Annotated in this window: 41 protein-coding genes, 1 rRNA gene and 1 pseudogene; 18 read left to right on the top strand and 25 right to left on the bottom strand. The window is 42.8% G+C overall.

The features are described 5' to 3' along the window. Nucleotides 1-103: ribosomal RNA gene (gene rrf, locus GYX91_RS01275) — 5S ribosomal RNA — on the top strand; the annotation flags it as partial. A 113-nt stretch (nucleotides 104-216) separates the two neighbouring features. Here the strand turns inward: rrf and trmL are convergent. From trmL to GYX91_RS01315, 8 genes are all read right to left on the bottom strand, one after another. Then, nucleotides 217-699 (bottom strand): tRNA (uridine(34)/cytosine(34)/5-carboxymethylaminomethyluridine(34)-2'-O)-methyltransferase TrmL, encoded by a 483-nt coding sequence (trmL, locus tag GYX91_RS01280; RefSeq protein ID WP_174829739.1) that lies wholly within the window; start codon nucleotides 697-699, stop codon nucleotides 217-219. Between the two features lie 195 nt (nucleotides 700-894). After that, a complete protein-coding gene (locus GYX91_RS01285) occupies nucleotides 895-1,302 on the bottom strand; it encodes a hypothetical protein (RefSeq protein ID WP_174829740.1) in 408 nt (135 codons plus the stop codon). Next, on the bottom strand, nucleotides 1,248-2,570 hold the full coding sequence (locus tag GYX91_RS01290; RefSeq protein WP_174829741.1) for a phosphatase PAP2/dual specificity phosphatase family protein: 1,323 nt from the start codon (nucleotides 2,568-2,570) through the stop codon (nucleotides 1,248-1,250). The genes GYX91_RS01285 and GYX91_RS01290 overlap by 55 nt, the downstream gene beginning before the upstream one ends. Then, nucleotides 2,567-4,327 (bottom strand): bifunctional alpha/beta hydrolase/class I SAM-dependent methyltransferase, encoded by a 1,761-nt coding sequence (locus GYX91_RS01295; RefSeq protein WP_174829742.1) that lies wholly within the window; start codon nucleotides 4,325-4,327, stop codon nucleotides 2,567-2,569. The genes GYX91_RS01290 and GYX91_RS01295 overlap by 4 nt, the downstream gene beginning before the upstream one ends. Then, the gene (locus GYX91_RS01300; RefSeq protein WP_174829743.1) at nucleotides 4,320-4,964 is read right to left on the bottom strand and encodes a 1-acyl-sn-glycerol-3-phosphate acyltransferase; all 645 of its coding nucleotides are present in this window, start codon (nucleotides 4,962-4,964) and stop codon (nucleotides 4,320-4,322) included. The genes GYX91_RS01295 and GYX91_RS01300 overlap by 8 nt, the downstream gene beginning before the upstream one ends. 3 nt (nucleotides 4,965-4,967) lie before the next feature. Next, on the bottom strand, nucleotides 4,968-5,882 hold the full coding sequence (locus tag GYX91_RS01305) for a phosphatidate cytidylyltransferase (protein ID WP_078474483.1): 915 nt from the start codon (nucleotides 5,880-5,882) through the stop codon (nucleotides 4,968-4,970). 1 nt (nucleotide 5,883) lies between these two features. Next, nucleotides 5,884-6,483 carry a CDP-alcohol phosphatidyltransferase family protein gene (locus tag GYX91_RS01310; protein WP_078474481.1) on the bottom strand — a complete coding sequence of 200 codons (600 nt, stop codon included), beginning with the start codon at nucleotides 6,481-6,483 and terminating at the stop codon, nucleotides 5,884-5,886. A 285-nt stretch (nucleotides 6,484-6,768) separates the two neighbouring features. Then, nucleotides 6,769-7,599 (bottom strand): MetQ/NlpA family ABC transporter substrate-binding protein, encoded by an 831-nt coding sequence (locus GYX91_RS01315; protein WP_084547198.1) that lies wholly within the window; start codon nucleotides 7,597-7,599, stop codon nucleotides 6,769-6,771. Nucleotides 7,600-7,732: 133 nt separating this feature from the next. Here GYX91_RS01315 and dinG point away from each other — a divergent pair, with 133 nt between their 5' ends. The 4 genes and pseudogenes from dinG to GYX91_RS11190 all read left to right on the top strand — a co-directional run. Further along, complete coding sequence (dinG, locus tag GYX91_RS01320; protein WP_174829744.1) at nucleotides 7,733-9,865, top strand: ATP-dependent DNA helicase DinG; 2,133 nt, start codon at nucleotides 7,733-7,735, stop codon at nucleotides 9,863-9,865. 144 nt (nucleotides 9,866-10,009) lie between these two features. Further along, nucleotides 10,010-10,438, top strand: a complete 429-nt coding sequence (gene rplM, locus GYX91_RS01325) for a 50S ribosomal protein L13 (RefSeq protein ID WP_025329931.1) — start codon at nucleotides 10,010-10,012, stop codon at nucleotides 10,436-10,438. A gap of 9 nt (nucleotides 10,439-10,447) precedes the next feature. Further along, nucleotides 10,448-10,840 carry a 30S ribosomal protein S9 gene (gene rpsI, locus GYX91_RS01330; protein WP_025329932.1) on the top strand — a complete coding sequence of 131 codons (393 nt, stop codon included), beginning with the start codon at nucleotides 10,448-10,450 and terminating at the stop codon, nucleotides 10,838-10,840. A 160-nt stretch (nucleotides 10,841-11,000) separates the two neighbouring features. Continuing rightward, nucleotides 11,001-11,219, top strand: a pseudogene (locus GYX91_RS11190) (tRNA-dihydrouridine synthase); the annotation flags it as partial. A gap of 381 nt (nucleotides 11,220-11,600) precedes the next feature. Here the strand turns inward: GYX91_RS11190 and GYX91_RS01340 are convergent. After that, nucleotides 11,601-12,473 (bottom strand): lysophospholipid acyltransferase family protein, encoded by an 873-nt coding sequence (locus tag GYX91_RS01340; RefSeq protein WP_084564337.1) that lies wholly within the window; start codon nucleotides 12,471-12,473, stop codon nucleotides 11,601-11,603. Between the two features lie 103 nt (nucleotides 12,474-12,576). Between GYX91_RS01340 and metK the strand changes: the two genes are divergently transcribed. The 6 genes from metK (at nucleotide 12,577) to GYX91_RS01370 (ending at nucleotide 20,552) form a co-directional block, all read left to right on the top strand. Continuing rightward, complete coding sequence (gene metK / locus GYX91_RS01345) at nucleotides 12,577-13,746, top strand: methionine adenosyltransferase (protein WP_084547456.1); 1,170 nt, start codon at nucleotides 12,577-12,579, stop codon at nucleotides 13,744-13,746. A gap of 783 nt (nucleotides 13,747-14,529) precedes the next feature. Next, nucleotides 14,530-15,024, top strand: a complete 495-nt coding sequence (locus tag GYX91_RS01350) for a MarR family transcriptional regulator (RefSeq protein WP_174829745.1) — start codon at nucleotides 14,530-14,532, stop codon at nucleotides 15,022-15,024. Between the two features lie 18 nt (nucleotides 15,025-15,042). Beyond that, complete coding sequence (locus tag GYX91_RS01355) at nucleotides 15,043-16,488, top strand: efflux transporter outer membrane subunit (RefSeq protein ID WP_174829746.1); 1,446 nt, start codon at nucleotides 15,043-15,045, stop codon at nucleotides 16,486-16,488. A gap of 38 nt (nucleotides 16,489-16,526) precedes the next feature. Beyond that, complete coding sequence (locus GYX91_RS01360; protein WP_025329939.1) at nucleotides 16,527-17,723, top strand: efflux RND transporter periplasmic adaptor subunit; 1,197 nt, start codon at nucleotides 16,527-16,529, stop codon at nucleotides 17,721-17,723. 208 nt (nucleotides 17,724-17,931) lie between these two features. Continuing rightward, on the top strand, nucleotides 17,932-19,461 hold the full coding sequence (locus GYX91_RS01365) for a DHA2 family efflux MFS transporter permease subunit (protein ID WP_025329940.1): 1,530 nt from the start codon (nucleotides 17,932-17,934) through the stop codon (nucleotides 19,459-19,461). 206 nt (nucleotides 19,462-19,667) lie between these two features. Continuing rightward, nucleotides 19,668-20,552, top strand: a complete 885-nt coding sequence (locus GYX91_RS01370) for a lipid A biosynthesis lauroyl acyltransferase (RefSeq protein ID WP_037393236.1) — start codon at nucleotides 19,668-19,670, stop codon at nucleotides 20,550-20,552. 60 nt (nucleotides 20,553-20,612) lie between these two features. Here GYX91_RS01370 and GYX91_RS01375 read toward each other — a convergent pair whose 3' ends face one another. The 5 genes from GYX91_RS01375 to GYX91_RS01395 all read right to left on the bottom strand — a co-directional run bounded on the left by GYX91_RS01375 (nucleotide 20,613) and on the right by GYX91_RS01395 (nucleotide 23,709). Beyond that, nucleotides 20,613-21,242 (bottom strand): NAD(P)-dependent oxidoreductase, encoded by a 630-nt coding sequence (locus tag GYX91_RS01375; RefSeq protein ID WP_174829747.1) that lies wholly within the window; start codon nucleotides 21,240-21,242, stop codon nucleotides 20,613-20,615. Between the two features lie 27 nt (nucleotides 21,243-21,269). After that, nucleotides 21,270-21,863: a uracil-DNA glycosylase family protein gene (locus tag GYX91_RS01380; RefSeq protein WP_174829748.1), complete on the bottom strand. Its 594-nt coding sequence runs from the start codon at nucleotides 21,861-21,863 to the stop codon at nucleotides 21,270-21,272. A gap of 26 nt (nucleotides 21,864-21,889) precedes the next feature. After that, the gene (locus GYX91_RS01385; RefSeq protein ID WP_025329944.1) at nucleotides 21,890-22,096 is read right to left on the bottom strand and encodes a hypothetical protein; all 207 of its coding nucleotides are present in this window, start codon (nucleotides 22,094-22,096) and stop codon (nucleotides 21,890-21,892) included. A 17-nt stretch (nucleotides 22,097-22,113) separates the two neighbouring features. After that, on the bottom strand, nucleotides 22,114-23,274 hold the full coding sequence (locus tag GYX91_RS01390) for an MFS transporter (protein WP_174829749.1): 1,161 nt from the start codon (nucleotides 23,272-23,274) through the stop codon (nucleotides 22,114-22,116). Nucleotides 23,275-23,385: 111 nt separating this feature from the next. Further along, nucleotides 23,386-23,709, bottom strand: coding sequence for a YnfA family protein (locus tag GYX91_RS01395; protein ID WP_025329946.1), 324 nt, complete (start codon nucleotides 23,707-23,709; stop codon nucleotides 23,386-23,388). Nucleotides 23,710-24,067: 358 nt separating this feature from the next. Here GYX91_RS01395 and budA point away from each other — a divergent pair, with 358 nt between their 5' ends. Both budA and GYX91_RS01405 read left to right on the top strand, forming a co-directional pair. After that, nucleotides 24,068-24,769 carry an acetolactate decarboxylase gene (gene budA / locus GYX91_RS01400; RefSeq protein WP_174829750.1) on the top strand — a complete coding sequence of 234 codons (702 nt, stop codon included), beginning with the start codon at nucleotides 24,068-24,070 and terminating at the stop codon, nucleotides 24,767-24,769. Nucleotides 24,770-24,885: 116 nt separating this feature from the next. Then, nucleotides 24,886-25,323, top strand: coding sequence for a hypothetical protein (locus tag GYX91_RS01405; protein ID WP_037393202.1), 438 nt, complete (start codon nucleotides 24,886-24,888; stop codon nucleotides 25,321-25,323). A gap of 65 nt (nucleotides 25,324-25,388) precedes the next feature. On the opposite strand, the gene GYX91_RS01410 is transcribed toward GYX91_RS01405, so the two are convergent. From GYX91_RS01410 to dnaK, 4 genes are all read right to left on the bottom strand, one after another. Next, a complete protein-coding gene (locus GYX91_RS01410; RefSeq protein WP_174829751.1) occupies nucleotides 25,389-27,668 on the bottom strand; it encodes a Tex family protein in 2,280 nt (759 codons plus the stop codon). A gap of 178 nt (nucleotides 27,669-27,846) precedes the next feature. After that, nucleotides 27,847-29,016, bottom strand: a complete 1,170-nt coding sequence (locus tag GYX91_RS01415; RefSeq protein WP_025329950.1) for an alpha-hydroxy acid oxidase — start codon at nucleotides 29,014-29,016, stop codon at nucleotides 27,847-27,849. Nucleotides 29,017-29,187: 171 nt separating this feature from the next. Then, a complete protein-coding gene (locus GYX91_RS01420; RefSeq protein ID WP_167539456.1) occupies nucleotides 29,188-29,355 on the bottom strand; it encodes a hypothetical protein in 168 nt (55 codons plus the stop codon). Between the two features lie 281 nt (nucleotides 29,356-29,636). Beyond that, nucleotides 29,637-31,571: a molecular chaperone DnaK gene (gene dnaK / locus GYX91_RS01425; RefSeq protein WP_025329951.1), complete on the bottom strand. Its 1,935-nt coding sequence runs from the start codon at nucleotides 31,569-31,571 to the stop codon at nucleotides 29,637-29,639. A 398-nt stretch (nucleotides 31,572-31,969) separates the two neighbouring features. On the opposite strand from dnaK, the gene GYX91_RS01430 reads away from it, so the two are divergent. From GYX91_RS01430 to GYX91_RS01440, 3 genes are all read left to right on the top strand, one after another. Beyond that, the gene (locus GYX91_RS01430; RefSeq protein ID WP_025329952.1) at nucleotides 31,970-33,424 is read left to right on the top strand and encodes an anion permease; all 1,455 of its coding nucleotides are present in this window, start codon (nucleotides 31,970-31,972) and stop codon (nucleotides 33,422-33,424) included. Nucleotides 33,425-33,744: 320 nt separating this feature from the next. Continuing rightward, nucleotides 33,745-34,311: a TMEM165/GDT1 family protein gene (locus GYX91_RS01435; protein WP_025329953.1), complete on the top strand. Its 567-nt coding sequence runs from the start codon at nucleotides 33,745-33,747 to the stop codon at nucleotides 34,309-34,311. Nucleotides 34,312-34,363: 52 nt separating this feature from the next. Next, nucleotides 34,364-34,927: a DNA-3-methyladenine glycosylase I gene (locus GYX91_RS01440; RefSeq protein WP_174829752.1), complete on the top strand. Its 564-nt coding sequence runs from the start codon at nucleotides 34,364-34,366 to the stop codon at nucleotides 34,925-34,927. A 49-nt stretch (nucleotides 34,928-34,976) separates the two neighbouring features. On the opposite strand, the gene GYX91_RS01445 is transcribed toward GYX91_RS01440, so the two are convergent. Both GYX91_RS01445 and GYX91_RS01450 read right to left on the bottom strand, forming a co-directional pair. Next, nucleotides 34,977-35,324, bottom strand: coding sequence for a hypothetical protein (locus tag GYX91_RS01445; protein ID WP_174829753.1), 348 nt, complete (start codon nucleotides 35,322-35,324; stop codon nucleotides 34,977-34,979). A 125-nt stretch (nucleotides 35,325-35,449) separates the two neighbouring features. Beyond that, a complete protein-coding gene (locus tag GYX91_RS01450) occupies nucleotides 35,450-36,040 on the bottom strand; it encodes a CHAP domain-containing protein (protein ID WP_174829754.1) in 591 nt (196 codons plus the stop codon). Between the two features lie 325 nt (nucleotides 36,041-36,365). On the opposite strand from GYX91_RS01450, the gene GYX91_RS01455 reads away from it, so the two are divergent. Further along, on the top strand, nucleotides 36,366-37,010 hold the full coding sequence (locus GYX91_RS01455; RefSeq protein ID WP_174829755.1) for a hypothetical protein: 645 nt from the start codon (nucleotides 36,366-36,368) through the stop codon (nucleotides 37,008-37,010). A gap of 37 nt (nucleotides 37,011-37,047) precedes the next feature. Here GYX91_RS01455 and dtd read toward each other — a convergent pair whose 3' ends face one another. The 5 genes from dtd to minC form a co-directional block, all read right to left on the bottom strand. Then, nucleotides 37,048-37,482, bottom strand: coding sequence for a D-aminoacyl-tRNA deacylase (gene dtd, locus GYX91_RS01460; RefSeq protein ID WP_025329957.1), 435 nt, complete (start codon nucleotides 37,480-37,482; stop codon nucleotides 37,048-37,050). A gap of 181 nt (nucleotides 37,483-37,663) precedes the next feature. Next, nucleotides 37,664-38,590, bottom strand: coding sequence for a hydrogen peroxide-inducible genes activator (locus GYX91_RS01465; RefSeq protein ID WP_084547468.1), 927 nt, complete (start codon nucleotides 38,588-38,590; stop codon nucleotides 37,664-37,666). Continuing rightward, a complete protein-coding gene (gene minE / locus GYX91_RS01470; protein WP_025329959.1) occupies nucleotides 38,590-38,856 on the bottom strand; it encodes a cell division topological specificity factor MinE in 267 nt (88 codons plus the stop codon). The genes GYX91_RS01465 and minE overlap by 1 nt, the downstream gene beginning before the upstream one ends. Before the next feature lie 3 nt (nucleotides 38,857-38,859). Continuing rightward, nucleotides 38,860-39,675: a septum site-determining protein MinD gene (gene minD, locus GYX91_RS01475; RefSeq protein WP_025329960.1), complete on the bottom strand. Its 816-nt coding sequence runs from the start codon at nucleotides 39,673-39,675 to the stop codon at nucleotides 38,860-38,862. A 62-nt stretch (nucleotides 39,676-39,737) separates the two neighbouring features. Beyond that, complete coding sequence (gene minC, locus GYX91_RS01480) at nucleotides 39,738-40,469, bottom strand: septum site-determining protein MinC (RefSeq protein ID WP_025329961.1); 732 nt, start codon at nucleotides 40,467-40,469, stop codon at nucleotides 39,738-39,740. 133 nt (nucleotides 40,470-40,602) lie between these two features. Here minC and GYX91_RS01485 point away from each other — a divergent pair, with 133 nt between their 5' ends. Then, nucleotides 40,603-41,496 carry a Rossmann-like and DUF2520 domain-containing protein gene (locus GYX91_RS01485; protein ID WP_174829756.1) on the top strand — a complete coding sequence of 298 codons (894 nt, stop codon included), beginning with the start codon at nucleotides 40,603-40,605 and terminating at the stop codon, nucleotides 41,494-41,496. The last annotated feature ends 260 nt before the right edge of the window (nucleotides 41,497-41,756 follow it).

The following is a 41,756-nucleotide window of genomic DNA, read 5'->3' on the forward strand; positions in this document are numbered from 1 at the left end:
TAGCGGGTTGGTCCCACGCCTTCCCATCCCGAACAGGACCGTGAAACGACCTAGCGCCGATGATAGTATGGATTGCCCATGTGAAAGTAGGACACCGCCAGACTCCCTATAGAAGAACCCGGTTGATTAGTCAGCCGGGTTTCTTACTTTAAGTACTGAAAAGTACAACAGAAGAAAAACAATACCGCAGCAGCCTAATGGCTGCTGTTACTGTATCTAGGTTAGAGAGGGGAAGGACTGCTGACGCAGTGCTTCATAGAGGACGATGGCGGCGGCGTTGGACAGGTTTAGTGAGCGGATGTGCTCTGACTGCGGAATTCGCAGACATTGCTCGGCGCGTGCCTGTGCGAATGCCTGTGGCAGTCCGGTGGTTTCGCGACCGAAGAGAAAGTAGATTTGCTGATTGGGGTCGCTGTAGTCGAACTGAGTGTAGTTGCGAGTGCCGTAGGTTTCTATCAGGTAAACTTGTGCATTAGTCTGGGTTTCAGTCATGCTGATGAATGCTTCCAGACTATCATGATAATGAATATCTACATGAGGCCAGTAATCTAGACCAGCACGCTTAAGCATCTTGTCATCGGTAGAGAAACCTAATGGATGGATTAAATGCAGGCTGGTATGTGTGCCGGCACAAGTGCGGGCGATATTGCCGGTATTAGCAGGAATTTGGGGTTGATACAGAGCTATGTGCAGACTCATCTGATTAGTTTTTTATTGATACAAAAAGATGATTAGTATAATCTATATTAGAAATTTAAGTGACTACTGCTTTGAATGAAAAATATGACAAATCTATTGCTTATTCGCTTAACTGTTTATAGATAGAAAATTTCTATACCATTTTAATTTAACATAAATTAATCTTATTTTTTTATCATTAAATCTACAGATATTTTATTTAAACAATAAAGTAATAATCCAGATTAGCCAGAGCAGAGCACAGCTTATTAAGGAATATTTGAGTTGCTTCAGAGCTCCCTCATATCTTTGTTCCAAAGTAAAATCTTGCAGTTTTTGTTTTTGCCAAATAGAAGCAAGAATAATACCAGCCTGCCGGTTATTTTCCTGAGTGAGTTCAGAGAAATAATGATTATCCAGCCATAGCCGCCAGCATTGATAAATAACTATATCGGCACCAGCTGTGATCAGTGAACGTATTAAGCCGGCAGATGCGCAAAATATTGCCCATAATAAAGGTATTAATGCCATCAATAACAAAAAGCGCCAGCTTGCTAATGTGTGGTTGACTAACACCTTACTAAGTTCATGTTCATTGGATTCTGGGTTATGCTGATGTGCCATTGCTCAAGAAGTTCCATATGTTTGGAGCCTAGTACAATTTGCGGGCGTTGTTGCTGCACAAATGTACAGGCCTGTTCTACAGTTTTAAAATTATCAAAAGCCAGCAGCCATGCTACTACTACAATGGCACTACGTGATAGTCCCAATGAGCAATGGATTAAAACACTATTGTGCTGTGTACGTAATTTTTCTAATTCACTGACAGCTTGTTGCAATTGCAACATACTGGGGCAAACCAGATCCAGCATCGGTATACATGTATACACGCGATTGTATGTAGATTGGGCGCGTGGAAATTCGAATGTTAAATCCAGAATGGCTTTTTGTTTAACACTGCTGCAAGGATAACTACCCATAAAAATGTGCTCATTGATTGGGCTGATAGCAGGAATTTTACGGGTATACAGCCATCTGGAAATAGTCATCAGACATCGCCAGGGAAATAACAGAATATAAGTAGCCGCTGAATATTTGCCATGCTGTGATTTATATATTGTATTAACACCAAAATGATATGAACAACTGACAATAAATAAAGATAATGCCAGCCATAATAACCACGGAGTAGAATAAATTCCAAAATATAAGCACACAAGCGCTGCTGTTGCATAATACTTAGTCAGCTTTTTTGACTGTGTACACGGTATATGAATATGGGTTTTTGGTATTTTTTTAACCGGTATTAGCCAGTCAATAAACATACCAATAGCTACGCCGACGATTACATCAATAAAATGATGCTGCCATGTCGTCAATACAGAAATACCAATTAACAGAAACCAGCAATGAATCAGCCAGCGCAGACGTTTAGGAGTATGTTGTAAAAAGTGTTGCCACAGCAGCCAGCTTAGGATGATATAGAGTATTGAAGACTGATTATAAGATAAATTAAACTGCTCCAGCTGATTAAACCACCAGCCGGTAAAACCTTCAACTTTGGGTCGGATAAAGCTAAAACGAAAAGGAAATAGTAAAAAACTGATATAGGCTATAGTAGAGGCTAATACTAACCGACAGGCCTGACGAGTCTGTTCAGATACAGAGTGACACAAAAATAAAGATATACTATAGAGCAAAGCCAGACTACAGTAAGGAATAATAGTGAGCGGAATAAATGGGATGTATTGTTCCCAGCTATATACCACACTATTAATATCAGCTCGTGTGGCAGTAAACTGATTAACCAGTTCATACGTTACTAAGAAAAACGGCGCCAGAATGATTAACCAGCCTACTGCCAAACAGTTTAATTGACTACGCAACTTCATGATGCGCGGCGAATTGCCATGGATACGCTGAAAATCCCCCATTCATCAATAATTTGTGCACATTTATCAAAACCGGCTGCACTTACCAGAGCATCCATTTCACCTTGCGAACGATTACGCATAATCCACGGCTGACCCTGACGATGGCTGGTTAAAGACCATGCAATGGTTTTCAATTGCGGGTGCCAAGGTTGATTTGTGTAAATCAGGATACCACCGGCAGGGATAGCTGCTGCTAAACCATTTAGTGAATTGCGTAACAGAGAGTTATCCGGAAAAAGTTCATAAAGTCCGGAAACAATACCCAGTGTAGGCTGAGGTGTAAGTACTGCGAGTTGTTCCTGATTGAAGGCATCACCAATTTCAAATCGCGCTTTATTGCTTAAACCATAATCAGCAATCATCTGCTGACCTTTGCTGACATTAAGTTCACTGTAGTCGCGTAATAAAATTTCTTCAACTGCATTGATATTGGATAATGCTTCAATGACATACCTGCCATGACCGGCAGCAATATCAACAACCCGAACCGGAAGATTTTCTTCCTGTAGTTTTGATACAGCTTGTTTAATCATATACTCCAGATTAATTTTGCGTTGCCGGATACCTCGCCAGCCAATGCTATTGAGATAGGCTTTGTCAAATTGTTTTCCCAGCCAGTTTTGACCCTGAGGCTGATTCTGATAAACATAATCCAGTGTACTGCCGGAATCAAACCCAGTTTCACAACCCAGTTTAATGCCATTAGAAAGTTTACCAAGGGTTGTCATACCTTTATGTAAGGCACGATAACTGAAGGCACTGAAAGAAAGCGGAACCGGTCCGCCGCTTAATTCACGCCAGTTATCTGCACTCGGGCTCCAGCGATCTTCATGCTGATAATTAAAAGCGGCTACTGGCTGCTGATATAAGGTATCGATAAAGCTGCGAATTTTTGTAAAAGCTTCTTCTCGGTTAAGTTCGCCCAATGTGTCGTGATAAAAACCGGGCAGAATGTGCATTTCTTTGAGCGGATTGCGAATACGCTGATAGAAATCCAGTTGTGGTTGCCTGTGCACTACATAATCCTGACCGGATATCAGCAGTTGTGTAGGTAAAGTAATAGCAGCGGCATCTTCAATGACGCGGTCGGCTGTACGGTATAAATCCAGTAAAATATTTACTGCAATTGCACGAGTAATCAGCTGATCGTTATTAAAACTGTTAACACGTTCGGGATCATGGGTCAGATACTTGCCTTTGACATAGGAATTAACAAAGAACAGACCTTTCACATATTGTCCAAAACTAAGCAATGGCCGGGCAAACGGCACGTACAGTTTTACTTTAAAAGCAGGAGAGGCTAATACAAGCCCGCGAATTTTCGGGGCATAATCATGTGCCCATGTTGCTGCCAGTACCGCTCCCACACTCTGGGCAATCACTATGATATTCGAAAGGGGAGTTTGGCTGTCTGCGGCAACAAAATGCATAAATTCATCCACATCCTGTACAGAACGGGCCAGAGACGGGCTGTAACCGCGAGGGCCGGGAGAATGGCCATGCCCGCGGGCATCCCATGCATAAAAATCCGTATCCGGCATGTTCAGCTCATCCACAATGTGCTGCAAACGACCAGAATGTTCATGTCCGCGGTGAAACAATACAATAACTTTACGTATCGTGCCGGAGGTAATTGCAGGCCAGTGTCGATAAAATAATTCTTGTTTATCACTGGTATAAAATGTACTTTCTTTTGCTTGGCGTTGTTCAGTCATCAGAATCTCTTTTCATATATTGCGGACGCAATGCGAGTAAATTATTTAATAAATCTGCTTTAAACTGGTCCTTATCCGGCTGGTAATACATGGCACTGCCAATATTAATGTCTATGAATAGGGGCAGCGGAATACGATTACCTTTAGCCATAATCTGTTCAGTTCCCTGTAGCCATACCGGAATGATGGGTACAGTTGGCATAGCAGCGCTTAAATACCAGATACCTGATTTGAGCGGTTGCATTTTTCCGGGTTCGCCACGAGAGCCTTCTGGAAATAGGATAAGGATTTTGTTTTGACGTAAGGCTTCTTCACAACCCTGAAGCGGATTGTTCTGACCGCCATTCTGACGGGTAACCGGAATAATGTTGAGAATATTAATTGCAAACCAGGCCAGCCATTTATTACTTAGAAAGTAATCTGCTGCAGCTACCGGATGAATCTGATTTTGCTGTAAAGGTGAGTATAGACCCATCAGTGCAAATACATCCATGTGGCTATTATGATTAGCAACAATGATTGCCGGACCCTGTTTAGGCAGATTGTGATGTTGATGAATACGCAAACCCAGCCAGAAACGCATAAACGGCCATTCTATACATAATGCAAATATGGGTTTGAGTAATGATTTAAGCATGATTTAGTAGTAAAAATAGCGAACGAAATGAAAAAATACCGGTGCAGTAAAAATCAATGAGTCCAGACGATCAAGAATACCTCCGTGGCCGGGTAATATCGTGCCGCTGTCTTTAATACCAATATCCCGCTTGATTGCAGACATGACAATATCACCACAGAATCCGCTTATACTGATGATCAGACCTGCAATTAAAGACATTTCCCAGCTCAGTGGTGTCAGTATAGGACCCAGCAGCATGGCAGCAATTGTCGTGCTGGCTATGCCGCCAAGTAGTCCGGCCAGAGTTTTGTTCGGGCTGACTTTAGGTGTTATTTTGATTTTACCCAGAGATTTACCCCACAAGTATTGAGTAATATCATTGAATTCTGTTAAACCCACAAGGAACAGTACCAATAGTGCACCAGTTTGCTGATGATCATTCGGCAGTACCAGCAAACTGGCAACATGGCTGAAAGCAAATACAGTTGTCATCAAGCCCCACTGCAATTGAGACACTGTACGCAGAAAATGTTTGGTATCACCAGCAATAACCATTCGTGCCGGTAAAAACAGGAACATATATACCGGAATAAATATAATAAAAAAACCGTACCAGTTACTGCCGATAAACCAGTAATTAATCGGAATAGTGATAAACATCCACAGGATAGGCATACGGTCTGCATGGCGTGCCGGTACCAGCGTTAAATATTCTTTTAACGCCATGAAGCTGACCAGAGCAAAAAAACATATCCCTAACCAGGATGGACTGATTAATGCCAGAGAAAACAGTATAATAATAATCCACCACGTTCGAATACGCAGTGTGAGTTCATGCCAGTCTTTATCCGGTTTCAGGTACACTAATAAGCCATTGATAACTGTAGCCAGTAATAAAAGGCTGAAAATGACCAGTAAGGATTTTTGCAACAACATATCAGTGTTCTCCGGTCAGGGCACTGCGACAACGGTTAACACAAGTCCAGACCAGTAAGACAATTGATATACACCACAGCAGATTGTTCCATGATGTTAATTCTGGCCAGATAGCCAGTAATAAAGACCATGTACCGAAAATCAAGGCACGATCACTTTTACCCATGGGACCCGCATAGCTGCGGATGCCATTAATTGTTTGAGCAAGAATGCCGCAGAATTCCGTAAGTACTGCACAAAAGAGCATTACCAGTACCACAGTTGTATTACTGCCCGGTAACAGAATGAACGGCACATATAAGGCAATATCAGATAAGACATCACCCAATTCATTTAAGACAGCACCAAGCCGGCTTTGCTGGTTACATTCACGAGCGAGCATGCCATCCAGTGCATTGAGTGCCATTCTGATAAATAATGTAATCGGTAGCAGCCAGAATAATCCCGGATGCGGAAAAATAGCCAGTATGACACCGATTAATACAGAAAGACCAATTGCAGAAAGGGTAATGTGGTTTGCTGTAACGCCTTTTCGATACAGCCAGAACATGAGCGGGCGTAATAATTTTTGAAAAGCAGGTTTGATACTGTAAAGAGTCATGCTTTTATAAATTAAGTTATGTAATTTCTATATTATAAAATGTATTTAAAAATTTTGTTTTGTTATTTTTATTAAACATGTTAGGCTGCTGTACCGCTTTATTGAGCCATACAGCAAAACTCACGTTAATAAATATTACAGTGCGGGATTTATTTTCAGTGTTTTGATTAATAATTAGTGATCTGCTTATACGTTTTTAAATTTTTACTGTTACGTGATGAATTTATAGATGAATTGCCGGTAATGCGTGATAGTATTACCGGCAATTTTCAGGATGAGATAGGTTTATTCACCTTGTGGCAATGCCCACATCTGATTTTGATTGTATTTCTGCATAAATTGTTTAAATTCTGGTGATTGATAGGCTGCTTTTAAGTCTTTTGCCCACTGGGTATCTTTATTTTTTTCATTAATGGTAACCACCATTTCCATTTCCGGAATTACTTTTTCACGAAGTACGGCTTTTTTCGGATCAAGTTTAGACTGGTAAGCAATTCCACCGGAGGCGAAACCGAAATCTACTTCACCCAGTGTGCGCGGAATCATGACTGAATCCATTTCTTTAATTTTCAATTGTTTTGGATTGCTGACAATGTCTCTGGATGTTGCCAGTATCGGGTTAGTGCCGGATTTGAGCTGAATGAAATGATTATCGGTCAGAATGCGCAATGCACGTGAAGTATTGGCCGGATCACTGGGAATCAGCACAGTAGCACCATTAGGCGCCTGCTGAAAGGATGTGTATTTGTCTGAGTAAATGGCAGCCGGTATGGTAGGGATATGTACCAAAGGATACAGATGTGTACCTTTTTCACGGTTAAAGACATTAAGATAGGCAGTATGCTGATCCAGATTAAAATCAACCTGACCATTATTAACAGATTGATTATTCACTTCCAGCGTGGAAAAATTCATGGTTTTAATGGTGTAGCCCTGTTTTTCCAGAATAGGTTTAATGCCTTGTTCAAATACTGTGCTGTAAGGCATAGCAGAGGCACCAAAAACCAGCTCTTTTTTGGTCGTACTGGCTGCTGTGGAATCTTGCTGAGTTTTAGAGCAGGCAATAAGACCTGTTGTCACGAGACAGAATAAAACGAAATAGATAATTTTGTTCATAATGTGCCTGCTAAAAATTTAATATGGAATTTAAGTATATAATTGGAATTAGTTTGTAAATATACTGATTTTAAATAACTTTACTACTAAAAAAAATATGGGTTTATGCTATTTACCTATTGTTTGAATTGTTATGCTTACTGATTTAGAAAAAAACGCCATACGTGATCATTACCAAAGTATTGCCAGAAGTTTGCCTAATTTCCGGCCCCGGCAGGCACAGCGGGAAATGATTGCAGCCGTTGCTAATGCATTTTCACGCACTCAGCAACAGCAGGATGGTGAGGACGCACCGGAGCGCAATGGTGAGTCTATCGTTGTAGTAGAGGGGCCGACAGGAGTAGGTAAAAGTCTGGCATATTTACTTGCCGGCGGAATTATGGCGCAGACGCGCGGCAAAATACTGGTAGTAAGCAGTGCGACTGTTGCCTTGCAGGAACAACTGGTCGGGCGTGATTTACCGTTTGTAGTCAGGCACAGCGGACTGAGTCTTAGTTTTGCTCTGGCTAAAGGACGCGGACGTTATTTATGTCCCTATAAACTGTATCAATTAACCCAATTAAACGCACAGGACAGTTTGCAGGGTTTTGAACCACAAATGGTACTCTGGGAGCGGAAGCCTAAAAAAGAAGAATTGGCAGTATTGCGTAATATGGCAGATCAGTTTGCTGCCCGTATTTTTAATGGAGACCGGGATACATGGCCGGAACAAATTGACGACGGTTTATGGCAGAAAGTAACTAATGATCGCCATGGTTGTTTGAAATCCGGGTGCCCGAACCGCGCCGAGTGTCCTTTTTTTCTGGCGCGGGAGACGCTGGAAACGGTGAATGTTGTGGTAGCCAATCATGATTTACTGCTGGCTGATATCGGCATGGGCGGTGGTGTAATTTTGCCGGCACCGGCCAACAGTTTTTATTGTATCGATGAAGCGCACCATTTACCGCATAAAGCTTTACAGCAATTTGCGGCTGAACATAGTTTGAATCAGACATTATGGTTTTTAGACCGGATTGGTAATATTGTAGATAAAGTAGCTGGTGTGCTGGATAAAAGTGAACTTGCAGTGCTGGCTGTTGAAGCTGCATCGGGTTTGCAGGAAAGTTTGCAGGAATGGCTGATTTGTCTGGCTGATGAACCCAGTCTGGCAGTACAGGACAGTATCGAAGAAAGCAGCTGGCTGTGGCCGGATGGTGAAATACCATCGAGTTTGAATATGCTGGTAAATAATACCGCTATCGCCGCACGAATGCTGCTGAAACATTTAAATGGTATGAATGAGGCATTATCTGCCTCCAGACGAGATAAGAATAAGGATAGCAGCCTGCTTGATCAACTCAGTACTGATTTGGGCATGCTGCTGGCGCGAACTGAACAGGTCGTGGATGTATGGGATTTAATGTCCACGGAAAAAGTTGAAGGCGAAGCACCACTGGCTAAATGGATTACTCGGATAGCTAAAGATAAGGTTGACTACAACTTTCATGCCTCTCCCATTACCAGTGCCAGTAAGCTGGCCAGTGGTTTGTGGCGGCGGGCAGCAGGAGCATTGCTGACTTCGGCTACGTTGCGCTCACTGGGTACATTTGATTTACTGTTAAAGCAAACAGGCCTGAGCTGGCTGCCTGATACTACTATGCTGGCACTGGACAGCCCGTTTCATTTTGCAGAACAGGGTGAGCTGTATATACCGCCACTGGCAGCCAGCCCGAAAGATGCGGCAGCGCATACCAGTGAAATTGTTAATTGGCTGCCGAAGCTGATTAATGAAAGCGAACCTATTGGGACGCTGGTATTATTTTCTTCACGGCGGCAAATGCAGGAGGTCGCGCTGAAATTGCCGGACAGTCATTTGCCTTTATTGCTGGTGCAGGGAGAAATACCCAAACAGATATTATTAGAGCGCCATCATGAGGCAATTGCTGCCGGTCGTCCGAGTATTATTTTCGGTCTGGACAGTTTCGCTGAAGGTCTGGATTTACCCGGTGAGATGTGTGTGCAGGTCATTATTGCCAAGCTGCCGTTTGCTATGCCGGATAATCCGATTGAGAAAACCCGCAATCAGTGGATAGAGGCACGCGGCGGTAATCCGTTTATGGAGATTACTGTGCCGGAAGCCAGTATCAAGCTGATTCAGGCCGTAGGGCGGCTGATTCGGACTGAAACAGATTACGGCCGGGTTACTATTCTGGATAATCGTATTCTGACTGCGCGATATGGTAAACAGTTACTGGCGTGTTTACCGCCTTTCAGACGTATCGGCTGAATATGACTACAGATGTAATCATCAATGCAACTGTATCCTGCTCAGTACAGGGAAATTGTCATACAAACCCTGTACAGCAATTGACAATCAATTGATTAATCTTTAATATTAGAAGCTTTCGTATATTTATCTGGATTAGCTTTTATGAAAACCTTTTCAGCTAAGCCCCATGAGGTGAAGCGCGATTGGTATGTGGTTGATGCTCAAGACAAAGTTCTGGGTCGTCTGGCTGCTGAAATCGCCCGCCGTCTGCGTGGCAAACATAAGCCAGAATACACGCCACATGTTGATACTGGTGATTACATTATTGTAATTAACGCTGACAAACTGCGTGTGACTGGTCAGAAACAGACTGACAAAAAATACTATCGCCACTCAGGTTTTCCTGGTGGTATTTATGAGCGCACTTTTGCTGAAATGCAAAACCAGTTTCCTGGCCGTGCGCTGGAAAAAGCCGTTAAAGGTATGTTACCTAAAGGCCCGCTGGGCTATGCCATGATTAAAAAACTGAAAGTATATGCTACTGCAGAACATGGCCATGCTGCTCAACAACCTAAAGTTTTGGATATCTAAGGACACGCAATGAACGGTAAATATTACTACGGCACGGGTCGCCGCAAAAGTTCAGTGGCTCGTGTTTTCCTGCAAAAGGGTAGCGGTCAGATTATTGTAAATGGTCGTCCGCTGGATGAATTTTTCGGTCGCGAAACCGGCCGCATGATTGTTCGTCAGCCTCTGGTACTGACTGAAAATCTCGAAGCTTTCGATATTAAAGTAAATGTAGTAGGCGGCGGTGAAACCGGTCAGTCTGGTGCAATTCGTCATGGCATTACCCGTGCACTGATTGATTACGATGCAGCTCTGAAACCAACTCTGTCTGCTGCTGGTCTGGTTACTCGTGATGCACGTGAAGTTGAACGTAAAAAATTCGGTCTGCGCAAAGCACGCCGTGCAAAACAGTTCTCAAAACGTTAATCTGTATTGCCACTACCAAAACAGTTTATATATTCAAAAAAGAGCCTTTATTGGCTCTTTTTTTTGTGAATAGGTCAATAAAGATATATTGTAAATTCTGAAACAGATTACTGGTATATTATCCGCAGGAGCAACCTATTGCTTAGCAGCTAGATGGCGCAGTAAGCCGGCAGTTCTAGTACAGGCTGTTAAAATTGCTGCTGGTTATGAGTATGATGAAATTAATCTGAACTGCGGCTGCCTCAGCACTAGCTCGCGGGTACGGCAAGGTGCTTTTGGTATCTGTCTGATGCGTGGTTGAACTGGTAGCACAATGCTTAATGCTATGCAGGAAACGGTTAATATTCCGGTTACGATTAAGCATCGCATCGGTCTGGATTAAGTCGAGTTTTACGGGCAAATATAAAAGCAAAAAATTACAAGTTATATAATTTAATAAAAATAAAACAAATCATAATTAGATAATTGTTTAATATTTTTGCTAAACAAATTATTTATACTTTTGGTATTAATTTTAAGATTAATATATCTGTTTTATTAATAATAATTAATGATTTGTATCTAGTAGAAATTAATCTATATAATTTTATTTAATCTAATTTCAGATCATACTCGATAAATATTTATTAAATTGATATGACGATTTTTAATTAAATAATGTATTAAATAATTTCCGAATAATTATAATTTAAGGATAATTCTTCTGTGATTTCTATATTGTTTGTATAAGATATAGTTTGCTAATTTTTTGATGATTTTTTTAGGTAGCAGGTCTGTTTTTACGCCATTTGTACCGGTTATAGCCAAACAGGTACTGGCTTGGGAAACGTGTTACCCATTTTTCAACATTATTATTAATAATCTGTGCATCATGCTCGCGGTTGCCGTTGAGTGTGCCTTCAAGCGGTGCGATATGAAGGGCAAAGCCGCGACCGTGCGGCAGGCGTTCGCCGCAGAAGAACAGGGGGGTTACTTCAGGCATGATAGCCAGACGGGAGGCTAAGGTCATGGTGTAGGCAGGCTGACCAAAAAAGGTTGCCCATACACCTTCTCCTTCGCCGGGTACCTGATCGGGCAGTACAATGGTAGCCTGCTTATTTTTTAATGCCCGTACAATCTGTTTTACCCCCAGCATATTGGCAGGAGCGGTATAGCCGTTATCACGCACACGTCCGCTATTCATAACGTTTTCCAGCCAGCTTATTTTAGGCGGACGGTACATGGCGGTAAGCGGGAAAGGCAGTTTTTCGCTCAGGAAACGACCGGCAAGATCATAATTGCCCAGATGTGGTGTAATTAAAAGCAAACCTTCGTTGCGTTCAATAGCGGCTTCTATGTGTTCCCAGCCGTGTACTTCTTTAAATAATGAGACGATATGCTTGCTTGAGCGGGTCCAGGCTATAGATAACTCAAGCCCGCTTTTGGCTGTTTCTGCAAAAATGGATTTAACCAGTTTTTCTGATTCTTGGTCGTTGGCAGCAAGTTTGCTAAAATGCAGATTTTTAGTTGTGCGTTTACGTTCACTGGTGGCGAAGTAAAAGCCAAGGCGCCCCAGTACGGAACCTAAACCCTGTAAAACAGGTAAGGGGATTAATGCCAACAGGAAAAATATGAAATAAACCAGCTTTTGCATCCGTTCTGTATCTCAAACTCGAAAATTTGGGCGACATTGTAACAAAAGCATTTATAACTGCCCATCATAATGCTTGATTAGCATCAGAAAGTATCCGCCAATTATGAGTGAATTTCTGTTTACTTCCGAGTCGGTATCCGAAGGTCATCCGGATAAAGTTGCCGACCAGATTTCCGATTCTATTTTAGACGCTATCCTGACTCAGGATCCTACTGCACGTGTTGCAGCTGAAACTCTGGTAAATACCGGTTTGTGTGTTCTGGCCGGTGAAGTTTCTACACGTGCGCATATTAATTATATACAAGTTGCACGCGATACGATTAAACGTATCGGTTATAACTCATCAGAACTGGGGTTTGATGCCAGTGGCTGTGCGGTGATGGTGTGTTATGACGAGCAGTCTCCTGATATTGCTCAGGGGGTTAATGAAGGGGAAGGGCTTGACCTGGACATGGGTGCAGGCGATCAGGGACTGATGTTCGGTTATGCCTGTGATGAAACGCCTACGCTGATGCCGTTTGCAATTTATTATGCACACCGTCTGATGCAGCGTCAGAGTGAAGTGCGTAAAAGTGGTGAACTGCCGTGGTTGCGTCCTGATGCCAAGGCACAGCTTACCTGTGTGTATGACAGTGAAACCGGAAAGGTAAAACGTATTGATACTGTGGTGCTGTCTACGCAACATGAGCCGGATATCGAGCGTGATGAGCTGGTTGCAGCTGTTAAGGAATATATTATTAAGCCGGTGTTACCTGCTGATATGCTGACTGAAGAGACGCAATATCTGATTAATCCGACCGGGCGTTTTGTCATTGGTGGTCCGCAAGGCGACTGTGGTCTTACTGGTCGCAAAATTATCGTGGACACTTATGGCGGGGCGGCTCCTCATGGCGGCGGTGCTTTTTCCGGTAAAGATCCTACTAAGGTTGACCGCTCTGCTGCTTATGCCTGCCGTTATGTGGCGAAGAATATTGTTGCTGCCGGTCTGGCCAGTCAGTGTCAGATTCAGATTTCCTATGCTATCGGTATTGCACAGCCTACATCAATTGCGATTGATACTTTTGGTACCGGCAAGATCGATGAAAACAAGCTGATTGAAATTGTGCAGGAACATTTTGATTTGCGTCCGAAGGGTATTATTAAAATGCTGGATTTGCAGCGACCGATTTATGCGAAAACAGCGGCGTATGGTCATTTCGGGCGTGAAGAGCCTGAATTTACCTGGGAACGTACGGATAAAGCGCAACTGCTGCGTGAAGCCGCAGGTATTTAATTCTGGTTATGTAGAAACAGGCTGCTTTTGAAGCAGCCTGTTTTTTTGCTGATGCAGGAGTTAGTCAGGATATGTATATATTGTGATGATGTTGTATCAGTAGGTTGTCTGCGGAATAAGCTGAATATGCTGCTTATGTCGTTATTGGTAATGTATTTGCTAAGAAAATTGCAGTTTTGTACAGAGTGGAAGATGCAATTTTGTTTAAGGCTGGTGTCAAAGGTTGTTGTGGAGAAGCCGGTAAAACAGGTATCTGGTTAATAAGGCGTAAAAAAATTCAAAATGTCTCTATATTTAATCTGTTATTAAATATAATTATGCTCTTAACACATAAGTATGGTTTTGAGTTGTTACTTTATGGTTTGTATAGAAAAATAATTATGTTTATGGTCTTTGCAGCCAATTATTAACAAGTTTAAGTGATGGTTTTTTGAGTTGAAAACTGGTTAACCGGTATTGCTGAATGCTGTCCGGGTTGTTTCATTTCTGCAACGACGGATGATGCGCTAAAGCAATTTGCTGTTCTGGTCTGTAGAGTCTGTTTCCGGTAATTCTATTTGACAGGTGATAGATGAGGGCTGGAAAAAACGATAACGGTATAGGGTATTTACTGTTACCGGCAATATGCAGATATACAGATAGATAAGAGGGCTTTTCAAAAAATTTGCTAAGGTAGTGACTATTTTAGGGATGGAATATTTTCAGCTAAATAATAAGCTTCATTTATAATAAGTGGTATGGTTATTAAAATGGTTTATTTTTTGGATTTTGAGGTGTTCTAAGATGGGTTTTTCTCTTCCTGCTACCGAACTGGAAGCTACTTTAGAGGTGCTGGCAGTGAAAATGCCAAGCATGAATGTTCAGTTGGTGATGCTCAGCCGGTTAATCCGTCTGGTACATACATCGATTCACGGTGAGCTGAATGAGCGTTTACACAAGCACCATTTATCAGAAAGTCTGTGGCATGCATTGCTGGCAGTGTATTCACGACCGAATCATGAGATTTTACCATCAGAACTGAGCAGTATTCTGAATCTGACTCGTACCAGTGCAACGCGTTTGTCGGATGAACTGGTGCTTAATGGCTGGGCTACGCGCTCTACTCATCCTTATGACCGGCGCAAAATTACGCTGAAACTAACTAAAGCCGGTGAGAATCTGATTCAAATGGTTAGTCCGGAAACCAATGAGGTACACCGGCGGGTATGGTCAGCCCTGAGTGAACCGGAATATGAACAATTACAGCAGCTGTTAACTAAGTTATTAACTGCTGCTTAACTTTTTGCTGAGATTTGCATGAAATTAACTGTATCTGCGCCCCGATTACGTCAGCTGGCTCTTGTTAGCCCTGTTGCTTTGCTGCTGTTATCTGCTTGTGCCAATTTTGGCAAACAGCCTGAGTTAGAAAATCCACAGGATGCCGGTCAGCTGCAATTGCCGGCAGGGCAGACTGTAGCAGTAAAACAAAACTGGTGGCTGGGGCTGAATCAGTCATTGTTAAACAGATTAATGGAAACCGGCTTGTCCAATGCGCCGGATTTACGTATTGCGGCTGCGCGTATTGCAGAAGCTGAGGCTCAATGGCGTGGTGCCAGAGGTGAGGCTGGTGTTCAGGTGGGGGTACAGGCTAATGGTGTGGCCGCCTATCTGAATCCGAAGCCTGACTCAAACCGGGACGGTGATAACCCGAATCATGTTTTCAGTAATGAAATGGCTGCGGTAGCGGTTAATTACACTTTTGATTTCTGGGGCAGACAGCGTAATCTGATTAAGGCTGCGCTGGGTTCCCGTCTTGCAGCTTCTTATCAGCAGGAACAGGCCCGACTGGTACTGAGCCAGAGTATTGTGTCGCAATATACGCAATGGCAGCAGTTACAGGAACAGTCGGATATTCTGAAACAGCGTATTGCAGTGAATCAGCAGTTGCAGAAGCTGGTTGCAAACCGGATTCGCGCAGGTTTACAGCCGGCAAGTGATGAGTATGCTGTTACGCAGACTGTACTGAATTTGCAAAGCGCTTTACGTCAGACACAGGCGGATATTGAACGTACCCGTCATGGTATTGCGGCACTGGTCGGATTATCACCGACCCAGTTGCCGGAAGCAGTACCACAGCCATTGGGTAAGGTGCCTGCAGTTGCGACTGATGGTTTGCGGGCGGATATTTTAGGGCAGCGGCCTGATATTGCTGCACAGCGGGCGTTGTTACAGTCAAATTATTTTGGTGTGAAGGCGGCTGAGGCTGCTTTTTATCCTAATATTGAAATTAAGGGTCTGGCAGGTCTTGCGCATGTTGATGCGTTTGATCTGGTGCACTCTTCTTCACGGATGCTGGGTGTTGTTCCGGCCATTACTCTGCCGTTATTTACTTCAGGCAGTTTACAGGCGGCATTATCCGGTAAACGCTCTGCTTATAATGAACAGGTAGCTCAATATGATAAAACCGTATTGACTGCCTTGCAGCAGGCAGCTGATGCAATTAGTGATTATCAGCACAGTACTGTGGCACTGCCATTACAGCAGCAGGCATGGCAGGTGGCACAGAAAAATGCAGCTGCCAGCAGCAAGCGTCAGGCAGCCGGTCTGGACAATGCTATTACCAGACTACAGCGTGAAGACGCTGCTCTGAGTGCACGGGCTGATTTGGTTAAAACCATTGCCTGGCAGCAGCAAAGCTGGAATAGTCTGCATGCTTCTCTGGGCGGCGGTTTCCAGATGTCAGATGCTGAGGCTACTCGTTAATTTACTGTTATTTTTAAATTTTATTGAGCTATTTTCGTATGAGTGAACAAAAGCAAACTAACGAGGCGGTAACCACCTCACAACCGGCGGTTCAGCCGCAGTCAGAACGTGTACCGGCCGGCCGCAAACGTAAACTCGTGTTGCTGACCGTGATTTTTCTGCTGATTGCACTGGGTTGTCTGCTGATGTATCTGCTGGTTTGGCAGCATAAAGAATCTACCGATGATGCGTATGTAAATGGTCATCTGGTACAGATAACTCCGCAAATTACCGGTACGGTACAAAAGGTAAATGTGGATGATACGCAAACTGTGAAAGCCGGTCAGGTGCTGGTAGAGCTGGATAACAGTGATATGCAGCTGGCGTTTGAACGGGCACATGATGAGCTGATTAATGCGATTCGCCAGAATCAGCAGCAGACTGCTCAATCACGTCAGGCCAGTGCACAGGTTGCAGCGCAACAGGCACAGTTAAAACGTTTGCAGGCTGACTTACAGCGCCGCCAGAGTCTGGCCGGTACAGATGCCATCTCTGCTGAGGAGCTGAGTCATGCGCGTGATGCAGTACAGGAAGCACAGGCTAATCTGAAAGCTATGCAGGGACAGGAAAGCGCGGCCAAAGCTGTATTGGGTCACAATGTTCCGCTGCGTCAGCAGCCGGCAGTGATGACTGCTGTCAGTCATCTGAAGAGTGCATGGCTGGATTTGCAACGTACTCAGATTAAGGCTCCGGTTGACGGGCAGGTTGCCAAGCGTAATGTACAGGTAGGGCAGAAGGTAGCAACCGGTGCTGCACTGATGGCGGTTGTACCATTGAATAATGTGTGGGTGGATGCAAACTTTAAGGAAAGTCAGCTGGCTAAAATCCGTATTGGTCAGCCGGTGGAAATCAGTGCCGATGTATATGGTAGTAAGGTGACTTATCACGGTAAGGTAGCCGGTCTGTCAGCAGGTACGGGAGCTGCGTTCTCACTGTTGCCGGCACAAAATGCAACCGGTAACTGGATTAAGGTGGTACAGCGTGTGCCGGTGCGGATTGCTCTGGATCCGAAAGAGCTGGCTGCACATCCGCTGCGGGTAGGTTTGTCAATGGATGTTGAAGTGAATACGCGCAACCAGAATGGTCAGGATTTAACTGCGGCTAATGCGATTCCCACTAATGGAAATATGGCTGCAATTGACTGGACTCCAATCAATAATATGATTGAGGAAATTTTTGCTCAATATGCACCCTGATTGAGTTAATGCTGAACCATAATCCGACGGCTGCTAAAGCAGAAGGGCATATTCTGCCGCCAGCAGCCATTATTCATGGTAATGATTTTGCCTGATTTTTTTGTTATTCCGGAAGTATCGTCTTTGTGAATAGTATTGACTGTACTTGTGAGTACAGCTATCCGGATATGCTGCAGATAAAAAATATTTCTGCGATAAGGCTGCTTGAATGACGCATTCTCCTTTAAAAGGTCCGGCACTTGCTCTGGTTACGGTGGCTCTATCACTGGCCGTTTTTATGCAGGTGCTGGATTCAACTATTGCCAATGTGGCATTACCGACTATTACCGGTAATCTGGGTGCAGCCAACAGTCAGGGTACGTGGGTAATTACGGCGTTTGCTGTGGCAAATGCTATTTCTGTACCGCTAACTGGCTGGCTGGCACGCCGTTTTGGTGAAGTAAAAGTATTTGTCGTGGCTACGCTGTCCTTTGTGCTGGCCTCGTTTTTATGTGGTATTGCCCCCAGTCTGGCATTGCTGGTGTTTTTCCGTGTATTGCAGGGGGCTGTAGCCGGTCCGATGATTCCGCTGTCACAAAGTCTGCTGATGGCAGCTTATCCGCCGGAAAAGCGCCCGATGGCGCTGGCTATGTGGTCAATGGTGATTATTGTGGCACCGATTTTCGGCCCGATTCTTGGTGGGATTATCAGTGACAACTGGCATTGGGGCTGGATTTTCTTTATTAATGTGCCAATCGGGTTGCTGGCCGCGGGTATCTCATGGCAGATGCTGAAAAAACGCGAAACTGAAACCGAAAACCAGCCAATCGACCGGATGGGGCTGTCCCTGATGGTTGTAGGTGTGGGTGCCTTACAGATGATGCTCGACCGTGGTCATGAGCTGGATTGGTTCTCATCCAATGAAATCATTATTTTAGCGGTTATTGCCACGGTATGTCTGAGCTATTTTGTTATCTGGGAATGGTATGCAAAATATCCGATTGTGGATTTACGCCTGTTTAAAGACCGTAATTTTACGGTAGGTGTGATTACGCTCAGTACCGCCTATATGACCTATATGGGCGCAATTGTATTATTGCCGATGCTGTTACAGATGCAGTTGGGCTATACCGCTACCTGGGCAGGGCTGGCAACGGCGCCTATCGGTATTTTCCCGGTATTGTTGTCGCCATTGATTGGTAAGTTTGGTAACAGGCTGGATATGCGGGTGCTGGTAACCATCAGCTTTACTGTATATGCCATCTGTTTCTTCTGGCGTACCAATTTTAATGCCGGTATGAGTTTTATGGATGTATTCTGGCCGCAGTTTGTGCAGGGGATTGGTATGGCAATGTTTTTTATGCCGCTAACCCAGATTACTCTGTCTAATATGTCCGGTTCACAGATTGCCAGTGCTTCAAGTATTTCCAATTTTGTGCGCATTCTGGCCGGCGGTATTGGTACTTCAATGGTCAATGTGTTATGGGATAAACGTGAGGCTTTGCATCATACACAACTGGTAGAAAACATTCATCCTTATAACAGTACGATGAATGAATCAATTCAAGGGATGAATCAGCTCGGTTTAAGTGGTACTCAGCCGCTGGGCTCGATTGAGCAGACCATAGGGCAGCAGGCTCATATTATGGGTGCCAATGATCTGTTCTGGCTGTATGGGATGACATTTCTGATTCTGATTGTACTGGTGTGGTTTGCCAGACCGCCGTTTGGCAGTGGCGGTGGCGGCGGGGCACATTAGTTTGTCTGTAATCCGGTTCATACGGTCTGTGTCTTTGCAGGCCGTTTTATTTTTATCCGGAGTATTTTGCCTGTCACTACTTGCTCTGGTGTTATTGCAATAAGTTATATACAACAGTGAATGTAAAGTGACCGCAGCTTGTGTACAATAGAGTGCAGTTAATGATAGAGCTGGCGATAATCAGTTAGGTAACAATAGTAATGATGATGAAATTGGCGTTTGCTTTTTTGTATGTGCTGCAATTACTGCCATTATGTATGATTCATGCGCTGGCACGCTGTGTAGGCTGGATAAGTTATTATGCGGTAGCACCAAGACGACGTATTGGTCTGATTAATTTGCGTCACTGTTTTCCTGAATGGACAGAACAGCAGCGGCGCAAAATACTGCGTGAACATTTCTACCATATGGCCATGTTATTACTGGAATATGGTTTGTACTGGTATGGAGATGCAGGCCGGCTGAAAAAGCTGGTGCGTTATCAGGATAAACATTATCTTGATGAAGCTCTCGCCGCGGGTGAAAAGGTAATTTTACTTTATCCGCATTTTACTGCTTTTGAAGCAGCTGTATATGCTCTTAATCAGGATGTACCACTGATTAGTGTTTACTCACATCAGAAAAATAAACAGATGGATGAGCAGATACTTAAGGGACGTCATCGTTATCATAATGTTTTTCTGATTGGGCGTACGGAAGGGCTGCGTGCAATTATTAAGAAAATCAAAACCAGTACCGCTCCGTTTCTTTATCTGCCCGATCAGGATTTTGGCCGGCGTGAATCAATTTTTGTGAATTTTTTCGGTATTCCAACTGCTACAATTGCCGGTCTGAGCCGGATTGCTGCTCTGACTAAGGCAAAAGTGATTCCTGCTATTCCAACCCGCGAGGCTGATGGTACAGTAACTCTGCGCTTTTATCCGCAGTGGGAACATTTCCCCAGTGAAGATGTGGTTGCTGATACTCAGCGCATGAACGATTTTATTGAAGCAAGAATACGTGAACAGCCGGCACAATATTACTGGCTGCATAAACGCTTTAAAACCCGTCCGGAGGGTGAAGCGTCGTTTTATCGAAAAATCCGCAAATAATAAATCGTCTGCCTGCTAAAGCAGACAGACGGTCAGATATATCTTATAGCAATTATTTATTCAGACGCCGGATAATGCGACAGATTGTCCGATATAAGCATCATTGTGCAGTGCTTTCAGCATAAAATGTGCCACATCTGCGCGGGCAATACGACCACTTCCTGCTGGTACACCCTGTGCTGCTTCAAGATAATGAGCCGAAAGCGCATCATTAGTTAAGCCAAGCGGGCGCACAATGGTTGCAGACAGACCGGCTGCCTGAATGATTCCGATTGCCGCCCGATGGTCTGCCAGAGGATAGCGTAAAAATTCCATTGCCGCCTGACCGCGCTCGCCTTCAAGTTCATTATCCACGCCGGCAGAGGCACAATACACAATACGTTTAATGCCATGTTTCTGTAATTGTGTAACGATGTTGTCAAGCATGCGCTGCAAATCATCACCCGGTTTAACTCCCTGATTGGTATTCAGAGCAGAAGCGACAGCATCATACTGGCTGTTACCGGTAAATAGTGACGCTACATCAGCAGCGTTAAATGCATCACAGTGGCGAATATGTAATTTAGGATGTTGCAAATCAAATTTTTCTGGTGAACGAAGCGCAGCAGTTACTTCATTTCCGCTGTCTAATGCCTGCTCAACCAATGCCTTGCCAACGCCGCCACTGGCACCAAAAATCAGAATATGCATAAAAATTCCCCCGCTGAATAGTTAAAATTAGTTCAATAACCCAATATTAGCAAAATAATCACGATAAATTGCTGCCTTGCGTTCCAGTGCAAGCGGATAAGCGCGCGATGAAGAAGGCAGTCTGGATAAAGTTAAATGCCGGCCGTCCAGTATAGTGTGACTGGGATGGCCGATAGTCGGTACTGGCGTATCTGCTGGTAATAGTTGTAATAATGTGCTGGTAGCTTTGTCTCCGGTAGTCATAATATGCTGACAGTGCGGAATCTGAGTCAGTACTGCCGATAAGTTTACCGGTGTAACAACTTCGAGGAATTTGTCGGCTGCATTATTTTGTAAACGTCTGATCTGATACGCAGTGTCATTAATGGCTATACCGCGTTCTGATAAAAAAGTACGGATGAGTTTTTCGTTGAATGCTTTATTGTTATCAGTAAAAAAGTAATGTTTGTCCTGAAAAAATACCAGCCCGAAAATACGCCACATATCATTTTGCAGATTCGGGTAATAAAAATTCATTTTCCATCGTCCGGCAGGCGGAGGGAATGACCCGAGCATCAGCAGCCGCGCATTTGCGGGTAAAAAAGGTTTCAACGGGTGTGTTTCAACAATAATTTCAGCCATAAGTATCTTAATATAACCCATACTTACTAGCAGCGGCCGAACAGACAGGCTACCATATGAGCCTGTTCATCTGTATAACCTGCTTCTCCTAGCCGTGCGGCCATTACCCATTCACTGGAAAAGCCTTGCTGACTACTGTATTCCTGCCATAAACGCAGTTGTTCGGTTTTATTACCATTTTTTTTGGCAAGTTGCAGACGTTGCCTGATTTCCGGTGGTATAGATTCATCCATTATTATTTCCTTATAGTTCAGATATCCTGTCCCTGATTTTCATAACGACGGTGAAACCACAGCAGGCAGGCACAACCAATTAATGTCAGTGGCACGCCGAGTAATGCCGGATATTGATACCCCCAGTGATGGCTGATGGCCAGCCCGCCATTATAAGAACCAATGGCATTACCCAGATTAAATGCCATCTGTACACTGGCGGCTCCAAGCAAGGCACCGCCCGGAGAGTGACGCAGTAATAACAATTGCTGTGGTGCGGATACGGCAAACAGACAGAATGTACATACACACATCAGTATGGCTGATAACCAGCTATTCGATGCAAACAGGAAAATCAGTAATAGTGCTGCGGCTGCCAGTCCCTGTAAGCCGGCTGCGACCTGACCCGGTGTATAACGGTCGGCCAGACGGCCACCGCACCAGTTACCGGCGACCATACCGGCGCCGGCCAGTACCATCAGCAAGCTGACCTGATTACCACTGAAACCGGATACCTGTGTGAGTAAGGGGCTAATATAGCTGAACCAGCAGAAAATCCCGCCGTTACCAAACATGGTGGCAGCCAGTATCAGCCATGGTGCAGCAGATTTCAGAAAACGGAATTGTCCCAGAATACCGGTATCGGGTAAACGATCCATTTGCGGGATAAAACGCCGTAAGGTGAATACCAGTATGATGGCCACTACAGCCACCAGAGTAAATACCAGACGCCAGCTTAAATGCAAACTCAGCCATGTACCTACTGGTACACCAATCAGATTGGCTACTGTCATTCCGGCAATCATCAGTGCTACAGCCTGCGCAGAGCGTCCCGGTGGTGCAAGTTTGGTAGCAACAATGGAGCCGATACCGAAGTATGCGCCATGCGGCAGACCGGAAATAAAACGTGCTACCAGTAAAGTCATATAGCCCGGAGATAATGCAGCCAGTATATTACCAATGGCAATCAATACCGATAATGACAATAAAATAGTTTTGGGTGGCAGACGGTAACTTAATACCAGCAGCCATGCACCGCAGCAGACACCGATTGCATAAGCAGCAATAAAATGTCCGGCCTGAGCGATACTGATATTCAGTGAAACCGCCACATCCGGCAGAATACCCATCATGCTGAATTCTGCCATACCCAGTGCAAATGTGCCTAACGATAATGAAAGTAAACTTTTCAGTAGCATAATAATCTACAGCTATAGTTTGTTCAGCAATAAACGATAAGTTTAGACGCAGCTTGCCGGCTTGTCACTTTTCGTACTGGTAAATACCAAAATCATATAAACAAATTTTGTTTAGCCACGTGGAGCGAGCAAAATGATTGCTGCACCAAGCAGGCATACCAGTGCACCACTGATATCCCATTTATCCGGTACAGATCCTTCTACCAGCCAAGACCACAGTAACGAACAGCAGATATAAATACCGCCGTAAACGGCATATGCCCGTCCGGCAATATTGCTTTCCACCAGCGTCAGCAACCATGCAAACAACAACAGAGACAGTGTGCCGGGTAATAGCCAGAGTACTGATTTGCCCATGCGTTGCCAGACCCAGAAAGAAAAACAGCCGCTGATTTCAGCAACAGCAGCCAGAAAATAATAAACAAAAGATTTCATGGTGAGTTTTCGAATCAGTCTGATTGATTGTAACTACCTGCATTGCAGATGCAGAAATAAAGAGAATCGCTTATACCATAACAGTCTTACCTGCACCGGATAATCTGATTTCAGCAGGATATCTGCCAAAGGTGGGTGCTGTGACCAGTGTAACTGCAATACAAAGCCTGATTCAGACTATGCTAATCTGAATTTAAATACATTATCAAAATAATTAATTGATTCTGCTGATGTCCGGTTATTTATTGGTATTAAATTGACCAGCAATAACCATATAAACATTGTTTATTCAATAAATTTTTATTTTAGAGTATATTAATATGTAAATAAAATTTATTGTCTATTCTCGGAGCAAAAAATGAAAAAAGCAATTGTCCAGTTTTCAACCATTAATGCATTGATGGCAGGGTTGTTTGATGGAGTATTTAGTGTGGGAGAAGCAAAAAAATATGGTGATTTTGGTTTAGGCTGTTCTCATGCGCTGGCCGGTGAGGTAATTGTTGACCATGATTTTCTGGAGGCCGACGGTGATAAGGCGGTTAAGGTAATGGGAGATAATGAGCTGTTGCCGTTCGTACAGGTTACAACATTTCAGCCTGATAAAGTTGTGGATATAACTGATGTCTGTAAAAGCAATCTGTATGCGCATCTGGCGCACTATCTGCCTCTGGATAATGTATTCGTGGCAGTAAGAATCAGCGGACAGTTTGATGAGCTGAAGATTCGTCGTCCGTTTGCTCAGCATAAACCTTATCCGTCTGTTGTTAAAGTTTTTGAACAGCAAATCGTGGATACGGTAGAGAAGGTCACTGGCACATTAATCGGTTTCTGGACGCCAGAGTTTTTCAAAGAATTATCTGTAGCTGGTTTTCATCTGCATTTTATTGATACTACACGTAAACTTGGTGGTCATGTTATAGATTTTTCTGCAAGTAATGCTGAGCTGGCATATGAGTGCAAACAATCGGTTCAAATTGCTTTACCTGAAAGTGAAGAATATTTACGCAAGAATCTGAAAATGGATGATTTAAATAAAGTTATTAAGCAAGTAGAAAATTAATCAGCGCGTGTTACACTATTATTGATTATCTGGAGTAAATTAAGGGGAAAGGACAGACAAAATTTTCCGGTATGACCGGATAACTCCTGTCTGTATCTGCTCTGAAAGTGTCAGCTATGAAAAAAATAATTGCGCTATTTTGTTTGTGCTTACTGGCAGCCTGTAACCGGCAGCCGGATGAATCTGGTGCAGCTTCTGCAGAAGCCGCCAGTAAACCTCGGCATATGCCTCTGGCCATTGATCCGGTATTGACTACGTCTGTAGATCAGCAATTGCTGGCATTACAGAAGAAACTGCCACAGCAACACAAACAGAATCTGTTTACAGCAGCTGTACGGCACAATCAGACTATTTATTATTCGTATACCATGCTGGACAGTAAGCGAAATCAGGCTAATTTCAATCCGGCATCAGTGAAAAAAGATTTAGAGCAGGCGTGCCGTCAGCCTCTGACACGGCGTATGTTGCTGGGGGGATTTAATTTTGTGTATGTTTATACTTTTCAGGATCATTCACAGGTAAGTGTGCCGTTGTCTGGCAAAGATTGTCGCTAAGATATTATATGCAGGCTGTTTAATGAAAAAAGGGGCAGAGATGCCCCTTTATAGCGGTCTTTTGTCTATTGCTGTTTTAACCGGGCAAATGCTGCCGCCATAGCATTATCTGTGCCGGATACATTTTGTGTTTTACCATTTTGCCGGCGTGGTCGTTCGTGTTGGCGGGATGCAGGCTGAGCATCGTCGTTCAGACGCATGGACAGAGCAATACGTTTGCGCGCTATATCAACATCGATAACCTTCACTTTAACTACATCGCCGGTTTTAACAATATCACGCGGATCAGCAATATAGCGGTCAGCTAAGGCAGAAACATGTACCAGTCCGTCCTGATGCACGCCAATATCGACAAAAGCGCCAAATGCGGCCACATTACTGACTACGCCTTCAAGAACCATGCCGGGTTTAAGGTCGCTGATGTCTTCGATACCATCAGCAAATGTTGCGGTCTGGAATTCGCCGCGCGGGTCACGACCGGGCTTTTCCAGTTCCGCCAGAATGTCGTTAATCGTAGGTAAACCGACATTAGCATCGATGTAATCTGCGGGTTTAAGTGTTTTGAGCACACTGCGGTTGCCAATCAGCTGGTCAGCCCGCAGCTGAGCCGTTTTGAGCATTCTAGCAACGATAGGATAACTTTCCGGATGGACAGCACTGGCATCCAGTGGTTCATCACCGCCCTGAATACGCAGAAAGCCGGCCGCCTGTTCAAAAGTTTTACTGCCCAGACGCGGTACTTTAAGCAGAGTTTTGCGATTGGCAAAAGCGCCATTCTGGTCACGATAACTAACAATATTCTGTGCCAGTGTACTATTAAGACCGGAAATACGCGCCAGCAGGGCAACTGATGCGGTATTCACATCTACGCCGACAGCATTTACACAATCTTCTACGACTGCATCCAGACTTTTGGCCAGCTGGCTCTGGTTAACATCATGCTGATATTGACCAACACCAATTGATTTGGGGTCAATTTTCACCAGTTCTGCCAGCGGGTCTTGCAGGCGGCGGGCGATAGAAACAGCACCGCGCAGACTGACATCCAGCTCAGGAAATTCTTTGGCTGCTAAAGCAGAAGCGGAGTAAACAGAGGCACCGGCTTCAGAAACAACGATTTTTTGCAAATGGTAATCTGGTAGGGCACGAATCAGTTCACCGGCCAGCTTGTCGGTTTCACGACTGGCTGTACCGTTACCAATGGCAATCAGCCGGACTTTATATTGTTTTACCAGATGCATCAGTGCAGTCAGAGCACCTTTCCAGTCGTTACGCGGCTGGTGCGGATAGATAGTAGCTGTTTCCAGTAGCTTACCGGTATCATCCACTACCGCTACTTTTACTCCGGTACGGATACCCGGATCCAGCCCAATAGTGGTAAGACGGCCGGCCGGAGCAGCAAGCAGCAAATCTTTCAGATTTTGGGCAAATACGCTGATGGCAGCCTGATCGGCATTTTCTTTAAGCCGGTTGAGGGCTTCAAGTTCCAATGAAAGAAAAATTTTGGCACGCCAGCTTAAGCGCACTGTGTCACGTAACCAGCGGTCAGCAGCACGTCCGATATCTGCGATACCAAACTGTTGTGCAATCAGCTGCTCATAAATACTCTGTTCGCCGGCAGGTGTATCATCAGGCTGGTATTTCAGACTGAGCGACAATATTCCTTCATTACGGCCGCGCAGTATGGCCAGAGCACGATGGCTGGGCATGCTGTGAATCGGTTCACGGTGATTAAAGTAATCTTTGAATTTCTCACCGGCACTTTCCTGACCTTCGATTACCATGGCATGGATTTCGCCTTCACGCCACAATTTCTCGCGCAAACGTCCTATCAGAGCGGCTTCTTCGGCAAATTGTTCCATCAGAATTGCGCGCGCTCCGTCCAGAGCGGCTTTACTGTCAGCGACATTGTCGTTTAAATAATTTTGTGCGGCAGTTTCCGGATCCAGATCTGGCTGAGTAAGCAGTGATTCAGCTAATGGTGCCAGCCCGTACTCGCGTGCAATTTGTGCCTTGGTACGGCGTTTGGGTTTATAAGGAAGATAGATATCTTCGAGTGCAGTTTTATTATCAGCGTCTTCTATGCTCTGGCGCAGCTCATCAGTCAGTTTGCCCTGTTCTTCGATGCTGGATAATACAGTTTGTTTGCGTTCCTGTAATTCACGCAGATATTGTAATCGTTCAGCCAGCGTCCGCAGCTGAGTATCATCCAGCCCGCCTGTGGCTTCTTTACGGTAGCGTGCCACAAACGGTACCGTAGCGCCATCATCCAGCAGGTCAATCGCTGCCTGAATTCGTGCGGAAGCAACATTCAGCTCCGAAGCAATTTTCTCAGTGATGTTCATAACAGTCTAATAAGCAATAAAAAGGCAAGCATAGCCGGCTGAAGTGGCTTTGTCACCTGTTCATGTCAGTTAAAAAGCCAGTTAGTTATACCAAATACTGAATAAGATGAGCAGTATCGATAAAAAAGCTATTTGTCTGAGACAAATAGCTTTTAAATATCCTTAGAATCAGGCAGATTTAACCGGCTACCGGATAAGTGCCCGGTATCAGAATATCTTTATTAACGGTTTTGATATCAGTATGACCGGTAAAGGCCATGCTGATATCCATTTCGTTATAAATAATTTCCAGTGCACGTGTTACCCCATCCTCACCATATGCACCCAGACCATACAGGAATGCGCGGCCAATTAGTGTACCCTTGGCTCCCATAGCAATAGCCTTGAGAACATCCTGTCCGCTGCGGATACCACTATCCAGCCAGACTTCAATATTATTGCCTACAGCAGAAATAATATTGGGTAAAGCATGGATGGTCGAAGGAGCACCATCCAGCTGGCGACCACCATGGTTAGACACTATAATTGCATCTGCGCCGGATTTCACAGCCATTTCTGCATCTTCGGCATCAAGAATGCCTTTAATAATCAATTTTCCGCCCCATAAATTCTTGATTTCTTCTATGTCTTTCCAGCTGAGGCGCGGATCAAACTGTTCAGATGTCCATGAAGACAGTGATGTCATGTCGGCAACGCCTTTGGTATGTCCGACAATATTACGGAAAGTGCGACGCTGTGTATTCAGCATAGCCAGACACCATTCCGGCTTAGTAGCCAGATTCATCCAGTTGCGCAGTGTGGGTTTAGGCGGCGTAGACAGCCCGTTTTTAATATCTTTATGTCTTTGTCCCAGAACCTGTAAATCAGCAGTAACCACCAATGCTGAGCATTTGGCTTCCTGAGCACGGCGAATCAGATCGCGCATGAATTCGCGGTCACGCATAACATATAATTGAAACCAGAACGGAGCGCTGGTATTTTCTGCCACGTCTTCAATAGAACATATAGACATAGTAGACAGCGTAAACGGCACACCGAATTTTTCGGCCGCACGTGCAGCCAGAATTTCTCCGTCGGCATGCTGCATACCGGTTAATCCGGTAGGTGCCAGTGCTACCGGCATTTTTACTGTCTGACCAGCCATTGTTGTTTCCAGTGTACGGCCGGTCATATCCGTCAATACACGCTGGCGTAATTTAATTTCCTGAAAATCATTACTATTGGCATGATAGGTAGATTCAGTCCACGAACCAGTATCAGCATAATCATAAAACATCTTAGGTACTTTGCGTTTGGCAACTTTACGCAAATCTTCGATACAGGTTATTTTGCTTAATTTGTTTTGCATGTGGATACCTATTTTTCAAATTTTCTTTGAAGAAAACAGTCTTAGCTAGAGAAGATAATGTTATACATCAATTTTATTCGGTTGTAATCACCATCATTGATTTCCAACCGATTCTTAAATAGTTATTCATCTGCCAGAATCAAAATGAAGCTGACAGACAGGAATCAGAATTCAGACAACGCGCGATAGTTTATATATCATCACCATAATCAGAATCAGCAGGCAGCTAATGCCAACCAGCATAGTCCATGGACCCCAGCGTTGTGAGCGTCCGCAAAATCCGGCAGTTAGTATGGCACAACAGACACCAAGTAAAATCAGTAAAATATAAAAATCCATCTTTTGCTCCAGTTGTATTTCTTTATTGTAAATAATCGCTACGATTATTGTAACGGTCAGTTTGCAAATATGTCTGTTTTTTTACAGGACATTAAATATTCACAATTTCTGCTTATGGATATTTTCATCTGTCTGAATGATTATAAACTGGCAATAATAATAAAATCAGAAATTTTGCGGCAAAAAAGACAGATATAAATGGTATTTTTTAGTCTGTAGAGCAATGGCCAGATAAAATAAAACCCCGCTTGGAAGCGGGGTTAAATAGTATCAGGAAAAAATTAGTCTTTTTTCTCTTTATCTTTTACTTCTTCAAATTCAGCGTCTACAACGTCATCGCTGCCTTTGCTTTGTGACTGTTCAGTCTGGGCACCAGCTTGCTGACCTTCGGCCTGTGCCTGAGCATACATCATTTCGCCCAGTTTCTGGCTGGCTGTACCTAAAGCCTCGGCTTTAGCATCAATTGCAGCTTTATCTTCGCCTTTAACAGCTTCTTCAGCTTCCTTGATGGCTGCTTCAATTTTTTCTTTTTCAGCAGCATCCAGTTTGTCGCCATATTCAGTCAAAGATTTCTGTACTGAATGAATCAAAGCTTCAGCCTGATTGCGACTGCTTACCAGTTCGGATAGTTTACGATCTTCCTCAGCATTAGCTTCTGCATCTTTTACCATGCGTTCGATTTCTTCTTCGCTCAGACCGGAAGAAGCCTGAATGGTGATATTAGCTTCTTTGCCGGTACCTTTGTCTTTTGCAGATACATGCAAAATACCGTTGGCGTCGATATCAAAAGTAACTTCTACCTGAGGCACACCACGGGGTGCAGGAGGAATATCACCCAGATTAAATTGTCCCAGACTCTTATTAGCAGAAGCACGTTCACGTTCACCCTGTAATACATGGATGGTTACCGCACTTTGATTATCTTCAGCTGTAGAGAATGTCTGAGTTGCTTTAGTCGGAATGGTAGTGTTTTTGTTGATGAGTTTAGTCATCACACCGCCCATGGTTTCAATACCCAGAGACAAAGGTGTTACATCGAGTAACAGCACGTCGTTACGGTCACCGGCCAGTACAGCACCCTGAATAGCAGCACCTACAGCAACAGCTTCATCAGGATTAACATCACGGCGCGGTTCTTTACCGAAGAAATCTTTAACAGCTTCCTGTACTTTTGGCATACGGCTTTGACCGCCTACCAAAATAACATCATTAATATCATTTACGCTCAGACCGGCATCTTTAATTGCAGTGCGGCAAGGTTCGATAGAGCGGGTAATCAGATCTTCTACCAGACTTTCAAACTTGGCACGGGTAATTTTCATCGCCAGATGTTTCGGGCCGGAAGCATCCATAGTGATGTAAGGCAGATTGATTTCTGTCTGCTGGCCACTGGAAAGTTCGATTTTCGCTTTTTCAGCAGCTTCTTTCAGACGTTGCAGAGCCATTACATCATTTTTCAGATCGATACCCTGATCTTTTTTGAATTCATCAATGATGTAGTTAATCAAACGCTGGTCGAAGTCTTCACCGCCCAGGAATGTATCACCATTGGTGGCCAGTACTTCAAACTGTTTGTCGCCATCAACTTCAGCGATTTCAATAATAGAAATATCAAATGTACCACCGCCAAGGTCGTATACGGCAATCTTACGGTCGCCTTTTTCGCCCTTATCCATACCGAAAGCCAGAGCTGCGGCAGTAGGTTCATTGATAATACGTTTTACATCCAGACCGGCAATACGACCGGCGTCTTTAGTGGCCTGACGCTGGCTGTCATTAAAATAAGCTGGCACAGTAATAACAGCTTCAGTTACTTTTTCACCCAGATAATCTTCAGCTGCTTTTTTCATTTTACGCAATACTTCGGCAGATACTTGCGGAGGTGATAATTTTTCACCATGTGCTTCTACCCATGCGTCGTTATTATTTGCTTTAACAATCTGAAAAGGCATAGATTTAATGTCGCGCTGTACTTCAGCATCATCAAATTTGCGGCCGATCAGACGTTTTACGGCATAAATAGTATTTTTCGGATTGGTAACAGCCTGACGTTTGGCTGGTGCACCTACCAGAATTTCGTTATCGTCCAGATAAGCAACAATTGAAGGCGTAGTACGTGCACCTTCTGCATTTTCAATTACTTTAGTCTGGCCACCTTCGGAAATGGCAACACAGGAGTTGGTGGTACCTAAGTCAATACCGATTACTTTTGCCATAATTAATAATCTCCTAATTATTTAATTTCGTACTTTGCGCCGCTATATTACGGCTGCAAACAGGGTAGTTAATTACCACCGCCATACTATTGCTAATGAAGCGTAGATGGGTATGCCCGGCACGATTTCAAGCATAGTTTTGCAAAATTTATCTATTTAATCGCATCCGGAAAATCCGCTTAAACATCAATAGCATTTACTTACACAGCTATATGTTATATTCATTCAGGCTTAAACAGTATAATCATCTGACTTTCGTCAATACCGTCTGATACTTTTTTGCTTTATGTCAGACGGCATTTTGTTATAAAAGTATACAATCACATTCAGTTTAGTGATTTCTGTCTGGCTGTAGTCTGTATCTTTATGATTTAGGAGTATGTTGTATGCCTTTAAAAATTGGGTTTAAACCCATTCCCGCGGCTATTGCGCTGATAATCGCTCTGATTATCTGGTTCATACCGGTTCCAGAGGGGGTTTCACCTCAGGCATGGCATTTACTGGCCATGTTTGTCGGAGTTATTGCTGCCATTATCGGCAAAGCAATGCCAATTGGTGCACTATCTATTATTGCCATTATGCTGGTTGCCTTAACCGGAGTAACTAATAATGATCCCAGTAAGGCTATGGGTGATGCCTTAAGCAGTTTTGGTAATCCGCTGATCTGGCTAATTGGTGTGGCAATTATGATTTCGCGCGGTTTATTAAAAACCGGCCTTGGTGCACGTGTGGGCTATCTGTTCATTAGGTTATGGGGTAAACGTACGCTGGGTGTTGCCTATAGTCTGGCCGTAGTGGAATTAATACTGGCTCCGGTTACACCGAGTAATACTGCTCGTGGCGGTGGCATTATTCACCCAATCATGAAGTCTATTGCATCCAGCTATGATTCTGATCCTGAAAAGGGCACAGAAAAACGTATGGGTAAATTTCTGGCTCTGGTAAATTATCATGCCAATCCCATCAGCTCAATCATGTTTATTACTGCTACCGCTCCTAACCCGTTAATTGTGAGGCTAATTGCCGATGTAACCAATAAAAATATTAATCTGACATGGGGTACATGGGCTTTGGCAATGTTAATACCGGGTCTGATAGCAATGTTCCTGATGCCGCTGATTATTTACTGGTTGTATCCGCCTGAAATCAAGCAAACACCCAATGCCGTTGCTTTTGCTCAAGAGCGTCTGAAAGAGCAGGGGCCGATGACCCGTGATGAAAAAATCATGCTGGGTATTTTTGCAGTATTGCTGATTTTATGGGCAGGTGTGCCGGCCATGCTGTTTGGTGATGCATACATTATAGACGCGACCACTACTGCATTCATTGGTTTATCATTGTTATTGTTAACCGGTGTATTAAGCTGGGATGATATTCTGAAAGAAAAAAGTGCATGGGATACCATTACCTGGTTTGCTGCATTAGTCATGATGGCTACTTTCCTGAATAAACTCGGATTGATTAAATGGTTCTCTGGTGTGCTGGAAAGCAGCATAGGCGGACTGGGTATGGGCTGGATGGGTGCCTGTGCCTTATTATTACTGGCTTATATGTATGCGCACTATATGTTTGCAAGTACTACTGCTCACATTACAGCCATGTTTGCTGCCTTTTATTCTGCCGGTCTGGCGCTTGGCGCACCTCCGATGCTGTTTGCACTGATGATGGCTGCAGCTTCCAGCATCATGATGACACTAACGCATTATGCTACTGGTACCTCACCTGTGATATTCGGTTCAGGCTATGTTACTTTAGGCGAATGGTGGAAAGTCGGTTTCATCATGAGTGTAGTCGAACTGATTATATTTGTGGCTATCGGTGGTGTTTGGTGGAAAGTTCTGGGTTATTATTAATCTGATTAATCTATTATTGCAGGCTGCCATAAAGTATGGCAGCCTGTTTTGTTGTCTGAAATCAAATTCAATGAATTTTTAAAGAATTTCACTTGTTGCGTTTGTATAGAATGGGTTATGATGCCCTGCCTTAAGGGAGTAGTTGCACAGGTGGTTTCTTCAAGCCTGTGGTTACGGTCAACATATTTACAGTTTTTGCTGTATGGTCGTAACGTCCTTGCCTATTGGCGGACTAACGAGACTTGAGACACATAAAACCATTACGGCGGGGGTTTTATTGTGTCTTTTGTCTTTTGCCCGCCAACGGTATTCTGAAAATGATTCATGCTTTTCTTTCTTCTGTCATTCCAGTTGCGCTTGCTGAAATTGGTGACAAAACTCAATTACTGACTTTATTTCTGGCAACCCGATTTTCGCGCAAATATTCCATCATTGCCGGTATGCTTTGTGCCACCTTACTTAATCATATTGTTTCTGCATGGTTTGGCGTAGAAGTAGCACGTTTTTTTACACCGCAGTTAATGGGCTGGGTTGTAGGCTTCAGTTTTCTGATAGTGGGTTTATGGCTGTTAAAGCCGGATAAAGATGATGGTGTAGATACTCGCTTTATGCGTTACGGTCCGTTCGTGGCCACCGCAGTATTATTTTTTCTGGCAGAAGTGGGTGATAAAACCCAAATTGCTACTATTTTGCTGGCAGCTCAATACCGTGATTTATTTTCAGTAGTTCTGGGTAGTACAGTAGGTTTGTTATTAGCTAATGTTCCGGTAATATTTTTCGGAAACTGGCTGATGCAGCGTTTACCCTTAAACCGTATCCGTATAGGAGCCTGCATTCTGTTCTGTCTTTTAGGTATTATCACCCTGATTCAGACATGGTTATATTAAAAATTATCAGATAACTATGCAAAATTTATAACATTAAGCGGATTCAAATATTATGCAAAAACAGTTGAAACAACGGTGTGAATGGGTCAACGCCGACCCATTGTATGAACATTATCATGATTTTGAATGGGGAAAAATACAGAGAGACGGGCAAAAACTGTTTGAAAAGATTTGTCTGGAAGGCCAGCAGGCGGGCTTATCATGGATTACCGTATTAAAAAAACGCGATGAATACCGGCGTTGTTTCTATGATTTTAATCCGCATCAAATTATTACAATTACCGATATTGAACCCCTATTACAGAATTCCGGGCTTATTCGCCATCCGGCCAAACTCAAAGCAATTATTAATAATGCCCATGCATATCTGTCTATGCAGCAACATGGGGAAGATTTTGCCAGTTTTATCTGGTCATTTGTTAATGATCAACCGATTATCAATCACTATAAACATTTATCAGAGGTGCCAACACAGACAGAAATTAGTCGCGCTATGTCCAGAGCTTTAAAAAAGCGTGGTTTTAGCTTTGTAGGTCCGACTACGTGCTATGCGTTTATGCAATCAATGGGATTAGTAAATGATCATTTAACAAACTGTTTTTGTGCCCAGCATTAAAATAACTATTAAAAGATCCATTTTTTTTAAGCTATAAAAATAAAAAATGTTATTTTTGTTTTTTCTGTTCGCAGTATTTAAATTCCAATAACTCTGAATATTTTTTTTGACACTCAATTATGTTTTTTTGTTGTGCAATAATTGACTGTAGTTTCGCAATAGTTGACTGTTGTTTCGCAATAGTTGACTGTTGTTGTTCAATAACTGGCAGTAGTTGTCTCTTTAATTCAAGACAACCTTGAGTATAACCCTGAGTATAACCATTTTGATATATTTGGGATGATTGATGTCTAAACTCCATTTGTGCTTTTTTATAACCATTGCTGAATCCAAAACTCTCGCTATTAGCAATCATATTGCCCAAAGCGAAACCATTCAAAATGGAATTGGTACTCATAATTATTAAACTCCGAACTATTCTCAATTAATCAATAATATAAACTACCATAAAGCAAGAAGTTAATCCATTAAAACCGTATGAGAATTAACAACTATTTCTGTGATTCATCATGTAATTTGCTTTTAACGTTTACGTAAATAACCTAAAACACGAAAAGAATCTATTTTCCATAATCCATCTTTATAAATTAACGGAAAAGTGGCACGACTACTGGCAGTAGGACCAGGATTTTGCTGAACGATCTCAATATCATTGTCAGTAACTTTACTGATAATGGCTACGTGGCCATATTTAGACCAGCCTAAGACAATAATATCGTCAACTTGAGGTTTTGTAGGGGAGCCGTTATGGAACTGAAGTAAATTACGTTTAGGATTAAGATTTCCATCTGGTATCGAATCATCAAAAAATTGTTTGGCATGCCCGTAACTGTCAGGCATTTTATGATTAAAGCGTTCATAATAGTAGCGCTTAATAAATTCGACACATTGATACTTTAATCCTAAATTATAGCCATCTGGTGCTATATTTCTTTCACTTACATGGCTGATTTTTCCATTGTAGTAAACCTTAACACCATTATATTCATCGACAACCGTACCTATTTTGCTCTCATCGACAAAGAGATCTTCATATACATAATAAAAACTGAATCCTAATAATATTAATACAATAATTATTGGGAAGAAAACTTTTTTAGATTTAAGTAACATTTTGTTTTCCTATTATTTAATATTTTATCATTATGTTAATTAATAATTAAAAGTAAATTTAAGAAGGATGAATTAATTTTATGATTTTTATTTATGTAGTTAAGTACAATCTTTGGAATTATCAAAAACATCAGGAGAATAAATTAAATAACGTAAACTCTGTATATATATTACAATAATATAAAAATACCCGTACACCAGATAATTTGCCTTACAATTATATTTTGTAAAGATTTCAGTCACTGGTTAATTATCCAAATCAGCAAATTGTGCTATAAAACTACATTGTGTATGTATTTAAATGTGGACGTAACGAGTAATTGTTATGCAAAACAAGTTCAGATTTAGCTTTTATTTCATTATCTGTTTATTGTTTTTCAGTGATATGGATGTGGTTTGGGCTGAAGACACAACAGCAGCTATATCCACAGCCAGTGAGCCTAAATCTGTGGTCTGGTATGCTTGTCCGCTGGCAAATAATCATGTCAGCTATACAACCAAACCTTTAGATGTTCAGTGTCAGATTGCAAAGTATCCACCTGCAGATGATGATAATCTAAAAAAATATTCTCTGGAAAATCAAAATACTCCGGGTTTGGAGCAGTTGCAGCGTCTTTGGTACAGTGCTGAATTTGGACGAGACAGTGACTTAATGAAGACACCGGCTTCACCCAAAATAGGTATTTCACTGCGACAACAGCCCCCGAAACCTGAAACTGTGACTATGATTAGAAACAAAAATAATATGGTTACAGTACCGGCTAAAATAATCACTATACCCAAACTGACACCAAAACAACTGGTTCAACGTGATATTGCCAGTGAACAGAATGCATTGACAATAGCCCAGCAAAAGTTACGTCAGGCACAAAAGCAGGGAGCAACAGCACAAATTCAGCGCTGGCAACAAAATATAACAGACCGGCAAGCCAATATCCGCGTATTAAAGCAGGAACTCAGCCGATACTAAAAATTAATTTGTTTGCTATTGAATAAAATATAAGTACTCAAACTTGCAGCCAGAATGTTACCGGTCCGTCATTAATCAGAGAAACCTGCATATTTGCGGCAAAGATACCGGTTTTAGTCACAATTTGTTTCTGGCATAATTCAACAAAATAATTATACAAATCATTGGCTTTTTCCGGTGCTGCACCTTTTGTAAAACTAGGGCGCATCCCTTTTTTAGTGTCGGCAGCAAGCGTAAATTGCGAAACAACCAGTAACTGACCATTAGCCTGCTTAACGTTCAAATTCATTTTATTATCCTGATCACTGAAAATCCGATAACCAAGTACTTTGTCACAGAGACGTTCAGCTTTTTGTAAATCATCTCCTTCTTCCACACCTAATAACACTAGTAATCCTTGATCTATTTGTCCGACTATTTCAGAGTTTACACAGACGCTGGCTTCTTTCACACGCTGTATTAATGCAATCATAGAAAATCCTGTTTCGAATCTGTTTGAATTTAAATTCATTTATAGATTACAGATTATTTAATCAATTTCATATGATTAAATAATCTGTAATCATATATAACTTAAATCATTAAATCAGAAAATTTTGTGCATCAAAAAACGCCTGCTATAGAGTACAGGCGTTTTTTGATTGCTCTAAAACTTAATCAGCATCATGAATAAATTTTACCCCAGTTAACTGCGAAGCCAGAATAGCAGACTTAATCATGCGCAAGGCTTTAGGACGAACAAAATTTCGTCTGGAGGCCAGAACCACGCGCCGTTCCGGTGTCGGACTAGTAAAAGGAATAATACTGAACAACAGATGATCATTCTCTGTTAAAGCTGTAGCTGGCATGACACTAATACCCAGACCACTGGCCACCATATGTCTGATCGTATTGATAGAACTTCCCTGAATACTATTAGACAGTCCCTGAATTTTCTGACGCGAAGCCAATTCCTGACAGCTAGCCAGTACATTATCACGCATACAGTTGCCTTCGGTGAGCAGTAATACCCGTTCTTCACCTAGTTGCTTTGGTGTAACCTCGTCCAATTGCTCGAAAGCATGGCCTTTTGGAACAATAACAAAAAAAGGCTCATCATAAAGCGGAATAGTTTCCAGCCCGGTTTCAACAAATGGTTCTGCTACTACAATAGCATCCAGATCACCACGCTTAAGTGATTCTTTTAATACATCTGTATAGTTTTCATCCAGCTGTAATGGCATTTCAGGAGCCATCTCTCGCAAAGATAAAATCAACTTTGGCAGCAGATACGGTGCAATGGTAAAAATCAGACCAAGTTTAAATATTCCTTCCAGCTCACTCTGTTCCTGATTCGCCATCAGCTTAATACGATCAGCTTCTTCAAGAACACGGCGAGCCTGTACCACAATTCGCTGGCCAGCATCAGTTGTCATTACCTCATTACTGCTGCGATCAAATAATGCCAGCCCAAGCTCCTCTTCCAGCTTCTTAATTGCAATGGATAAAGTAGGCTGACTTACAAAACATCGCTGGGCAGCACGTCCGAAATGTTTTTCCTGAGCTACAGCCACAATATAGCGCAATTCAGTCAGCGTCATTAACTGGCCTTTTTCTTTCCTGTTTCAGGTAAAGTAATATTCAATGCCAATACATCCATACCGTTTTTCTTTTCCTGAGAAATATGAATATCATTTAAAGAAACATGAACATATTTTGATAACACTTCCAGTAACTCTTTTTGTAGTGTAGGTAAATAATCCGGTGTATGAGTGGCTCGCTCCTGCGCAATAATAATTTGTAAACGATCGCGAGCCGTTTTTGCGGATTGTTGCTTCTTACCAAAAAGAAAATCTATTATAGACATGTCTTATCCTCCAAACAGTCGCTTGAGAAAACCTTTTTTCTCAGTATCCAGAAAACGGATTGGACGATCCTCACCCAGTAAACGAGCGACAACATCTTTATAAGCTTCAGCAACAACTGAATTTTCCTGCAAAATAACCGGCGTACCAGAATTAGATGCCTGTAATACATTTTGTGATTCAGGAATAACACCAATTAATGGAATACGCAAAATATCCTGAATATCCTGTACAGACAGCATTTCACCTTTTTCTACACGCTCAGGTGAATAACGGGTAATCAGTAAATGCTCTTTTACCGGTATCCCATTAGTTTCGGCACGGCGAGATTTGCTGGATAAAATACCCAGAATACGGTCAGAGTCACGTACACTGGAAATTTCCGGGTTAGTAGTGACGATGGCTTCATCGGCAAAATATAAGGCCATTAATGCACCTTGTTCAATACCAGCTGGTGAATCGCAGACTACATATTCAAAGCCCATCTTCTCAGTCAGATCTTTTAAAACCTTTTCTACACCGTCGCGGGTAAGCGCATCTTTATCCCGGGTCTGAGAGGCAGGTAATACATAAAGATTTTCACAGTGTTTATCTTTAATTAATGCCTGATTCAGAGTAGCTTCATCCTGAATAACATTAATCAGATCATAAACCACACGGCGTTCGCAACCCATAATCAAATCCAGATTACGTAAGCCCACATCAAAATCAATTACCGCAGTTTTATGGCCTGCTAAAGCCAGACCTGTTGAAATACTGGCACTGGTTGTGGTCTTACCAACACCACCTTTACCTGACGTCACCACAATAATCTTTGCCACAATCAAAATCCTTTTTGTTATATAAATGAATCTGTCAATACATTCAAAAATCAGTCATAAAATTAATGTGCCTGAATCGCACTAAGCACCAGCCGGTCATTCTGCAGGAAAATCTGTACAGGGTGACGATACAGATGTGCTGGTAATTGTTGATCAAAAATGCGATAAATTCCTGCTACCGATACCAGTTCGGCCTGCATAGACTGTGCAAAAATGCGAGTATCCTTATTTCCGGCAGCACCAGCCAAAGCCCGGCCGCGTAAAGGGCCATAGATATGAATATTGCCATCCGCAATAATTTCCGCCCCTTCACTTACCAGTCCCAGAACAATTAAATCAGATTTTTCTGCATAAACCTGCTGACCGGTACGAATAGTGCGATCTATTACCAGAGTTGGTAAGGCAGAAACAGATGAAGTAAATTTTTCTTTTTCAGTAATTTGTGGTATTTGCGCCTCAGTTACAGCTTTGACGCGTGCACTGGCCTGTTCCTCTGGAAGAATGCTGAAAGCAATATTATGCTGTTTAGCCAGATTGGACCAGGATAAATCGGTATGGCGGATAGCAATAATGCGCAAATTATATCGTGCAAACAGCGCAATCAGCTTCGCTAAATTCACATTTGCCTGATTGGAAAGATTTTGCAGATCCAGAGTAAAAGGCATATTGCGTAAATTACCAAAACGTTCTGCCCGTTGCTTTAGTTCCTGGTTAATCAAAGTCAGATCATCTGTCAGTAATTGTACTGACAGCGTGTCCAGACGCGCAGATTTCACATTAAAAGCAGCATTCATTAACGTGTTTGCCCAAGTAAATTATGGTTAGAATATAGAGTAAGTATTGAAGTGTACCGTTTTGGTTAAAAGGCTTCAATTGCAACACGAAGCCTCAGGTAAAATAATCGTCTTTTAGTTAGAAAAATTAATAATGACAACTAGCTCCATTTGCCTGAAAAAAGCACACAGACCAAGCGTAAACATTGTTGGTGCAGGTAAGGTTGCCTCAACATTAGCCATAATCTGGCATCAAAGTAAACTGATTAATATTCAGGCAGTCTGGAATCGTAATTTTTCAGCTGCAGAGTATCTTAAAAATCACATACCGCACATCCAAGTACACAAACAGCTAGAAACATTACCACCAGCGGATATTATAGTCATAGGTGTTAGCGATCAGTTCATTGAAGAAATTAGCAGGAAAATACATCAAATTGAGTGGCTAAAGGCTGACACATTGATACTTCATTTCAGTGGTGCATTAAATAGCAATATATTAATACCACACAATCAACAAAAATTATTAGTAGGTTCATTACATCCGGTATTTGCCTTTGCTTCGATAGAAACGGCCATCAATACTTTACCGGGGCATCTATGTGCAATAGAAGGCGATGCAGAAGCATTACCTTTATTATATAAATTGGCACAGGCAGCAAACTTATCCTACTTTAATATTGATTCTGCTCAGAAAAACCGTTACCACGCGGCTCTCTCCATAAGTGCAAATTTTTTAGTAACCTTAAATGCATTCGCAAGAAATATATTGACTTCCCTGTCTTTGCCACAAGAATTGGCAGAAGCTCTGGTAAATCAGCTAATGCAGCAAAATCTCAATCAATTGCAGATAATGTCTCCGGAAGAAGCCTTAACCGGCCCCATTAAACGTGGTGACAGCAATACCATTGCCCGCCACTGGCAAACATTAGAACAATCAGAACAAACACTATATAAAGTATTGGCAGAGCAAACCTTACACTTAACCTCATTGAGTGCAGAAAAACAGCAACAGATTTTGCAAATAGTCAATTCGCAAGAGAATTAGAAAGTAAATACACAGCTAAAGAATACAAATTTGATGTAATCAAAAATAATGGATCAAAAATAAACACAGGAAAAACAGTTGAATGAGAAGAAAGTCAAAAATAAATGCAGGCAGGAGTTGACAGGGGATTAGTGGAGGCGTATAGTTCGCCTTCTTCGCTGATGACGCGACACGAAACAAACGCACAGTTTAAAGTAGAACGCAGTCGAAAGCAACGCTCTTTAACAGAACAGATTACCGATAAGTGTGAGTGCCAAGCG

It is taken from the genome of Snodgrassella sp. ESL0304 (assembly GCF_013344995.1).
Taxonomy (GTDB): Bacteria; Pseudomonadota; Gammaproteobacteria; order Burkholderiales; family Neisseriaceae; genus Snodgrassella; species Snodgrassella alvi.

Bases quoted from the DNA above. Each gene is read 5' to 3' on its own strand.
- GYX91_RS01355 (WP_174829746.1), top strand. From the start codon at position 15,043: ATGAAATTAACTGTATCTGCGCCCCGATTACGTCAGCTGGCTCTTGTT.
- minE (WP_025329959.1), bottom strand. From the start codon at position 38,856: ATGTCTATAATAGATTTTCTTTTTGGTAAGAAGCAACAATCCGCAAAA.
- dnaK (WP_025329951.1), bottom strand. From the start codon at position 31,571: ATGGCAAAAGTAATCGGTATTGACTTAGGTACCACCAACTCCTGTGTT.
- GYX91_RS01410 (WP_174829751.1), bottom strand. From the start codon at position 27,668: ATGAACATCACTGAGAAAATTGCTTCGGAGCTGAATGTTGCTTCCGCA.
- metK (WP_084547456.1), top strand. From the start codon at position 12,577: ATGAGTGAATTTCTGTTTACTTCCGAGTCGGTATCCGAAGGTCATCCG.
- trmL (WP_174829739.1), bottom strand. From the start codon at position 699: ATGAGTCTGCACATAGCTCTGTATCAACCCCAAATTCCTGCTAATACC.
- GYX91_RS01290 (WP_174829741.1), bottom strand. From the start codon at position 2,570: ATGAAGTTGCGTAGTCAATTAAACTGTTTGGCAGTAGGCTGGTTAATC.
- GYX91_RS01395 (WP_025329946.1), bottom strand. From the start codon at position 23,709: ATGAAATCTTTTGTTTATTATTTTCTGGCTGCTGTTGCTGAAATCAGC.
- GYX91_RS01300 (WP_174829743.1), bottom strand. From the start codon at position 4,964: ATGCTTAAATCATTACTCAAACCCATATTTGCATTATGTATAGAATGG.
- GYX91_RS01450 (WP_174829754.1), bottom strand. From the start codon at position 36,040: ATGTTACTTAAATCTAAAAAAGTTTTCTTCCCAATAATTATTGTATTA.
- GYX91_RS01445 (WP_174829753.1), bottom strand. From the start codon at position 35,324: ATGAGTACCAATTCCATTTTGAATGGTTTCGCTTTGGGCAATATGATT.
- budA (WP_174829750.1), top strand. From the start codon at position 24,068: ATGAAAAAAGCAATTGTCCAGTTTTCAACCATTAATGCATTGATGGCA.
- GYX91_RS01440 (WP_174829752.1), top strand. From the start codon at position 34,364: ATGCAAAAACAGTTGAAACAACGGTGTGAATGGGTCAACGCCGACCCA.
- GYX91_RS01360 (WP_025329939.1), top strand. From the start codon at position 16,527: ATGAGTGAACAAAAGCAAACTAACGAGGCGGTAACCACCTCACAACCG.
- rpsI (WP_025329932.1), top strand. From the start codon at position 10,448: ATGAACGGTAAATATTACTACGGCACGGGTCGCCGCAAAAGTTCAGTG.
- GYX91_RS01370 (WP_037393236.1), top strand. From the start codon at position 19,668: ATGAAATTGGCGTTTGCTTTTTTGTATGTGCTGCAATTACTGCCATTA.
- GYX91_RS01465 (WP_084547468.1), bottom strand. From the start codon at position 38,590: ATGACGCTGACTGAATTGCGCTATATTGTGGCTGTAGCTCAGGAAAAA.
- rplM (WP_025329931.1), top strand. From the start codon at position 10,010: ATGAAAACCTTTTCAGCTAAGCCCCATGAGGTGAAGCGCGATTGGTAT.
- GYX91_RS01315 (WP_084547198.1), bottom strand. From the start codon at position 7,599: ATGAACAAAATTATCTATTTCGTTTTATTCTGTCTCGTGACAACAGGT.
- GYX91_RS01305 (WP_078474483.1), bottom strand. From the start codon at position 5,882: ATGTTGTTGCAAAAATCCTTACTGGTCATTTTCAGCCTTTTATTACTG.
- dtd (WP_025329957.1), bottom strand. From the start codon at position 37,482: ATGATTGCATTAATACAGCGTGTGAAAGAAGCCAGCGTCTGTGTAAAC.
- GYX91_RS01365 (WP_025329940.1), top strand. From the start codon at position 17,932: ATGACGCATTCTCCTTTAAAAGGTCCGGCACTTGCTCTGGTTACGGTG.
- GYX91_RS01285 (WP_174829740.1), bottom strand. From the start codon at position 1,302: ATGGCACATCAGCATAACCCAGAATCCAATGAACATGAACTTAGTAAG.
- dinG (WP_174829744.1), top strand. From the start codon at position 7,733: ATGCTTACTGATTTAGAAAAAAACGCCATACGTGATCATTACCAAAGT.
- GYX91_RS01375 (WP_174829747.1), bottom strand. From the start codon at position 21,242: ATGCATATTCTGATTTTTGGTGCCAGTGGCGGCGTTGGCAAGGCATTG.
- GYX91_RS01385 (WP_025329944.1), bottom strand. From the start codon at position 22,096: ATGGATGAATCTATACCACCGGAAATCAGGCAACGTCTGCAACTTGCC.
- GYX91_RS01310 (WP_078474481.1), bottom strand. From the start codon at position 6,483: ATGACTCTTTACAGTATCAAACCTGCTTTTCAAAAATTATTACGCCCG.
- GYX91_RS01350 (WP_174829745.1), top strand. From the start codon at position 14,530: ATGGGTTTTTCTCTTCCTGCTACCGAACTGGAAGCTACTTTAGAGGTG.
- GYX91_RS01405 (WP_037393202.1), top strand. From the start codon at position 24,886: ATGAAAAAAATAATTGCGCTATTTTGTTTGTGCTTACTGGCAGCCTGT.
- minC (WP_025329961.1), bottom strand. From the start codon at position 40,469: ATGAATGCTGCTTTTAATGTGAAATCTGCGCGTCTGGACACGCTGTCA.
- GYX91_RS01485 (WP_174829756.1), top strand. From the start codon at position 40,603: ATGACAACTAGCTCCATTTGCCTGAAAAAAGCACACAGACCAAGCGTA.
- GYX91_RS01455 (WP_174829755.1), top strand. From the start codon at position 36,366: ATGCAAAACAAGTTCAGATTTAGCTTTTATTTCATTATCTGTTTATTG.
- GYX91_RS01380 (WP_174829748.1), bottom strand. From the start codon at position 21,863: ATGGCTGAAATTATTGTTGAAACACACCCGTTGAAACCTTTTTTACCC.
- GYX91_RS01390 (WP_174829749.1), bottom strand. From the start codon at position 23,274: ATGCTACTGAAAAGTTTACTTTCATTATCGTTAGGCACATTTGCACTG.
- GYX91_RS01295 (WP_174829742.1), bottom strand. From the start codon at position 4,327: ATGACTGAACAACGCCAAGCAAAAGAAAGTACATTTTATACCAGTGAT.
- GYX91_RS01340 (WP_084564337.1), bottom strand. From the start codon at position 12,473: ATGCAAAAGCTGGTTTATTTCATATTTTTCCTGTTGGCATTAATCCCC.
- GYX91_RS01420 (WP_167539456.1), bottom strand. From the start codon at position 29,355: ATGGATTTTTATATTTTACTGATTTTACTTGGTGTCTGTTGTGCCATA.
- GYX91_RS01415 (WP_025329950.1), bottom strand. From the start codon at position 29,016: ATGCAAAACAAATTAAGCAAAATAACCTGTATCGAAGATTTGCGTAAA.